The 57671-nt window shown below is 45.7% G+C and carries 52 protein-coding genes, 1 tRNA gene and 5 pseudogenes (1 of these 58 running past the window's edge); 28 read left to right on the forward strand and 30 right to left on the reverse strand.

Going from position 1 to position 57671, the window contains the following annotated elements; all coding sequences use genetic code 11:
* The 3 genes from KT99_RS00740 to KT99_RS00750 form a co-directional block, all read right to left on the reverse strand.
* The coding region (locus KT99_RS00740) for an alpha/beta hydrolase family protein (protein ID WP_005495954.1) at nt 1-2000 on the reverse strand (2000 nt) is incomplete at its 3' end.
* A 111-nt stretch (nt 2001-2111) separates the two neighbouring features.
* Nucleotides 2112-3026: a hypothetical protein gene (locus KT99_RS00745; RefSeq protein ID WP_005495956.1), complete on the reverse strand. Its 915-nt coding sequence runs from the start codon at nt 3024-3026 to the stop codon at nt 2112-2114.
* A gap of 889 nt (nt 3027-3915) precedes the next feature.
* Nucleotides 3916-4302, reverse strand: a complete 387-nt coding sequence (locus KT99_RS00750) for a nitrous oxide-stimulated promoter family protein (protein WP_005495958.1) — start codon at nt 4300-4302, stop codon at nt 3916-3918.
* Nucleotides 4303-4682: 380 nt separating this feature from the next.
* Here KT99_RS00750 and KT99_RS00755 point away from each other — a divergent pair, with 380 nt between their 5' ends.
* The 6 genes from KT99_RS00755 (at nt 4683) to KT99_RS00780 (ending at nt 8532) form a co-directional block, all read left to right on the forward strand.
* Entirely contained in the window at nt 4683-5486 is an 804-nt protein-coding gene (locus tag KT99_RS00755) for a hypothetical protein (protein ID WP_005495959.1), read from the forward strand.
* Nucleotides 5487-5587: 101 nt separating this feature from the next.
* Nucleotides 5588-5887, forward strand: a complete 300-nt coding sequence (locus KT99_RS00760; RefSeq protein WP_005495961.1) for a hypothetical protein — start codon at nt 5588-5590, stop codon at nt 5885-5887.
* Nucleotides 5888-5922: 35 nt separating this feature from the next.
* Nucleotides 5923-6216, forward strand: a complete 294-nt coding sequence (locus KT99_RS00765) for a DUF3630 family protein (protein ID WP_005495962.1) — start codon at nt 5923-5925, stop codon at nt 6214-6216.
* Entirely contained in the window at nt 6213-7223 is a 1011-nt protein-coding gene (locus KT99_RS00770; protein WP_005495964.1) for a serine/threonine protein kinase, read from the forward strand. The genes KT99_RS00765 and KT99_RS00770 overlap by 4 nt, the downstream gene beginning before the upstream one ends.
* A gap of 129 nt (nt 7224-7352) precedes the next feature.
* Nucleotides 7353-7964, forward strand: coding sequence for a thiol:disulfide interchange protein DsbA/DsbL (locus tag KT99_RS00775; RefSeq protein ID WP_005495965.1), 612 nt, complete (start codon nt 7353-7355; stop codon nt 7962-7964).
* Between the two features lie 355 nt (nt 7965-8319).
* Complete coding sequence (locus KT99_RS00780; protein ID WP_005495968.1) at nt 8320-8532, forward strand: DUF1107 domain-containing protein; 213 nt, start codon at nt 8320-8322, stop codon at nt 8530-8532.
* Nucleotides 8533-8580: 48 nt separating this feature from the next.
* Here the strand turns inward: KT99_RS00780 and KT99_RS00785 are convergent, their stop codons facing one another.
* The gene (locus KT99_RS00785; RefSeq protein WP_005495970.1) at nt 8581-8784 is read right to left on the reverse strand and encodes a cell division protein ZapB; all 204 of its coding nucleotides are present in this window, start codon (nt 8782-8784) and stop codon (nt 8581-8583) included.
* Between the two features lie 308 nt (nt 8785-9092).
* Nucleotides 9093-9683 carry an outer membrane beta-barrel protein gene (locus KT99_RS00790; RefSeq protein ID WP_005495972.1) on the reverse strand — a complete coding sequence of 197 codons (591 nt, stop codon included), beginning with the start codon at nt 9681-9683 and terminating at the stop codon, nt 9093-9095.
* Between the two features lie 379 nt (nt 9684-10062).
* On the opposite strand from KT99_RS00790, the gene KT99_RS00795 reads away from it, so the two are divergent.
* Nucleotides 10063-11334 (forward strand): esterase/lipase family protein, encoded by a 1272-nt coding sequence (locus tag KT99_RS00795; RefSeq protein WP_005495974.1) that lies wholly within the window; start codon nt 10063-10065, stop codon nt 11332-11334.
* A 118-nt stretch (nt 11335-11452) separates the two neighbouring features.
* Here KT99_RS00795 and KT99_RS00800 read toward each other — a convergent pair whose 3' ends face one another.
* Both KT99_RS00800 and KT99_RS00805 read right to left on the reverse strand, forming a co-directional pair.
* Entirely contained in the window at nt 11453-11806 is a 354-nt protein-coding gene (locus KT99_RS00800) for a cytochrome c3 family protein (protein WP_005495976.1), read from the reverse strand.
* Nucleotides 11807-11812: 6 nt separating this feature from the next.
* Nucleotides 11813-13252: pseudogene (locus tag KT99_RS00805) on the reverse strand (FAD-dependent oxidoreductase).
* A 341-nt stretch (nt 13253-13593) separates the two neighbouring features.
* Between KT99_RS00805 and KT99_RS00810 the strand changes: the two are divergent.
* Nucleotides 13594-14376: pseudogene (locus tag KT99_RS00810) on the forward strand (TetR/AcrR family transcriptional regulator).
* Here the strand turns inward: KT99_RS00810 and KT99_RS00815 are convergent.
* The gene (locus tag KT99_RS00815) at nt 14373-14561 is read right to left on the reverse strand and encodes a hypothetical protein (RefSeq protein ID WP_005495984.1); all 189 of its coding nucleotides are present in this window, start codon (nt 14559-14561) and stop codon (nt 14373-14375) included. The pseudogene KT99_RS00810 and the gene KT99_RS00815 sit on opposite strands and share 4 nt — an antisense overlap.
* Nucleotides 14562-14692: 131 nt before the next feature.
* Between KT99_RS00815 and KT99_RS00820 the strand changes: the two genes are divergently transcribed.
* Nucleotides 14693-15781, forward strand: a complete 1089-nt coding sequence (locus tag KT99_RS00820) for a branched-chain amino acid aminotransferase (RefSeq protein ID WP_005495985.1) — start codon at nt 14693-14695, stop codon at nt 15779-15781.
* A gap of 102 nt (nt 15782-15883) precedes the next feature.
* Here the strand turns inward: KT99_RS00820 and KT99_RS00825 are convergent, their stop codons facing one another.
* From KT99_RS00825 to KT99_RS00835, 3 genes are all read right to left on the reverse strand, one after another.
* Entirely contained in the window at nt 15884-16813 is a 930-nt protein-coding gene (locus KT99_RS00825) for an acyltransferase (RefSeq protein ID WP_005495986.1), read from the reverse strand.
* A 6-nt stretch (nt 16814-16819) separates the two neighbouring features.
* A complete protein-coding gene (locus KT99_RS00830; RefSeq protein WP_040571448.1) occupies nt 16820-17725 on the reverse strand; it encodes an acyltransferase in 906 nt (301 codons plus the stop codon).
* Between the two features lie 129 nt (nt 17726-17854).
* Nucleotides 17855-19378 carry a YifB family Mg chelatase-like AAA ATPase gene (locus KT99_RS00835; RefSeq protein ID WP_005495994.1) on the reverse strand — a complete coding sequence of 508 codons (1524 nt, stop codon included), beginning with the start codon at nt 19376-19378 and terminating at the stop codon, nt 17855-17857.
* A gap of 156 nt (nt 19379-19534) precedes the next feature.
* On the opposite strand from KT99_RS00835, the gene KT99_RS00840 reads away from it, so the two are divergent.
* The 5 genes from KT99_RS00840 (at nt 19535) to cyaB (ending at nt 23710) form a co-directional block, all read left to right on the forward strand.
* Nucleotides 19535-20137, forward strand: a complete 603-nt coding sequence (locus KT99_RS00840; RefSeq protein ID WP_005495996.1) for a TetR/AcrR family transcriptional regulator — start codon at nt 19535-19537, stop codon at nt 20135-20137.
* A gap of 150 nt (nt 20138-20287) precedes the next feature.
* Nucleotides 20288-21445: an iron-containing alcohol dehydrogenase gene (locus KT99_RS00845; protein ID WP_005495998.1), complete on the forward strand. Its 1158-nt coding sequence runs from the start codon at nt 20288-20290 to the stop codon at nt 21443-21445.
* A 100-nt stretch (nt 21446-21545) separates the two neighbouring features.
* Nucleotides 21546-22232 carry a type 1 glutamine amidotransferase domain-containing protein gene (locus tag KT99_RS00850; protein WP_040571449.1) on the forward strand — a complete coding sequence of 229 codons (687 nt, stop codon included), beginning with the start codon at nt 21546-21548 and terminating at the stop codon, nt 22230-22232.
* A gap of 11 nt (nt 22233-22243) precedes the next feature.
* Nucleotides 22244-22870: a glutathione S-transferase family protein gene (locus tag KT99_RS00855; RefSeq protein WP_005496001.1), complete on the forward strand. Its 627-nt coding sequence runs from the start codon at nt 22244-22246 to the stop codon at nt 22868-22870.
* A 252-nt stretch (nt 22871-23122) separates the two neighbouring features.
* On the forward strand, nt 23123-23710 hold the full coding sequence (gene cyaB / locus KT99_RS00860; RefSeq protein WP_005496002.1) for a class IV adenylate cyclase: 588 nt from the start codon (nt 23123-23125) through the stop codon (nt 23708-23710).
* A 22-nt stretch (nt 23711-23732) separates the two neighbouring features.
* Here cyaB and KT99_RS00865 read toward each other — a convergent pair whose 3' ends face one another.
* The 4 genes from KT99_RS00865 to KT99_RS00880 are packed head-to-tail and all read right to left on the reverse strand — an operon-like array spanning nt 23733 to nt 27955.
* On the reverse strand, nt 23733-25619 hold the full coding sequence (locus KT99_RS00865; RefSeq protein ID WP_005496004.1) for a hypothetical protein: 1887 nt from the start codon (nt 25617-25619) through the stop codon (nt 23733-23735).
* Nucleotides 25620-25631: 12 nt separating this feature from the next.
* Nucleotides 25632-26564: a hypothetical protein gene (locus tag KT99_RS00870; protein ID WP_005496006.1), complete on the reverse strand. Its 933-nt coding sequence runs from the start codon at nt 26562-26564 to the stop codon at nt 25632-25634.
* A 3-nt stretch (nt 26565-26567) separates the two neighbouring features.
* Nucleotides 26568-26972: a TerB family tellurite resistance protein gene (locus KT99_RS00875; RefSeq protein ID WP_005496008.1), complete on the reverse strand. Its 405-nt coding sequence runs from the start codon at nt 26970-26972 to the stop codon at nt 26568-26570.
* Between the two features lie 14 nt (nt 26973-26986).
* The gene (locus tag KT99_RS00880; protein WP_040571450.1) at nt 26987-27955 is read right to left on the reverse strand and encodes a hypothetical protein; all 969 of its coding nucleotides are present in this window, start codon (nt 27953-27955) and stop codon (nt 26987-26989) included.
* Nucleotides 27956-28403: 448 nt separating this feature from the next.
* Between KT99_RS00880 and KT99_RS00885 the strand changes: the two genes are divergently transcribed.
* Together KT99_RS00885 and KT99_RS00890 are read left to right on the forward strand one after the other, a co-directional pair.
* On the forward strand, nt 28404-29276 hold the full coding sequence (locus tag KT99_RS00885) for an NAD(P)H-dependent flavin oxidoreductase (RefSeq protein ID WP_005496012.1): 873 nt from the start codon (nt 28404-28406) through the stop codon (nt 29274-29276).
* Between the two features lie 619 nt (nt 29277-29895).
* Nucleotides 29896-31140, forward strand: coding sequence for a YeeE/YedE family protein (locus KT99_RS00890; RefSeq protein WP_083804795.1), 1245 nt, complete (start codon nt 29896-29898; stop codon nt 31138-31140).
* Nucleotides 31141-31528: 388 nt separating this feature from the next.
* On the opposite strand, the gene KT99_RS00895 is transcribed toward KT99_RS00890, so the two are convergent.
* From KT99_RS00895 to KT99_RS00905, 3 genes are read right to left on the reverse strand one after another with little or no spacing between them, the layout of a single operon-like run.
* A complete protein-coding gene (locus KT99_RS00895) occupies nt 31529-32167 on the reverse strand; it encodes a retron system putative HNH endonuclease (RefSeq protein WP_005496016.1) in 639 nt (212 codons plus the stop codon).
* A 4-nt stretch (nt 32168-32171) separates the two neighbouring features.
* Nucleotides 32172-33776 carry an AAA family ATPase gene (locus KT99_RS00900; RefSeq protein WP_005496018.1) on the reverse strand — a complete coding sequence of 535 codons (1605 nt, stop codon included), beginning with the start codon at nt 33774-33776 and terminating at the stop codon, nt 32172-32174.
* Nucleotides 33769-34719, reverse strand: coding sequence for a retron St85 family RNA-directed DNA polymerase (locus tag KT99_RS00905; protein WP_005496019.1), 951 nt, complete (start codon nt 34717-34719; stop codon nt 33769-33771). Before KT99_RS00905 ends, KT99_RS00900 begins: the two co-directional genes overlap by 8 nt.
* A gap of 706 nt (nt 34720-35425) precedes the next feature.
* Between KT99_RS00905 and tnpC the strand changes: the two genes are divergently transcribed.
* Nucleotides 35426-36861, forward strand: a protein-coding gene (gene tnpC / locus KT99_RS00915) for an IS66 family transposase (protein WP_086017572.1) whose coding sequence is annotated in 2 segments (ribosomal slippage) — nt 35426-35618 and nt 35618-36861 — 1437 coding nt in all. Because the reading frame shifts where the segments join, the coding sequence is not laid out codon by codon here.
* Nucleotides 36862-37119: 258 nt separating this feature from the next.
* Here tnpC and KT99_RS00920 read toward each other — a convergent pair.
* Entirely contained in the window at nt 37120-37698 is a 579-nt protein-coding gene (locus KT99_RS00920) for a nucleoside triphosphate pyrophosphohydrolase family protein (protein ID WP_005496025.1), read from the reverse strand.
* 336 nt (nt 37699-38034) lie between these two features.
* Nucleotides 38035-40101, reverse strand: coding sequence for a S9 family peptidase (locus tag KT99_RS00925; RefSeq protein ID WP_005496026.1), 2067 nt, complete (start codon nt 40099-40101; stop codon nt 38035-38037).
* Nucleotides 40102-40282: 181 nt separating this feature from the next.
* On the opposite strand from KT99_RS00925, the gene KT99_RS22420 reads away from it, so the two are divergent.
* From KT99_RS22420 to KT99_RS00935, 3 genes are read left to right on the forward strand one after another with little or no spacing between them, the layout of a single operon-like run.
* Entirely contained in the window at nt 40283-40588 is a 306-nt protein-coding gene (locus KT99_RS22420; RefSeq protein WP_005496027.1) for a hypothetical protein, read from the forward strand.
* Complete coding sequence (locus KT99_RS22425; protein WP_005496029.1) at nt 40567-40791, forward strand: hypothetical protein; 225 nt, start codon at nt 40567-40569, stop codon at nt 40789-40791. The genes KT99_RS22420 and KT99_RS22425 overlap by 22 nt, the downstream gene beginning before the upstream one ends.
* Before the next feature lie 32 nt (nt 40792-40823).
* Nucleotides 40824-41033 carry a helix-turn-helix domain-containing protein gene (locus KT99_RS00935; RefSeq protein ID WP_005496030.1) on the forward strand — a complete coding sequence of 70 codons (210 nt, stop codon included), beginning with the start codon at nt 40824-40826 and terminating at the stop codon, nt 41031-41033.
* A gap of 69 nt (nt 41034-41102) precedes the next feature.
* On the opposite strand, the gene fre is transcribed toward KT99_RS00935, so the two are convergent.
* Both fre and ubiD read right to left on the reverse strand, forming a co-directional pair.
* Nucleotides 41103-41813: an NAD(P)H-flavin reductase gene (gene fre, locus KT99_RS00940; protein WP_005496032.1), complete on the reverse strand. Its 711-nt coding sequence runs from the start codon at nt 41811-41813 to the stop codon at nt 41103-41105.
* 262 nt (nt 41814-42075) lie between these two features.
* Nucleotides 42076-43545 carry a 4-hydroxy-3-polyprenylbenzoate decarboxylase gene (gene ubiD / locus KT99_RS00945; RefSeq protein ID WP_005496033.1) on the reverse strand — a complete coding sequence of 490 codons (1470 nt, stop codon included), beginning with the start codon at nt 43543-43545 and terminating at the stop codon, nt 42076-42078.
* A 209-nt stretch (nt 43546-43754) separates the two neighbouring features.
* On the opposite strand from ubiD, the gene KT99_RS00950 reads away from it, so the two are divergent.
* The 5 genes and pseudogenes from KT99_RS00950 to KT99_RS00965 all read left to right on the forward strand — a co-directional run bounded on the left by KT99_RS00950 (nt 43755) and on the right by KT99_RS00965 (nt 46548).
* A complete protein-coding gene (locus KT99_RS00950; RefSeq protein ID WP_005496035.1) occupies nt 43755-44267 on the forward strand; it encodes a hypothetical protein in 513 nt (170 codons plus the stop codon).
* Between the two features lie 455 nt (nt 44268-44722).
* Nucleotides 44723-45403 carry a pyrimidine 5'-nucleotidase gene (yjjG, locus tag KT99_RS00955; protein WP_040571463.1) on the forward strand — a complete coding sequence of 227 codons (681 nt, stop codon included), beginning with the start codon at nt 44723-44725 and terminating at the stop codon, nt 45401-45403.
* Nucleotides 45404-45413: 10 nt separating this feature from the next.
* Nucleotides 45414-46007, forward strand: a pseudogene (locus KT99_RS00960) (aromatic amino acid transport family protein).
* A 19-nt stretch (nt 46008-46026) separates the two neighbouring features.
* Nucleotides 46027-46269, forward strand: coding sequence for an aromatic amino acid transport family protein (locus KT99_RS23160; protein ID WP_269764030.1), 243 nt, complete (start codon nt 46027-46029; stop codon nt 46267-46269).
* Between the two features lie 188 nt (nt 46270-46457).
* A tRNA-Ser gene (locus tag KT99_RS00965) sits at nt 46458-46548 on the forward strand.
* Between the two features lie 95 nt (nt 46549-46643).
* Here KT99_RS00965 and KT99_RS00970 read toward each other — a convergent pair.
* A pseudogene (locus KT99_RS00970) lies at nt 46644-47024 on the reverse strand (DUF3859 domain-containing protein); the annotation flags it as partial.
* Nucleotides 47025-47109: 85 nt separating this feature from the next.
* On the opposite strand from KT99_RS00970, the gene KT99_RS22140 reads away from it, so the two are divergent.
* Nucleotides 47110-47280: a hypothetical protein gene (locus KT99_RS22140; protein WP_005496049.1), complete on the forward strand. Its 171-nt coding sequence runs from the start codon at nt 47110-47112 to the stop codon at nt 47278-47280.
* A 349-nt stretch (nt 47281-47629) separates the two neighbouring features.
* On the opposite strand, the gene KT99_RS00975 is transcribed toward KT99_RS22140, so the two are convergent.
* On the reverse strand, nt 47630-48097 hold the full coding sequence (locus tag KT99_RS00975; protein WP_040571464.1) for an Rsd/AlgQ family anti-sigma factor: 468 nt from the start codon (nt 48095-48097) through the stop codon (nt 47630-47632).
* Between the two features lie 497 nt (nt 48098-48594).
* Here KT99_RS00975 and hemE point away from each other — a divergent pair, with 497 nt between their 5' ends.
* Nucleotides 48595-49659 carry a uroporphyrinogen decarboxylase gene (gene hemE, locus KT99_RS00980; protein WP_005496053.1) on the forward strand — a complete coding sequence of 355 codons (1065 nt, stop codon included), beginning with the start codon at nt 48595-48597 and terminating at the stop codon, nt 49657-49659.
* A 114-nt stretch (nt 49660-49773) separates the two neighbouring features.
* Here the strand turns inward: hemE and KT99_RS22430 are convergent, their stop codons facing one another.
* The 4 genes and pseudogenes from KT99_RS22430 to KT99_RS01000 form a co-directional block, all read right to left on the reverse strand.
* Entirely contained in the window at nt 49774-50451 is a 678-nt protein-coding gene (locus KT99_RS22430; protein WP_232504222.1) for a sensor histidine kinase, read from the reverse strand.
* Nucleotides 50452-50923: 472 nt separating this feature from the next.
* Nucleotides 50924-51651, reverse strand: a pseudogene (locus tag KT99_RS00990) (response regulator transcription factor).
* Nucleotides 51652-51731: 80 nt separating this feature from the next.
* On the reverse strand, nt 51732-52460 hold the full coding sequence (locus tag KT99_RS00995; RefSeq protein ID WP_005496062.1) for a spondin domain-containing protein: 729 nt from the start codon (nt 52458-52460) through the stop codon (nt 51732-51734).
* 11 nt (nt 52461-52471) lie between these two features.
* The gene (locus tag KT99_RS01000) at nt 52472-53173 is read right to left on the reverse strand and encodes a spondin domain-containing protein (protein ID WP_005496065.1); all 702 of its coding nucleotides are present in this window, start codon (nt 53171-53173) and stop codon (nt 52472-52474) included.
* A gap of 354 nt (nt 53174-53527) precedes the next feature.
* Here KT99_RS01000 and KT99_RS01005 point away from each other — a divergent pair, with 354 nt between their 5' ends.
* The gene (locus KT99_RS01005) at nt 53528-56107 is read left to right on the forward strand and encodes a putative bifunctional diguanylate cyclase/phosphodiesterase (protein ID WP_005496067.1); all 2580 of its coding nucleotides are present in this window, start codon (nt 53528-53530) and stop codon (nt 56105-56107) included.
* A gap of 110 nt (nt 56108-56217) precedes the next feature.
* Here the strand turns inward: KT99_RS01005 and purD are convergent, their stop codons facing one another.
* Both purD and purH read right to left on the reverse strand, forming a co-directional pair.
* The gene (purD, locus tag KT99_RS01010; protein ID WP_005496069.1) at nt 56218-57522 is read right to left on the reverse strand and encodes a phosphoribosylamine--glycine ligase; all 1305 of its coding nucleotides are present in this window, start codon (nt 57520-57522) and stop codon (nt 56218-56220) included.
* Between the two features lie 89 nt (nt 57523-57611).
* A protein-coding gene (purH, locus tag KT99_RS01015; RefSeq protein WP_005496071.1) for a bifunctional phosphoribosylaminoimidazolecarboxamide formyltransferase/IMP cyclohydrolase crosses the window boundary here: on the reverse strand, nt 57612-57671 show its end. The gene runs 1563 nt beyond the window's last position; only the last 60 of its 1623 coding nucleotides appear in the window; its start codon lies off the right edge, out of view; the stop codon is at nt 57612-57614.

Consider the following 57671-nt stretch of genomic DNA (forward strand, 5'->3'; position numbering starts at 1 on the left):
TTCCTGTGCTGGTACTTGCTCAGTCCGTGGCCTTCACCCGGATAGACGATGAGTTCTACCGGCACATTCAGGTAATGCTTGAGGGCACGATAAAGACCTTGTGCATGACCGGTTGGTACACGTTGATCATTTTCACCTATGTGGATCAGTGTTGGTGTTTTTATCTTGTCTGCATGGGTCAGTGAAGAGCCATGAGTGTAAGCATCTGGCTTTTCCCAGGGAAGGCCCTGCATAAAGTTGACCACATGACCAGGGGTGTCTTCTAACATCCATTGTAGGCGTTGGTCGAATACACCGGCACCTGAGCTGGCCGCCTTGAAGCGGGTATTGGTGCTGATGATGGCGTTGGTAAGGTAACCACCATTACTCCAGCCCATCACGGCCATCTTATCGCCATCGACAATGCCGTCGGCAATCAGTTGGTCGACGCCTGCCATGATATCTTTGACTTCGATATCATGCTCCTTGCCAACTAAGTCGGTGAGAAACTTATCACCGTAGCCAGTGGAACCGCGGTAGTTTGGCGACAGTAGCGCCCAGCCTTTTGCAGTAAATGTCGAACGACCATAAGATCTGTGTTGCAGTGCATAAGGTGTGGCAGATGTGGGTCCACCATGGATCTGTACGATTAACGGCAGGGGACCGTCTTCTTTCTTGTATCCGGCGGGTAGATCTAATATTCCCTCGACACTCGTACCATCCGGTGCTTGCCACTTAACTATCTGGATCTGTGGCAATATCCAGCTATCGACCTGAGGGTTGATATTGGTTATGCGTTTATATTTAGCGCGCCTGCTATTGGCGTCGGCGAGAAACAGATCATAGAAATGATCCAGTCCATTGTGACTGAAGACGAGCTTCTTGCCATTATGGCTGAAACTGTAGCTGCCAATGACCAGATCTCCCTTGATCACGGTACGGGTATCGCCCTGTTCATCGTCGTCTACCTGGGTACAGAACAGCTTTACGCGTGCATGATCGGCGCCGAGATAACAGATCTCATCACTATTGGGACGCCAATGGATATTGGCTGCGCTTAAGGTCACATCATCTGGGCGAGTGATCTCGAGTAATGAGCCTTTCGTGGTATTGCTGACGAAGAGTTTGCCCGGATGTCCATCGAAGTCGATTCTAAAGGCGAGTTGTTGATTGTCACTGTGCCAGTCTAAGCCGAGTAGCCAGCCGTAGGGTGATGGTGCTTGCTCACGCCATGCCGTGTCTGCTAACACCTTGCTGGTCTTAGTCTTGGTGTCATAGATCTCTATATCAGACCAACCTTCCAGATTAACTAGCTCATTATCTGCTGTGGTAATACGGGCTATCTTACTGCCATCGTTATTGACGCTGAATTGCCATACCACCTTGTCATCGTCTAGTACGAGCTGCTGTTTGAAGTGCTGCAGATCGAGTTTATAAAGCGGGTTGGTCTTACGTTCACCATGGGCATATTCAGGTTTATCATGGCTGGCGCGCATGCCAGCCCATAGATCTTCATCTTTAACGGTTTTACTGGTGAGGAAGTAGAGGCTATTACCATCACTGCTCACCGAGAAGGCGCTGACTCCTTCGACCTCCTTGGTCATAGGTACCGCTTCACCGCCATTGTGACTTATTCTGAAAACTTGCTTTTTGCCGTTGAAGGGAGCTTGCTTATCCTCATGGGTGATCTTACTCAAGTAATAGATGTAAGTGCCATCCGGACTCCACTGGGGGCTAGACTCGCTCTCATTAGTAAAGGTGAGTCGTGTTGTCTGGCGGGTTTTAGTAGTGACTGTCCATAGGTCTTGTTGCGATTTATCTAATTCTTTGTCCCAACGCGACTCGAGCCAGAGTGCCCGTTTACCGTCAGGGCTCAGCTGCACACTGCTCATGCCGCCGATATCGAAGAAATCATCTGTGGTTATCTGATGGCTTAGATCCGATGCCATTGAATATGATGTGGTAAACAGAAGACCCGCAGTGATCACCGCAAGCTTATAAATTGGATATGCCTTTCCCATCTTGATCCCTTATATGGCTGGTTTTAATTGTTTTTTATCGCAGTCACCATAGCGTAAAACACCTTGGGCTTAAATGAAGAGAGTTAAAAAGTGTTAATATTTTTATTCAACTTAGCTGGTTTGATTACTGTCTTTATCTATTTTAGATTCTTCCTTTAACAAGTGTTGTAGGTAGTTGAGCTCCTCAGAGTTGAGTAGCTGAATGCTGGCCTTATTTTTCGAAGTGCCTGAGTTGGTCGTGATGGTGAGACAACCTCTAAGATAGGCCGCTCTGGTGATCTGTTGGAGCCCATAGATAGCCAGCACATATATCGTCAGTAACAGAGCTAAACGAGTAAAAGCTTGGGTTAACTCTGAGATCTGGTCGCCCAGATAGAAGGGCAATATAACCAAGACAGTACGTATTAGCCAATTTGCCATCATGGCGAACGTGAGCACCAGTAACCAGCTAAATTTGATGTCCCGTAAACTCTCTTGATGTGCTTTATGCGTTCTGCCAGGGTACTTTTTGAGCATGCGGATGATCAGAATGAAATAGATGCAGGTCTGTATGCTGAGTAAGCCAGGTAATAATGCGCCTAACTTGCTTATTTGGCTCATGTTGGACTCATTGCTTAGCTCGATGATGCTGATATCCGGAGCGAAATTTTTGCTCAGTAACGAGGTTATGATGACCACTATGGCAACCATAAGTGCAAGGTAAAAATGTCTGGAGAAGCGAATAAAACGTCGAATATTATGCAGGCTTCTATAACAGTAGAGATACAGAAGTGGCATCAGCAGAAAGTAGACCGGGATGATGAGAGTAAACAGCAGATGGATTGGTGCCGGTGAGTTATCTCGATTGAGCATCCCGGTGAAGAAATACAGTGCCATTAAGCTGAATATGCTGCCTAAAAGCTTGTGGTTACCATTGCCCTCTCGATAGATATAGCGAATATAAAGGCCTAGGGCGATACAATGAAGACCGCCCAGAAGTGATAACCACCAATAACTCTGTGAGAAAAAGCTGCTAAATTCATTCATACCAATTCATTGTCATCTCTACATGAGGCTAGAGCAAGATAATCAGAGTAAATAATCATCAACCTATAGAGTTTGAAACATATGCGCCACAAGATAATCAGTATATCCAAGGTTTGGTAAATGATGCATAACATTAGCTAGTAATAACCATCAATAAATCTTATCTTTCGTGGCTTATTGTTAACTATTGGCAGATGATTCAAAGACGACATAATCAATCTCAGAATTGAATCTTAATGCTATTGTTCTGCTTGTTTAGCCTAGTTATACCATTCCATATAAGTATCTGGTCAGTTCAGAGACTCTCAGCTTTTTCAATTCAAGGCGCATTGATGAGGAAATGGTTATTCCCTTTTAAGTCAATGTAACGCAGAAGTGGAAACACTGAGAGCCTCACGCAGTGCGGCTGATGTTTAAAGAAAAGGGTAAAGCCCTTTATGCTACGTTGAATGTTCTCGATATACGACTGCATGGTCTATTTTGTTCCATACAAAATAAGACATTTCCCTGACCCATAGGGATATGGGAAATGTCTTGAAAGCGTATGGAACGCTTAAGACCATGGAGGTCAGATGCAGGAGGTACGAGCCCATGGACGGGTGAAGGTAGAATAATGCAGGAGCAATTATCGAGAGCAACGCAGGAGCTTGTTGCCGAGAATAACTATTAGCTTCAAAGATTCGCAAGCCACATGGATGTGGTGAATGTCTATATTGCAGGAGCAAATATAGACCTTGCCTACAGTGCTTTGAACTCCCGCTGAATGATCAGATACTTACTCGGAATGGTATTAGAGTTTTTTGGAGGGGCTTGCTTAAGGGAGAGGCATCAATATTTCTCGAGTTCAGTGAACTCGAGTCCTGGGAAGAAGGTAAACAGTTTCTGTCTGCTATTGAGCTTCAGCATTCTTTCTAAGATGACGGTTTGATTGGTTAGCCGGAGGCTTGCCCGGAAACGGACCTCTACCCGATAGTAAGTGGCGTATCGCCATAATTGGATGAGGGAGTAGCATCTTTGGACCCGCAAACATCATTATATCTCTCGCTTTTTCCTTCATATGGGGCTTGTAGCAATGAACCGGACACTTATTACAGGTTGGTTTATCTTGGCCGTATGGACAACGGTCCAGCTTGGTGTGGGCATAGACGAGAAAGTCTTGGCAGTCCGAAACTGGCTTGGCGTTATGTTTATGGGCTTTACAATATATTTCGACCATGGCTGCGATGGTCTGATATTCGCGAAGTAATTTGCCGCTCAGCAGCTCTGAATTTGCCATATTCAATCCTCTAACACTATCGAGTTAACAGCACTTGTCGAGTCAATACTAGATAACAGTACCTTAGTAATTTGCTTAGTTATTATATCGCTTCATTCGCGTGAGTCTCAAAGTGGGTCGTCTAAACTATGAAGGGGCGCACAAATCGAGTGCTATTGCCTTGTCACTTTAATTATTTTTCATCTGAGTAGGGTGTAAATAAAGATAAATTACTGCCAGAATAGTGACTAGGGACTGTAAATTAAGAAAAATATCTAAAAAGAGATATAAACACTTGATTTATAGCAAGAGAATGAATTAATAATAGCGATTGCTATCTGTACATGGGTAGGGAATATGCGGCCTGATACTAGGTTGAGGTCAATCACTGGTGGACGACAATGAAATATATAGCGATTATTTTGCTAGTTGCTTTAGGTATTTATCTATACAAACGCGCTAAGAGACTGGCGGAAGATGAACAAGAGCAAAGCAGCATGCCTGCTGAAAAAGAGATCTTCGACGAACCTAAGGCAGATGATACTCAGGAAACTGATGCTAACTCGGCTCAAGAAGCGCGTATTTCAGATGCCGCAACAGCTGAAATACGTGTTGACTCTAAGGCTGAAGAGCGAGTGACAGAAGAAAAAACGGCTGAGCCAACTGTTGAAAAAACTGAGTCTCAAGACGTTGAAATAGCAAAGCCAGTAGATGAAGGGCTAACTTTCGAGACTAAAGACTCCCTCGAGGTTAAAGAAGATCTTGCCCCTTCTGAGCCTGAGCCAGCAGAAGAGGAATCTAAAGTAGCAAGGGTTGCGGTCACAGATGAGTCTTGGGCAAACGAAAAGTTGACTCTGGCGTTATCTGAATATCGCGGCACATCGGATAATACGCTAAAGCATGTCGGCTTACTCGGGGCTATTGCCGAGTGTTATAAGCAGCGTAAGCAAACTCAATATAAAGAATATGGTGCGGCATTATCGCCATATTACTTGTCATTATTTGCCGTGCTTGAGTCTCCATTATCACATAAGGGCATAGGTTTCATGCACCTATCTACTCTACTCAATGATTGTGGTGAGTTTGCTAGTGCCATAGATGTTTGCCGTAAAGCCATAGAGTATGATTTGAGTGATGGCACAGTAACGGGTTTCGAAGGGCGTATCATACGCATCGAGAAAGCGAAGGCGAAATCATTGAAGTAACTCTTTTACTTAAAGGGTGATAACAAGTGTAAAATAGGCGAACTGAGTTTCGCCTTTTTTATTGGCTCTGGTTAAATTTCAAGAGCATTTATGGAGTTATTATGGGATTTCGTAAGTTAGTTTTATTTGGGCTGTTGTTTTCATCTTTGACCGCTTGCACACAAAGCCCTGAGTGGACCTTATTCTATTATGCCGACGCTACAGAGATCCCTCAGGGAGCCGTGCAGAGTAAATACATCTCAGGTTATTACGCCGAAGTCGATCAGTGTCTGAAGAAGGGGGCTGGCATGGTAAAGGTCAGTGATTCAGGACAAGGTCGCTATCAATGCGGTCTGCAGTGTGTCGCAACCCAAGATAAGGCGTTAAGTTGCAAGAAATTTGTTGATAAACCGGCATTCTAATCAAGTTAACGTATGACAGTGCAGAGACAATATTAATGAAGTTAGCATCGTTACAACTAGATCCCGTTGCGAAAAGCTTGTCGATACAAGCCAAAATCGACTTTGAGCAGTTTCATCTTTTTGCTGAGCCGCTAGCGGCTGCCATGGATGCCAGAGTCATAGAGCGCCATGATGGCGCCGATAGGCATCAATGGTTACTTATATTTGAAGGAACCCATATACAAGTCAATTATGAGTTTTATGCTGATATCTGCTGGCTCAGTGTTGAGAGTGAAGCTGAGTTTGAGGTGCTAGAGTATTTAGCAAGCTTGTTGAGGAGGTTATTATGAGTCTAGTTCAAACAGGATCTGGGTTTCATTATCAGGCGTTAACCCCAGATCTTATCTTAGATGCGATCGAAAGCTTAGATATATTTCCAGAGACAGGATTATTAGCACTCAATAGTTATGAGAATCGCGTTTATCAGTTTCGTTGCGATCACGGTGTGCGTTATGTGGTGAAGTTTTATCGCCCGGAGCGTTGGAGTAATGCTCAGATCCAGGAAGAGCATGACTTTTCCCAGGCATTATTCGATGAAGAGATACCGATTGCGACGCCGCTGATTATTAATAACCGCTCATTGCATGAGTATAAAGGTTTCAGGTTCGCCCTGTTTCCCTCCATAGGCGGTCGTGCGTTTGAGGTGGATAACTTAGAGCAGTTAGAGGAAACTGGGCGCTTCATTGGTCGTATCCATCAATATTCGAAGCAGGGGCAGTTTGCCCATAGGGAGCTCGTGAACCCGCAAGTTTTAGGGGATGAGTCTCTGCTTTGGTTGAAGGAATCGGGACATGTACCATCATCCTTGGTGTTACCCTATTTTACTATTGTCGAACAGGTATTGGATAAATCGAAGGAGATCTGGAGTCAGCAGAATCCCAAGCATATACGTTTGCATGGGGATCTTCATCCGGGTAATATCTTGTGGACTCCCGATGGCCCAGGATTCGTTGATCTGGATGATGCGCGCACGGGGCCGGCAATTCAAGATCTGTGGATGATGATCACTGGTGATGGCTCAGAGAGGCAACTTCAGTTAGAGACCTTGCTGGAAGCTTACCAAGAGTTTTGTGAATTTGATGCTCAAGAGCTAAAGCTGATTGAGCCATTAAGAGCTATGCGCATGTTGCATTACAATGCTTGGCTCGGTCGTCGTTGGGAAGATCCGGCATTCCCGATGAATTTTCCCTGGTATGCAGAGGAGAAGTATTGGGAGCAGCAGATCCTCTCGTTTAAGGAGCAATTGGCAATTCTGAATGAGCCTGCACTGAGTTTGATTCTGGGCTATGGAGGCTAGTGACTTGTTTGGGCTCTCATTTTGTAACAGAAAAATGAACTAATGCTCTTGAGGTACACTCGAAAGAACATTATGTTATTCTCCAAATTATTAAGATCACGCTGCGTAACGCGCGAAAAAGGAATCATCATGAAAAAAGCATTATTGATTGCCCTGGCTCTATTAATGGCCCCTATGGCTGCGATGGCTGTAGATTATAAAGAGGGGGTTCACTACACAGTGATCAATCAGGGGCCTGCGACGGAGAAACTTGAAATTACCGAGTTTTTCTCATTCTACTGTGGTCATTGCTACAATTTTTCTAAGACCGAAGTGCCTAAAATTAAGGCTAACCTTCCTGAAGGTGTCGTTTTTAAACAAAATCATGTGGACTTCATCGGTAGAGAGATGGGCGTCGAGATGTCTCGAGCATTCGCCGTTGCTCATCAGTTAAAAGTCGAAGATAAGATAGAGAAGGCCATTTTCGCAGCGATTCATGATAAGAAGCAACACTTCACTAGTCGTGATGACGTGCGTAAGCTATTTATCGCTAACGGTGTAGAAGGTAAGACTTTCGATGCTGCAGCAGACTCATTTATGGTCAGTGCACAGATGTCACAGATGAAGCGTGCCACGACTAATGCCAAAATTTCAGGCGTACCAACGCTGGTGGTCAATGGTAAGTATCGTGTCGAGACTGGCGCTATCGAGTCTTATGACGAACTTCTCGACATTGCCTACTACCTGACTTCGCTGAAATAAGCTTATTTCAGCAGTCATGAGTTTACCCTAAAGGAGCCTATCGGCTCCTTTTTTGTGTCAGGCTTCTTGTCATTATGAGTTATGGTCGATTGATGCTTTGCTTGAGAACTTTCTGAGCTCTGTCCTGGGCCTTACAGCTTAAAGCTCGAAACTCTCTCAGCCTGAATGAAACATGGTTTGATGAAGAGTGTAGCTATAGGTCTGATAGACAAGAAAAGTTTTATTGTTAGATGTGCCGTTTCAATTCATTACAAAATAAACATTTATTAATGAAACTCTCATGGTAAAACATGTGTCCAACTCTAGAGTTGAATCCAAAAATAATAAAGCGTTACAGTTATAACAAGGAGGCCATGTGAGAGTTTTTCCTGTCTATGCACCAAAGATTATCGTGAAACATGCGCGTATTTTTTTATCTGGAGTTATATGGGTAAAAGATTTAGGTCGTTTAGAGTTTGATAAAGGGAGGTTTTTATTACCAAGGAAGAGCTTACCGCAAGTAAAACAAGCCATTATAGAGCTTAATGAATTGATTGAGGCTCAAACTAGCGAAGCGAAGATGGCTTAAGTCTTCGCTCATGCTATGAAAGGAGAACAGAGAGTCTGATTCTCTGTACTAGCTCACTTCTTCATTGAGCAAGCCAACGAGTCCAGTGACTTTTTCGTTCCAAGAATTAAGATCTTGGTTCAGTTGTTGGTTTTGCTCAGCAAGGCTAATGGCTTTCAGCTTCTCTTCTTCAAGCTCCATTTTCAATAGCTCAATAGTTTCGAGTGTTGCTTGGATTTTTGTTTCCAGCTCGGACAGTAGTTCAAGGCTCATGGGAGTCCTAATAGTTTCTGGATGGTGTGATTATTCTATCAGCGCAGGGACTGTAGTGAATAGTTAATTATGCTCAATGATGAAAAAATTCGTTAAAACTGAAAGGAAATGGCTTTTTTTTGTGCTTGTTGCTCAAGGGTTAGTAAAAGAGTCATTTTTTAACTAGAAAATCTCGACCCTTATTGGGTAATTGACTCTATCAAAGAGCTTTCATTGGATTTAATCAAGAATATGAGTGAAGCTAAGATTATTTTTTCAAAAGCTAGGCATAAAAAAGCCCCTGACGGGGCTCTTCTTAGAGTTATTGCTTAGAAGCGGTAATCGACAGCAAGGTAAAGTTGCTGGCTATCCTGTAGCTTTATTGAACCTGAACCACCAGCATCGCTACCCGACACTTTGTAATCCTGCTTTAAATAACGGTAACCCAGCTCAGTGCTCAGCTTATCGTTGATCTTGTACATAAGACCAGTTTGACCACCCCATACGAAACGATCTTTCGAGCTTACCTCATCAAAATCAGGGCTGATGTGATTTACGCCAGCTGTGGCACCGATAAACCAGTTAAGCTTGTTGCTAGCACCTAGACCAACCAAGTAGTCATAAGAAACCATCAAGCTTTGCTGTCTTGCGGCGTCATCTGAGTTGTAAGAATAAGTACCGTACACTCGGCTGCTATCATTCAAATAAGTACCGACACGAAACTCATAAAATTCATTGTTTTCAGTTTCTCTTGCTGAAGAATAGTCACCATTAAATTCTGGATCTACACCTTGGTAAGAACCTTTATAGGTATTTTGCTGTGCGCCGACACCACCACCTATGAACCAGTCTGCAGCCATAGTAGGGGCTGACATTGCTGTGGCGATGACTGCTGCTAATACTAAAGATTTGGTTTTCATAATATGCTCTCACTTATTGAAATTATTTGTTTTTCGTTGAGGGCATACTAGTCTGATCTGTCTGAACGATAACTGAATGGAATAATAGAACGCTGTCTTATTAGGGATTAGAATAACGAGTCGTGCTTAGTATTGTGGATTTACACGATTGATTAATATAGCTTTAAGTGGTTTAGAGTGACTTTTTATTTCTTTTGATGATTTTCTATGACTCAATACATGATTGGGTAATCTCATAACCGTGTGTCACATTGCTCAGCTTGTATGTGAGGTTATTCTTGATGGTAAATGTCCTCGCTGCAGGCAAATATATCCGCTTGTTTTTACTCGTGATCTTGATATATTAACTGTCTGAAATATAAACTTAATTGAGGTTGTGATGAAGCTGGTTTTTGTTCATGGTTGGAGCGTGACTGGTACTGATACCTATGGTGAGTTACCCCAAGCCTTAACTAAGCTAGCGGATACTGAACTTAAGCTAGATATCCAACATATTCATCTTGGTCGCTATATCAGTTTTAACGATGAGGTGACGTTAGAGGATATTGCCATTGCCTTCGAAGCGGCGCGCCTTAGGGAGCTGGGTGATGAGACGTTTTCGGTGATCACTCACTCTACGGGTGGCCCAGTGATCCGTGCCTGGCTTGAACGTTACTATGGCAAAAGCTTAATCCAAGCGCCCCTCAATCACTTGATCATGTTAGCTCCCGCTAATCACGGTTCGGCATTAGCTCAGATAGGAAAATCCAGAGTCAGCAGGCTCAAGGCTTGGTTCGACGGTGTTGAGCCCGGGCAGAGGGTGCTCGATTGGCTTGAATTAGGCAGTGATGGCCAACATGTATTGAATCTACACTGGTTAACTTACAGTTTTAGTGAGGCAGGTATTTTCCCCTTTGTGCTCACTGGCGAGACTATAGACACTAGCTTGTATGACTATATGAATAGTTATACTGCCGAAGCCGGCTCTGACGGTGTGGTGAGAAGCGCCGCAGCGAATATGAACTTTTCATATATACGCCTAACCCAAGAAGCCGAGCTGACTTGTATGGGGTTTGAAGGTGACTGTGTGAGTCGCCTGACTCTGGCCGAGTATAAAGTCCCGTTGCAGCAGTGCGCATTCGAGATCATTCCCAGAGCCAGTCATAGCCAGGGCGTCATGGGAATAATGGCTTCAGTGACGCATAAAAACGCCAGTAAGAAGAGGGTGGTCTCTTCGATACTCGACTGTTTATCTGTTGGAAATAGCAGTCAATATGCTGATGTATCTCAGGCTATGGTGTTGCGTACGGACAAGGTAAAGAAAAAACAGCGTCATAGCATGTTAGTGGTGCGAGTCACGGATGACCTTGGGCATAAGGTGACGGATTTCGATTTATATCTACTCAGCGGAGCCGATTTTAATCCTGGCAAGTTACCCAAGGGCTTTATGCTGGATAAGCAAAAGAATAGCCAAAATGGCAATTGTATTACCCTCTATCTGGATACTAATAAACTAGTGTCAGCGGCCGAAGGGAAAATGGGGTTTAAAATTGTTCCCAGGCCAGATTCTGGGTTCAGCTATTATCGAACCGCCGAATATCATTGCGAACCCAAGCAGGTGAGTCTTGATACCGTCTTCCTGCTCTTCTGCACAGGCGTTAAAGCCGGTTAGTGCTATCGCTGTTGCCACCATCGACAACATAAACTTGGTGGTTATTTTCATCATCATTACCTATTTAGTATTGTTACTGTTTTATATTAAACTTTCGAATTTGTTACATCACATCGAACTAGGTACGGTGACACTCGGCGCATACCGGTGCTTTTTTCTCGTGTTCGCCATGACAAGCTAAACAGCTGGCGCCCTGGTTGTAGTGGAATGATTTGTGTGGATTAGCTTCTTCGATTGCCAGCTTGCTCTCGTCAATTTCTATGCTGTTGATGTCGCCATGGCATTCGACGCAGGCGCTATCTGTGGCATTCCTTTTTCCTGAGCCTTGGTGGCAGCTCTGGCAACCATCGTCATAGATAAACTCATGGTTAGTTCGCCCATGAGTCTTGCCTTTCATCTTGACCCGCTCACCAGCAAAAGCGCTGCCAGAGAGGATCAGGCCGATAACGAGTGTTAACATTAATTTGTTCATAGTGATTTATGCCTGCACGTCAGATTTGATGGTTTCAGATACGACGATACCCATCGTCAGACATTCCAGACACGAAGTAGAACTCAAGCGTGCCTCGCCGTGGACACCACCGGTGACTTCACCGATGGTCACCGATGGCATAGAGTTTTTTGATAGGCTTCATGGAGCGCCCATCGATAACCCGGGCACCGATATCTGTCTTTAAACCGCCCATGCAGTAGTGCACTTTTGGCCAGATACGAGGCACAACAAACGGCCCTGTAAGCACTTTTGCAGTATCCATTTTTCGGTTAAATAACGGGTCTTTACCGGCTTTAAAGTGAGTGTTGTACTCAGTTATGCTGCGCTTTAGTTCACTGGCGGGTATATCGAACTGTGCGGCAATATCATCGAGAGAATCGACTTTTCAGGCCATTTTGTCGCGTATAGCACGAGTAACTCGATGGTCTTCGGCGTAGTCGTTGTAGTTAAAAAACACGATAGGGTAAGCCGGTGAACCATCTTGATAACGGTTCTTCATGATCGCTTCAGAACAGGTTTTACGATCTGCACGTTCATCCATAAAACGCTTACCGTTTAATACGCTAATTGCTACACCTTGATGCCAGCCAATTGAAAGCAGCGCATTTGACCAACCGAAACCGCCCTCGTCGGGTGAGCCCCAGTGACCGGTCTGAATCATGTTTATATGTACCGGAAACGCACCGTGTGCCATGTTGCGGGCGAAGCCACCGTTAGCGAGCACTACCGCCTTGTTTGCCTTGATATAGATGCTCTTGCCGGTTTTTAGATCCGGGGAACGGTAGTTCTGACGAACCTTAAGGCCGATTATTTCCTGTCCATCCATGATGAAATCTTCGATGTAATGCTGGAGGCGATAATCGATCCCCTCTCTCACACCTGTCTCATAGAGCTTGGTGGTGATGTCACCGCCGGTACCGTGCAGGGTCCTGATGGCACGCGCCTTGTAATGACCACCGACCTGAATGTTAAAGCCTTCACGAAACTTAACGCCGGTTTCGATACACAAGTCGTAGGCGTCTAGGGCGCGACTGGCGATCTGAAGTAGCATGGCCTCGTTCTGCATGCCGCGGCCGGAGATGATTTGATCTTTGACCAGCTCTTCCGGCGAATCATCCTCGACTCCCTGAGCTAGTTGAGTCGGATTTTTAGGGATTGCCAGCCAACCACCATTAATCGCCGAGTTTCCACCAATTACTTGCATTTTTTCCAACAGCAGCACCGAGCCGACACCACACCACTTCGTTTAACATTTAATGCCGCAGAAAGCCCCGCAAAACCAGAACCGACAACGATCACATCGGCCGATTCGTTCCACTTTATCTGGCCACACTCACTGGCCATGACAGTACCTGGCATAGTCGATGCTCGCCCGCCCAATGCCGCACCGGCACCTAGTTTTAAAAAATTTCTTCTATCTTGCATTTGTGTACCCTCACATAGGAATGACACCAAGATAAAGGGAATAGGGGGGAGTAAAGGTGAACTAAATCACGGGTTTTTTTCAGTGACAAACTTATTCGTGAGTCATGTCTCGAATAAACTTACTCATGAATAACTTCATGTTTCATAGTCTGTGAAAATGTAGGGGGAATTCTATAGAGGATGACTAAACTTTGCCGGAATGTTTATATGAGATAACTCACAAAGACTATTAATGAAAGTCATTTTTGCGTGAAGTTCATCCCGATTCGTGAAAGGACACCTGTAATCCATATTTGTTAACAGCGCATAATCGGCTCAATTAGCTAAATAAGGTCTTACTGATGAAATGTCCTACTGAAGCCTTGCCCATGATACGCTGTAACCAGATACTCGATGCCGCAGAGCATCTAATTGAAACACAGGGATTGGTGTCTTTTAAGTTTTCGCAATTAGCCAAAGAGGTGGGCTGCTCTACGGGAACCTTGTATAAGTTTTTCGAGCGGAAAGAGGATGTCTTAGTCTGTTTGTTTCTCAGGAGTGCGACTTCAAATCACTTCCCCATTTTTATCGACAGCCATCCGGATCTAACCGCTCAGGAAAAAGTATTACTGCCCATCCTGCTTACCTTCGAAACAATAAAGCGTAGCAAGAGCTTTTTTACTCTACGTTCTGTGTCGGTCAATACCATACTGGCCAGTGATGAGAAGGTGGGACGTTTCAAGAAGCGAATCAATGCATTCTGGGAGTGGTTTACCGTTTCGCTTAATGAAGCGGTAGATAGCGGCGAGTTGGATACTACGCCATTGCAGGTTAAAGAGCTGGTACAGGGGATCGCATTTTACTTGACCGGATGTCTGACCCAGTTTGAGAGTGAATTGATAGCACCTAAATATCTGTCGAATCGCCGTGAGACTTGCTACCGACATCTATCAAATTTGATGGCGCAATATCGATGAAATAAACCACTCAATCAGGCGCTGTATGACTCACTCGAGGCGAAAACGATGAAATTTTACGATAAACACTACCGCAAGCATATGACCTGTGCGGCATGCAGTGCACAGGCATGTACTCAGGAAAGTAACGAGAAGCACTGCAGCCCATTACAGCGATTAGCCAGTTAAGCCGTTTTAAGATAAGAGCCTTCGATTCGAAGTCGTTTGATGATATAGGTACCACTCAGGGGATGAAGTGAGTTCTCGAGAAATGTAAGACCAAGATCCGAATCGGTGAAAGTGGTTTGGAAATAGATAAGCAACTGACTTGTCGTATCTATGAGTAAGGTGAATGACTGATTAGCTTGTTTCATTTAGCCAGAAGGTAAAAACGTGTCAATTTCACACATCAAAAGAGACAAGATCTTACTGACAAACCCCATTCTGCTTGACTTTAGTGGCTCTCATCCATAGGCTGCTTATTCAGTAATCAAGGTGGTATGCAATGCAAATAAACTATAATTTAAAAACTGCGTCTGAGCGCCGTACTGAACAGTTCGAGCCTAAAGAAAATGTGGGCTTCGGTAACCTCAGAACCGATCATATGTTTTTAATGGATTATCGCGACGGAGAGTGGCGGGATCCAAGAATTGTACCCTATGGCCCCTTCGAAATCGCGCCTGGTGCCATAGCTCTACACTACGGTCAATCTGTGTTCGAAGGTGCTAAGGCATTCAAGCATGATGACGATGAGATCTATACCTTCCGCTTAAACAAAAATGCCGAGCGACTCAATCGGTCGGCCGATATCATCTGTATTCCAGCCCTGGATGAATCGATGCAACTCGAGGCGATTAATGCCCTCATAGATGTCGACAGACTCTGGTTTCCGATGCAGGAAGATGCCTGTCTCTATATTCGTCCGTTTATCTTCGCAACCGAAGACAGATTGTCGGTGAGCCCGAGTGAAGAATACACTTTCTGCGTGATCCTCAGCCCTAGTGGCCCCTATTATTCAGATGGGTTCGATAAGGCGATTCGTTTACTGATAAGCGAGCGTTTCCATCGTGCCGTGCCCGGTGGAACGGGTGCATCTAAGGCTGCGGGTAACTACGCTGCCTCATTGAAGGCGGGTAGGGCTGCTGCCGAATACGGCGCCGCTCAGGTCTTGTATCTAGACGCTAACAACAAACAGATCGAAGAAGTCGGCGCGATGAATCACTTCCATGTGCTTAAAGATGGCACTGTGATCATCCCTACGTTTACCGATACGATTCTTAAGTCGATCACCTCGGAGTCGATTTTGGAACTCGGTGACGTGCTGGGTTGTGTCGTTCGTCAAGAGACTGTGATGCTGGATAAGTTTATCGCAGATATCGAGTCCGGTGAGATCATCGAGGCTGGAGGCTTTGGTACCGCTGCTGTGGTATCGCCTGTCGGTTCTTATATCTTCGAAGATAACCGTATCGTTACTGTGGGTGATGGCCATGTGGGTAAGCATACTCGCCGTATCTACCAGGTATTGACGGATATCCAGAAGGGCAAGGTTGAAGGCCCTCAAGGTTGGATGCAGCTGGTAAATCGAGTTACTTAGTCATTTGCTCACCGACCAATCCATAAAATTAACCAAGGCGCTATGAAGCGCCTTTTTTGTACGTGGATTTACCGTTCAATATTATACCAATTGGTTAAGGCTTTACTTTGGGTTTGTTGAGTCAGCCTCTACTGCACCATGCTTAATCATCAGCTGGTGAATTTGCTCATCTTTCTCTTCCCAAATTTGATTTAACCAACGCTGGAATTCGACACGGTACTGAGGCTCAGAAAAGTAGCGTTTGTTATCGACTTCAGGAACCGGGAGTATCTGGACTCTGATGACGATTTTCTTAATTTTACCATGCATGACTTCCGCCAGCGGATCGTCTTTCGCCTCCGGATAGACCAGAGTGACATTAAGCAAATTGGTAAATTGTTCGCCCATGGCCGATAGCGTGAAGGCAATGCCGCCAGCCTTGGGGCGTAATAGATATCGGTAGGGAGAGTCTTGACGTCTATGCTTTTCTTTGGTGAATCGACTGCCCTCGACATAGTTGATGATAGCGGTGGGCATGGTCTTAAACTTCTCGCAGGCGCGTCTGGTAGAGATAAGATCTTTGCCTTTAAGCTTGGGGTTTTTCTTTAATTTTGCCGGGCTGGTTCGGCTCATGAATGGCATGTCTAAGGCCCAGCATCCCAGTCCGATAAATGGAATGTACATCAATTCACGCTTGAGGAAAAACTTAAGCATAGGGATGTTATTGCGCAATACATACGTCTGTACAGCGATATCCAAACCACTCAAGTGGTTACTGATGAGTAGATACCAGGCGTTTTTATCCAGGTTCTCCAGCCCTTCGATGTCCCACTCTATGTCGGTAAGCAGGTGGAGGATGGCTCCGTTGCCAGTAGCCCAGGCCCACATGAAACGATTCATCAGCTTAGTGAGCAAGTTGCGTCCCGCAGTAAAAGGCACAAACAACTTAACGATGCCACCAAGACTGATCAATCCAGCCCAAATGCTGGTATTGATGATCAATAGCAGTGAGCTGATAAAATAGAGCACTGGACCGGGTAAAAAATTTAACATCTGCTGTTATCCCTTTGGATTTACAGGATTTTCCTTGGTTAACAGGTCAAGGGTTTTATCTTTCTCTAGCCAAAGTTGATTAAGCTGCTCCTGGAAAGCGATTTTAAATTTACGATCTTTCATATAGTCGCCACGCATTGCCGCCGGGATCTCCGACACGCTGATATGCACATGCACCTCTTTTACCTGGCCACTGATGTATTCCCAAAAAGTAGGCACTTTCTCAGGATAATAGATGGAGACATCGACTAACTTGTGAATATGTTCACCCATAGCCGAGAGGGCGAATGCCAGGCCGCCGGCCTTAGGCTTAAGCAGGTGTTTAAACTGTGAATTTTGTTGTCTATGTTTGTCGGCTTTAAAGCGCGTCCCTTCGACAAAATTCATCACACTGACAGGCTTAGACTTAAACTTAGCGCAGGCCTTACGGGTAATTTCGATATCTTTACCCCTTAGCTTAGGGTTTTTCCTCAATTGAGCCGTGCTGTAGCGGCGCATGAACGGAAAATCCAATGCCCACCAGGCTATCCCTAAGAATGGCACAAAGATCAGCTCCTTCTTGAGGAAAAACTTCAGGAAGGGGATCTTATGATTCAGCACGCGCTGCAAAATTAAAATATCGACCCAAGATTGGTGATTGGCGATGACCATGTACCATTCTTTAGGTGAGAGTTCTGCATCGCTATGGATATGTACATTTACCGGATGGAAAATACGTTCTATGACGCCGTTGATGCTGATCCAGCTGGTGGCGCAGCTGTCTAATAAGCTAGAGCAGGTGCCGCTGACTGCCGAGATCGGTATGAGTTTAATCGGGCTAAATATGATGATAGGAAGTACCCAGAAAATAGTATTCAATAGCGAGCACACGAATGCCAGACAGCCTCTGATTAATGACAAAACTCTACCCACCTAGTATCCCCCGACAAAATTGGAGACTTATAATATACCAATTATACTAGATATGTAATCAATTCAGAGCCCCTCAGGGCTTTCAATTTAAGGCATATTGATGAAGAAATGTTTGCCGTTTAGTAAAGGTTAATATTGCGCCTTTAAGTTATTTAACAGTCGATCCATGGCCCTGTAGCCCAGGGCCTGAGCTATGTGTCTGCGTTCGACCGTTACACTTTGTTGTAAGTCGGCGATGGTGCGTGCGACTCTTTGCAGGCGATGATAGCTTCTTACCGATAAACCTAACTTGTTGACGCTCATCTCCAGAAAAAGCAGATCGACCTGTTTGAATTGCCCTAACTGTTTAAGCTGCTTGCCGGTTAAATCACTATTGAGCACTCCCGCTCGTGCCAGTTGTGACTCTCTGGCTATCTTTACTCGCAGTGCTATGGATGCACTGGTTTCTGTCGAGGGCTCGGATTTTGTCAGGGCTCCTGGTGGGAGGCGAGGGACCTCTATGGTGAGATCGAACCTGTCTAAGAAGGGACCAGATAAGCGAGATAGGTATCTTTGTATCTGATCTGGCGTAGCTCTGGCATTATCGATATCGCCACATGGACTCGGGTTCATCGCCGCTATCAGTTGAAAGCGACTTAAAAATTTAAGCTTGGCCGCGGCGCGGGAGATGACCACCTCGCCACTTTCCATGGGCTCACGCAGACAGTCGAGGACTTTTCGAGGAAATTCGACCACTTCGTCGAGGAAGAGCACTCCCCTGTGAGCCAAAGATATCTCGCCAGGTTTAGGATGTGTGCCGCCACCAACCAAAGAAACCGCCGAACTGGTGTGATGGGGGTTGCGAAAGGGACGTTTGTAAAAGGATTTTGGCTCGATGGATTGGCCTGCTACCGAATGTAAGGTGGCGACCTCCAGGGCTTCATCGTAGTTAAGTGGTGGTAATAACTGCATCAAGCGATTGGCAAGCATGCTCTTGCCGGTTCCCGGAGGACCGAGTAAGAGCACGTTATGATTGCCGGCCGCGGCGATTTCCAACCCTAGCTTGGCATGATATTGACCTATGACATCGCTGAAGCAGAGATGCGTGTCGATATCTTCCGCTTCTATCCACTCCAGCCCAGGCTCTATGCCGGGCAATCTCGTTTGTCCGTGCAGGTATTCGCTTAAACCTTGCAGGTGAGTAGCAAAAAAGACCTTATTGAAGCCGACTAATTCGGCATCGGCTCGATTATCCAGCGGGATCACCAGATGGATACCTAGTTTTCGCGCCTCAACAATGACAGGTAGCAGGCCCTGGCAATACTTTATATGGCCAGACAGGGCTAACTCGCCAACAAACTCATGATCTTTTAGTGCGTTTTTGGGGATTTGTTTCGATGCTGCCAGAATGCCGATGGCAATGGGTAGATCGTAACGACCACCTTGCTTAGGGAGATCTGCCGGTGCCAGATTTACTGTGATACGGCGCATGGGGAATTCGAATCCCGCATTAATAATCGCGCTGCGAACACGCTCTTTGGCCTCCTTGACCGAGGTCTCCGGCAATCCAACCAGATTGAATGCGGGTAAGCCATTGCTGAGATGAACTTCGACGGTAACGGGAGGGGCGTCGACTCCCTTATTGGCTCTGGTGGCGACACAGGCGATGGCCATAAACAAATCCTTTTGTTTAATAAGGTTTATTTTAATAAAGTATCAATTGTATTGAGTGTAGCAGGGGAATGGTGATCGCAACTGGCGCTATTTAATTATTATCTATGGATTAACCCCACTAGACGACTGGTCTATTTTGCCGTAGACTCGCTGCTTATGAAAACAGAATCACCGACACAATCCACTCGTCAACATATCCTCGACGTAGGCTATAAGCTGATCGTCGCCAAGGGTTTTTCCTGTGTGGGACTATCGCAACTACTGCAAGCGGCAGAAGTGCCAAAAGGCTCCTTCTACCACTATTTCAAATCGAAAGAGCAATTTGGTGAAGCGCTTATTCAAGGTTATTTCGAAGGTTATAAAACTGAGCTCGATAGCCTGTTTGGTAATACTAGCCTGAGCGGTTATGAGCGCCTGATGACATATTGGCAGAGATGGCAGACTGCACAGACCCAAGGCTGCATCGATCAGAAGTGTCTGGTGGTCAAGCTCAGCGCTGAGGTGGCCGATTTGTCTGAGGCGATGCGCTTGGCACTACTCAAAGGCTCTGCAGATGTGATTCAGCGCCTGACTGATTGCATTACTGCCGGTATCGAAGATTGCTCCATCGCGGAGCGAGATCCACAATCTACAGCCGAAATGCTGTATCACATGTGGTTAGGTGCCAGTTTGATGAACAAGTTGGGTCATAGTTCGGATGCCCTCGATAGGGCCATACAAACGACTCAATCAGTCCTGCAGCCAAAACCGACAGCTTAAGTTCGTACACGAATAAATTATAAGACTCCTGCGTGCCAGTTTAGGTACGCGGGGATTTTTTTCAATAAATACTAGACGACTGGTCTATTTTATCTTGTTTTATTAGACAGTAGGCTGGTGCAAATAAGATCATTTATGTGAGGCAATGCCATGTTAAATTTCGATTACTACAACCCAACCCGCATCAGCTTTGGTAAGGGAAAAATTAGTGAACTGGATAAGTTAGTCCCACAGGGGGCTAAAGTTTTAGTGTTATTTGGCGGTAGCAGTGCCAGAAAAACCGGCACCTTAGACGAAGTTAAGCAGGCGCTGGGTCAACGTGAACTCGTTGAATTCGGTGGGATTGAGCCTAACCCAACCTATGAGACCTTGATGCGGGCGGTCGAAGTCGTCAAAGCAGAGAACATAGATTTCTTACTGGCTGTGGGCGGCGGCTCTGTGATTGACGGTACTAAGTTTGTCGCAGCGGCGGCTGTTTTTGATGGCGAGCCCTGGGATATCTTGCTTAAGTGGGGCGCGAATGTCACTCAGGCTATGCCTTTTGGCACTGTGTTAACGCTGCCCGCCACCGGCAGCGAGATGAATAATGCCAGCGTAGTGACCCGTAAATCTATCAAGGCCAAACTGCCGTTCCGTAACGATCATGTGTATCCGCAGTTTTCGATATTGGATCCCACTAAGACCTATACCTTGCCCGAGCGTCAGGTCGCTAACGGAGTCGTCGATGCCTTCGTGCATATTACCGAGCAATATCTGACCTATCCGGTGAATGCCGCGGTTCAAGACAGAATAGCCGAAGGTTTACTCCAGACCTTGATAGAGCTAGGTCCTCAGGTGTTAGCAAATCCTGATGACTATGATATACGCGCCAACTTGATGTGGGTCGCCACGACGGCACTCAATGGCACCATAGGCAGCGGTGTTCCCCAGGATTGGGCGACACATATGATAGGCCACGAACTCACGGCCCTGTATAACATGGATCATGCCCGTACCTTAGCTGTCATTCTGCCTTCATTACTGACGCTGACAAAAGAGGCTAAGCGTGAAAAGTTATTGCAGTTTGCTCATCGTGTGTGGCGCTTAGATCAAGGTAGCGATGATGAAAAAATTGATCTTGCTATCACTAAGACCCGTGAGTTCTTCGAGGCCATGGGGATCCCGACTCGACTCTCGGATTATGACTTAGGTAAACAAGACGTCGATGCCGTCATCGCGCAATTAGAAGCGCACGGCATGGTGGCACTCGGTGAACATGAGAATATCGACCTCGCCATGAGTCGCGATATTTTAACCTTATCGCTGTAACTTGTTTTAATCGATTTAAACACAAGCCGTAAAGTACGGCTTATTAGCTCGGCTAACGATTCATACTTATAGGTATGACATCACTTTTAAATATTAAGGATTGATAATGAACATTCTTATGGTACTGACTTCTCACGATAAACTCGGCGATACGGGCCTTAAGACCGGCTTCTGGTTAGAAGAGTTTGCCGCGCCTTTCTATGCATTTAAAGATAAGGGACATGCAATTACACTGGCATCCCCCTTAGGCGGTCAGCCGCCACTGGATCCTAAGAGTGATGAAGTCGATTTTCAAACGGCGGCGACACATAGATTCGCCAAAGACGCAGAATCTCAGGCGCTGCTGGCAAACACTCAGGTGTTGAATACCATCAAAGCCGATGACTATGACGCGGTATTTTATCCCGGTGGTCATGGCCCAATGTGGGATCTGGCCGAAGATAAAGATTCTATCGCACTGATTGAAGCGGTCCATCAGGCAGGTAAGACGCTTGGGCTAGTATGTCATGCACCAGCGGCGCTACTGCATCCCAAAGGGGCAGATGGCAAGCCGTTAGTCGATGGCAAGCAAGTCACCGGCTTCAGTAACTCAGAAGAAGATGCGGTGCAGCTGACAGATATAGTGCCTTTCTTAGTGGAAGATATGCTGCAACAGCTGGGCGGTACTTATGTGAAGGGCGACGACTGGGCAAGCTTTATCATCACCGATGGCAACTTGATCACGGGTCAAAACCCGGCATCATCGGATGCGGTGGCCCATGCCATGATGGCGCAACTTAACCGTTAAGGAAGACCATTATGATCACCTTGCATCATCTGAATAAGTCGCGCTCTAAACGTATCATCTGGTTACTCGAAGAGCTGGGCCAGGCTTATGAGATCAAGAGCTATCAACGTGACAGCCAGACATTTTTGGCGCCACCTGAGCTTAAGCAGATCCACGCACTGGGCAAGTCTCCTGTTATCGAGTTCGACGGTCAGGTTATCGCCGAGTCTGGTGCGATAACCGAGTATCTGATCGAGCGGTTCGCGGCCGATAGGCTAGCGCCCGCTCGTGACAGCCAAGATCACATCGATTATCTACAATGGCTCCACTTCGCCGAGAGTTCGGCAATATTGCCTTTGTTATTGCGTATGTTTGTCGAAAAAGATGGCTGCACCACTAACTTCCTCGAAGGCTATGCCAAGGTGGAAGTGGAGAAGGTGCTGAATTATTTCAACGATATGCTCGAAGATAAAACCTATTTAGTCGCTGGCAAACTCAGCGGTGCGGATATCATGATGTCCTTTATCGTTGAGATAGTGCAAAACAATGGTGAATTAGGCAAGTACCCGCATATCGAACGGTATGGGGCACTATTAAGCCAGCACCCCAACTGGTTAAAGTCGGTCGAGATCGAAGCCAAGCTAGATGCTACAGCTTAATAAAGTATATCCATGAAGCATATTAAACAAGCTCATTAGATTGAGCTTGTTTACCTTTTAGAATCAGCCTTTCATCAGACCTGCTCATTTTCACCGTATATAAAACTAGATAACCAAAGCTATTAGTCATAGTTAACAACCGCTGATAGTTAACACTGATGGCTGAAATGAATTTGAAATCTATCGCTGATGCTTTTTGTTATATAAGGGAGTAATATTTCAGCTTCTCAGGAATATAAGCAGTAGCAGTCTATGAACAAGCATTTCGAAGGTAGATTTGAAGTTGAACTCAAGTATCGATTGAGTAGCAGGGAGGGATTTATCAAGGCATTAGCTGCTATGAAGCCTGAAGTGATGCACGAAGATAATCTGGAGCAGGATACTTACTTCGATCTGCCGGATTTTAGTCTAGATAGCCAAAACAAATCTGTCTGTATCCGTGAGATCCAACCCTCCGGCATCATGCTTTGGATCGTTAAGGGGCCGGAAGCGGATCGTTGTGAAGCGGTAAATATCAATAATGTTACCAAGGCCCGAAGCATGTTACATACCATGGGCTATCGTCAGGTTCTGGAAGTGAAGAAGCTGCGCAGCATCTATTTCCTCGGGAAGTTTCACGTCACTGTAGACCGGCTCGAAGGCCTTGGGGATTTTGCCGAGCTGGCCATCATGACCGAAGATGAATCCAAGTTGGAAAGCTATCGATTGCAGCTCCTGTCTCTGGCCGGGGATCTGGGCTTGTCTCCTGAACAATTGGAAGTGCGTTCATACCGAAAACTGCAAACGGAACTTGAGTTAATTAATATATGCGATTCACACGTTCAGCTTGACGATACTTAGGCTGCTCTCTGGCACTTCACTACTAATTGACTATCAAGCGATCTTGGGTGCCTAGTAGGGCCATGAAATCATCCGTGGTGTTGATCTCGAGATCGATCTTCATAAAATCGGCCATGGCATAGACGCTGTCGTTAACATCTCTGTCATCATAGATAGCTAGGCTCATGGACTCGGCCATCTGGCGGAACGCTAGTTTGTTTTTAGCCAAGGTCTGTAACGCGGCGCTCTCGAAGGCATCTGTGTTCTCCTTGATCTGGCGGATGCGCATATCGAAGATCTCCTTGACCCGCGCGGCCCGCTTCTCATCCTTCACCGAGAACAGATCCATCTTGTCCAGCAGCCAAACCACCACAGTCGAAGCAATACCGGTAAATATCACCATCACGGCATCGGATAACACATCTCCGAAAGGCAGTTTATTGATAAAGCCCAGCACAGACTCTTCGAAGGCGAAGCCTATATAGGTCACCACGGTAGTGGCAAGTAACTTGGTGATGGCATCGGCTTTCTCGGCGGGCGAAGACTCGCCCATCAATATCTTGATCGAAGCCAAGATGGCACTGAAGCCTTCGGTTATGACTTTCAAGGCTTTTTTCAATATGCCGACAAACATATCGACAATGGCATTGAGCAGGTATTTAACGAAATTTACCGCCGCATCCTTTAAACTGCCGAGGCCGATATTGACAATGTTTTGCTTGATGTACTTAAGTGCCCGCTGCATTCGAAAACCAAATGCTTCTAGGGTCGATGAGCAGCCTGTGCCATGGGTCATGCCATTTTCGAACATGTCTTTTAGCTCGAAGCTGACCGTTTTTACCACTAGGATAATCAGCTCACCCACTCCGCTGTCGACCAAGTCATCCTTGGCTCTTTTACCCGCATCGATTGCCGCGCCTTGCACCAGCTTGCTGTCGGTAAGTAACTTGTTTACCACCTTCTTGTTCAGATGGCTCTCTACCGCGGAGCGAGCCTCGGCTTCACGCGCCAGCGCATTATCCCAAGTCGGGTCATTAACATGGGCCTCCAGGCTGGCCAGAGTTTTTTTCTCAGCCGAAGTGAGTTTAGGTTTGGCCTTGAGGGTGTCTCGCTTCTGTTTGAGTTCGGTCCAGCTGGAATCCAGCTTAACCTTGTTTAACTTCTGGCTGATGATATCAAAATTTTCCGCGCTGCCAGCCGCGTCCCTAAGATCGCCGACACTTAAGGCTTTAGACCCTTGATATTCATCGTATATGTGCTTCAGCGGCAGGTTATGATCGGCATTATAGGTGCGTTCGACCACATTTAATCCCTTCGCCTCGAGTTCGGCCTTATATTGCTGCGAACTTCTTCTTAGCTGCTTGCGCTCACCCTTGTCATTGACTTCTAGCTCACTGTAAACCCTGAGTTTCTCTTGCTTTTCCTGCTGGCTGGAAAAATACGCTTTGGTGTAAGCCGTTTTTTTGCCAACATCCTCCATATAATTATCTGGAGTGCCGGCAGCTGCGTCGCTCTTATCTCGGGTATAGCTGCCCTTATCGTCTCTGTGAGCGGCACTATCGGCATCCAGGCGGGATTTTTCCAGCTGCAGATCTTTGTCGGTGACACTGGCCCCTAAATAATCGAAGTTGTTTATTTCGCTGACCAGGCGGGTGGCAGTGATGCCACGCCGCTTTAGTCCCAGCTTCTTTATGCTGAGCAGGCCATCACACATGTTCAGCAGCAGGGGCTTCAGCAGCTCATCGGTGACGTTGCCGCCTTGGTCAAACTCATCATAGATCTTGGCCATCACCTCGAGTGAGTCGCGCTGGTCATGCAGCTCCATATCGATCAGCTGTTTGCTGACCTGCAGCGGTGAGCAGCCCCGCAGCTTGCTCAATACCTGCTCGGTGCTAAGCACCGGCTGGGCATATTTATCATTTGTAGCCATTGGCCCGGTTCCTTATGCGGCGATAGCCTGAATAGCAGCCACTTTGTCAAACAGTGCCTTGGCCTGCTGGCTGTCTTTGGGCTTCAGCTTGCCATTCTCGGATAGATACCCCAGATTCGCCATCTGCTTGAGCACGATGGAGAGATTAAACAAGGCCTGAAACTCTTCGATATGGGCGATAGGGATCAGTCTGAAATCCAGTTTAAGAGCAAAAATTTCGTCAGACAGGGCCATCTGCTTATGGCGCTGGCTCTGAATGCCGTATTCGAAGCGATCCAACAACTTGCTGTAGTTGTTGATCAATACATCGAAGTATTCCACTACACCCTCGATGGATTTGCCCACCACTTGTAGCTGGCGCTGATGTGACTCCATCTTGGCTATCTCTTCATCGATACGCACCTCTTCTTCCTGCACCTGCAGCAGTGTTTGCTTGGCCTTCTTGCGTGAGTAGAAGCCCAGAGTTAGCACGTAGGAGGCAACTCGCACCAGGTCAAACTTGTTGAAGTCGATCAGGAATAATTTTTCCCTGTGCTCGACCGCTGCCGTAGTTTTGGCCTCGAGTATCGCATCGTCGAACAGTTCTTCGAAGGGCTGGCCCTTGACCGTCACATTGTGCAGGCGGTTGGCCAGGGAGACGAAACGCTTAAACTGTACCCCATAGATATCTTGTTTAAAGTGGTTGATGGCGCTGACCTGAGAATCGATATCTTTGATGAGCTGTTCGGTGGCCAGCTTATACTCGCATTTCTTCTTGTCGTAGCGGTCGCTGATCTCCTGATACAGGCGCTCGGCCTTGTCGAAGGTTGTCTTGCCGGTAAAGGCATTCCAGCACTTAGCGCCCTTCTCGATCACCTTATCGGTGACCCTCTTTGCCACCTCTACCACCTTGTCGACCACGCTACTTATCTTGCTCGCGGCCCAGCTTCCCAATCGTCCAAACATAGATTAATCCTTCATGATTAGGCTAAAGCCTTCGTGCACCAGGTCATTCATCGCCTCGACCCAACGCTGCAAACGCTTCAGCTCAAATTCTTCGATATCGAATGCCGCCGATAGCTTGAGCATAAACTCAGTTTCGTTAGCACAAAATTCATTGTCGGCCAGCACTATGCCGAATAGCTCCACCAATATGATGCGGCGGTTCTTCACCTCACTTCGGGTCAACATCTTAATCACATCATCGATATCATCTTGTTTCTTTAGCTGATATGACGGCATGCCGCATTCATGGGTGAATGACTCGAAGATGACTTTTTCCTGTTCCTTGTAGCTGCCGTTGAGGCCCATGGCAAAATAGGCGATCTCCAGGAAATTCTTACGCTCTGCTACAGATAATTCACTCAAATACATGATTACACCTTGCTCTAATAAACTTTCTTAATCGGGTCGGCTTGTTTGCCATTGGCATCATAGCCATATTCGAGGCGCTGGCTGATCTCGCCCGCACCATCATAGAGATATTCAAAAATCACCCGCTGATCATTACCGTACTCGATGCCCTTGACCAGCTTGCCTTCATGGTCATAAAGCATCTGATACTTGAGCTGATCACCCTGTAGGGTATCGCTGCTGTGTTTGATACCATTTTCGTAATACACCTGAGTCACTTGACCCGTGTGCTTGTCTTCAATCTTTACCACCTTGCACTCACCCAAGTGTTTGACAAAGTCCAGGGTATCGACTTTCAACTCGGTATGCTGTGCCAACTCATTAGTTAGCTCCACCAGGTTTTGCACGCGCAGGTTTTGGATTAAACCCGACAGGGTTTCCAGGTTGGATAACTGCTGTTGCTTATGAGTAAACATCAGCTGATTAGCATTTTTTTCAAGCTCAGCCTGAGCATCTTGAATGGCGGTATTCAGTTGGCTGTCGGTATTACTGATGCTGGCTTGGAGCAGGCCTTGAGTGCTTGCGATAGCCGCGATTATGTTCGATCTGGTCTGTTTATGTTGTTCGTTTGACTGAGTCGACACATCTTGCTGCAGCTGCTGTAATTGGGTCTGCAACTGGCTATGCATCTTGGTATTTTCAGTCTGTGCATCTTGAATCTTAGCCGTGATCAGCTGGTTGACTGCCTTGAGTGATTGCTGGTTTTTATTCTGACAATCCAGCTGAGCCGTCTTAATCTCCGCGACTCCGGCTTGGAACAGGTCTTGAACCATCGTTTGCATGGCTTCGATGGCTCCAGAGTGTTGCTGGTTCGCATCACTGACCTGCTGCGATGCCTGTGCCTGTAGCAGCTTGAGCTTATTGAATATTATGGTCTGGACTATGATGACCAGAACTCCCATTCCTATCGCGGCTAAGAGTATGTGCGTTAAACTGATTTCCATAGTTTTTCCATTAGTTTACCAGCAAAGAATTGAGCATTAGACCCAATGAAATAATCGGCCTGTCGGTATAACATCCGCAATGACCAGTGAATAAGTTGCAGTGAAGGAGTAGAAATAAATTCTGCAGCAATCGAGCAAAGATTAGGCCGCATCTGTCCAACCTGTATATACAAGTCTTCACTCTACATTATTGATACGGTTAATAGTGTCGGGCTGTGAAAATAATTGTTAAAAAAGTGATACAACTCAAGGAATAAGTGGGGACAGGATAAATTTATGCTCTAAATCCATTGAGTCGTCGGCAGGCTGCTGTTTTTTTAGGGAGGAGGTGACGGGTAACAAGATTAGAATGGTGTAGCAGTTAATTAGCTGCGAGCCCTTTATACTGGAGCTTCAAACGGAATTCGATACTTAAGTTAATTCATATAAGCTGAAAGGGAGTGGCGACATGATGCGTATACAAGAGATCTTAGGTGTAGATTTACCCATTATTCAGGCCCCGATGGCTGGGGTTCAGAACAGTAAACTGGCATTGGCGGTCTCTTCCGTCGGCGCTCTGGGCTCCATTCCCTGTGCCATGCTCAGTCACGATGCCTTGAGGGCAGAATTGAGCCATATTCAGTCGCAAACCCAAGCTCCCATCAATGTGAATTTTTTCAGTCATCAACAAGCCGAATTTAACATCGAGCGTGATGCCATTTGGCGCAGAACCTTAGCGCCCTATTTTAGAGAATATTCCATCGACAGCAACGCATTGACCGAGGGGCCTAGCCGCCAACCATTCAGCGACACCGTCGCAGATATCCTGGAGGAGTTTCGACCTCAAGTGGTGAGCTTCCACTTCGGTCTGCAGGTGAGTACCTACTCGCTGCTACAGCAAATACTGGCGCGAGTCAGCCTACCCGTGATAGCGACTGGCGGCATCAGTGACGCCAAAGGCGTAGGCGCGGCTCTCTTACTCGGCGCCGCAGCGGTACAAGTCGGCACCGCTTATCTGTTGTGTGATGAAACCAACACCAGCACGCTACACAGGCAAGCCATCAAGAGTAATCGCTCACATAAAACCGTCATCACCAACCTGTTTTCCGGCAAACCGGCCCGTGGCATCGTCAACCGGGTGATACATGAGCTTGGCCCCATAAGCGCACTCGCCCCAGAATTTCCCCATGCCGCCACTGCGATAACCGCCATCAGACAGCAAGCCGAAGCCCAAGGCTCTAGCGACTTCTCTCCACTCTGGTGCGGCCAAAACACCACAGGCTGCAAAGAGATCTCCGCAGCGGAACTCACTTTGGAGCTAGCAATAGGTGTGGAAGTATAGTTAGACTTCGCCTAACAACTTGAGATGAGTGATTGCTTCACTCTTCGGCTTGCAGCCGAGTAAGTCGTGGAATTCCATTCCCTGCTAGCTACAAAGAGTAGGGTAAGGAGGACTGTCCTCATCAACAACATCCTGTTTAAGGGCCAGTTCGATAAAATATATCCATATACAAGTGCCCGTTCAGCCAATTATGTCCATATAAAAAGGCCAGTTCAGCATCCATGCTTCTCGTTCATTGCTTATGGCTACGCCATATTCACCTTCCAACGGGGAATTATTGAACCAGCAGGCTATCAGAGAGATTCTAGCGTATATGAATCGGCAGGTTTCATTGCTGGGAATGCTGTAATGGGTAGTAAAATTTGAATAGAGCAGAAGTTCTGACCCCTTTATTTTTTATTTGTACTCTTAATACAAGCGTATGAGTTATTACAAAGGGGTCTATCTAAAACACGCTATAGCGATAGACAGAAACAGCTAGATTCACCACAATCTGCAACCTACAATGACAGGAACGGCAAAGTGTTTGAAAATATGACTTTTTGTTTGTTTTTTGTTTAAGGTTTGTTATTAAATATAGTTGGTTAGTCTTGTGGTTATAAATAAGAATCAAGCGGTGATGGCCGTAACAATTTTACTGTTGACGTTAGTGGTTGGCGCGACTCAGTTAGCCAATGACGGGCTCTTTTTACGTTTGTTATTAGGGCTCAGCTTAGGCTTCGCTTTAGCCAAAGGAGCCGTTGGTTTTGCCGGTAGTATTAACCGAGCTTACCGCCGAGGTTCAACGCAGTTATTACAAACCCTGATGTTTATGTTTGTTATCACAGCAATCATCAATGCTGGTTTACTGCTTAATGCTGACAGCCAGCACTATGATTTATGGATTAATCCTATCAATGCTGGGCTGCTCATTGGCGGCGTTATGTTTGGCGCAGGCATGAGCTTATCAAGCTGCTGCGCAACCGGCGTGATGGTGGAGCTTGTCAGTGATGTCCCAAGAGCCGCAACGACATTGGTGTTTTTTGGCGCTGGCGTCTTCTTTGGCTTGCCATTACAAAGCAGCCAAAGCTGGATAACGGATTCGTGGTTTTCATCAGCAAGCTATCAAGGTAAAGGCGTCTTTTTACCTGACTTGTTTGCTGGTACACCGCTGAATGGTTATTTTATGTCTATATTAGTGACCCTATTTTTAGCGTTAAGCGTAGTGGTTATTGCCAAAAAGTATGAAAACTATCGCCGCCGCAATGGCTCATATCTAGGTGTGTCGGGTGAAATTGAGCGGCAGAATATTCAACATCAAAGCAATCAAAACGGCGAAGATAAATCGTTTAGATTATTCAGCCGTGAAACATATCAAAACTGGTTGGCTAATCTCTGGCAAATGCGCACCACCGCGTTAGTCATAGCGGTTATTTTTGGCATCATGATGGCAAGTACCGGCTCAGGCTGGGGAGCGTCGACACCCTTTGGTATTTGGTTCGCAAAGGGATTGATGTTCTTTGGGGTTGAACTAAGCACCATTACCGAGATAAGCCAGCGACCTGAAGCTATGTTCACCACGCCGTTTTTTGAACATGGCGTGTCGGTGCAAAACTTGGCTATTTTATTAGGCACCTTAATCGCGGTGTTGTTTATGGGTAAGTTTAAGTTTTCATTTACCCTAAATCACTCAGCTAAACAGCTGGCGCTTTTTGCCTTAGGTGGATTATTAATGGGATTTGGTACTCGTTTTGCCAATGGCTGTAATGTGGGAGCATTGTTCACCCCTATCGCTAACTTCTCATTATCTGGATGGGTGTATTTACTGGTAATGATTGGTGGTGCTATCGCAGGCAACCGTTTCCAACAAGCGGTGATGAAGTAACTCACTGCTAGAACGCTTCGCTGCGAGGTCGTTCGCAAGCTCACTGCTAGAACGCTTCGCTGCGAGGTCGTTCGCAAGCTCACTGTTAGATCACTTCGCTCACAGATAAAGCGATAAGGGACAGAGCGGAACAAAGTTTACACTGACCCCACTTATTTGATTTAGCTAGCTTACTGTTCGTTAAGCTTAAACCCTTCAAAATATTGAGTTAACAACCCCTGCCAGAAATTCCTGTTTTTCGCTAGAATCCCCCCATGTTTAACATTTATAAGTAGATTGAAGGTGGCACACTTCAAATGGCTAAGTTTTCTATCTGATGAGTAGAGATCTAGCCTTAGCCCGATTATGTTGTTGATTTATTGTGATTCATCCCCAACTAATTATTTAATTAGCCTCTAAGTTTCTTAGATAAATAATGAAGCATTATGCCATAGTATGGGATGAATTTATTATTCCCATTTCTTTTATTTATTTTTGAAATCATCTTTACTATATTTTCTTGGCTTCTATTACCATCTTTAATTGCAAGACTCCTCTTAACTCTTATTATCGCTTCAAGTCTGTTCTTTACTTGCCGATCTAAATTAAGATTTAATATTAAATTTATCTCCTCGTTAAAACTAATATCATTAGATTTAATTCTTCCATCCCCTAAATAGATGATTGTTTTGTTAATATGATCATTAGGTTCCGCTGGTGAGTATTTAATAGGACTATTTCCCTTTCTAGTATCACAGCACTGGTTTTCTTTTGGCTCACCTTCATTTCCTTTGCAGCAACCAAGCAAATTAGTATATGTCAGTTGTAAATTTGGATGAGTTTTACGAGATGCCCAATGTTCAACTTTCATGTTGGAGGCCTTTATCCCATTCATACAGTAAGCACAAGTATATCCTTGCTCATCTAATAAACTTTTTTTAATTGCATCTTTTACTACAGTAAAGTCACCACCATCAAATACTGAACCTAAAACCATTCTGTATTTGGCTAATATGTTAGGTTCTTTATTCTTAGATATTTCATGCATTTATCTATTCATCCCAGCCAGCTAACTCTATATCAACCTTTGCACCTACCAACTCAGGAATTTCTCCATTAATCTGTTGTTCCAACTGTTCAATTTCACTTAAAGCTTCAATGTTTTTATCGTCTGCAATCAATTCATGAATTTTTTTCAGTTTATTTTCAACTATTGGTGTTCTTGTTAGTTGCCCTTTCTCTCCATTTTCCATCATTATTTCATTTAATATATCATTGCTAGTCAATCCATATGATTGTGTAGGCTGATAATAATCAATCTCGTTCTTATCATTACGCTTCATTACTATCAATTGATTATGTTTAACTTCCCCAATGATTTGAGGAGAATGTGTTGTTAAAATGAATTGACAATTTTTAAATGCTTTAGACAAACTCCTCACTACATTTCTTTGCCATTCTGGGTGAAGATGTAGATCAAACTCATCAATTAAAACTATACCATTCCCATCTAGTGGGTTTGGTAATGAAGGGTTTAGGATTATAAGTCTTCTTGAAATATCAAGAACTAACGCTAATAGCGTTTTTTCTCCTTGAGACAATTGAAGTACATTAAACTTTTGCTTGTTTTTATCAAGTGTTAAAGATAGGTATGGTTCCATCTGTATCTCTAGATTCCCATAGCCTGGCATAAACAACTGAATAACATTGTTAAGTGAGTCTTTTATTTTTTGAATATCTGAAATAATCTTATTAGAGTTAGAGTTAGAGTTAGAGTTAGCACTTCTAGATTTTATTATCTTTAGAATTTCCTCATCAGATAGATCTGATTTGTCTAGCTCATTTAATTGATCTAAAAAGGAAACATCGTTTTTGATTTTTCGATGTTTTTCTATATCATCTAAACGTTTGAACCACCTAAAAAAGTATTTGAAGTCTGTTTTTCCATTCAAAGAATCTATATAACCTTCAAATTGGTCCACTTCTTTAATTGAAGAGGTTTCATCAAAACTAGCCATATCCTTGCTATTAGCTTCTAATGCCCGATTAACTGTATAATATGCTAGTATTGGTAAATTTACTTTGTCATTAAATAATTTAGCCTTCTTATACATATTTCCAATTTTAGTTATATCTTTTATATAACTTTTTTTGCTCGTGTCGAAACCATCTCGTACATTTACTAATTCCATATCAACATAAATATTATTGTTTAATTTAAATTTAGTGATTATTGAAGAGAAACCAGCTTTAGTACCAAGAGTAAGATCAAGATCATCAATAGATTCACCAGTTCCCCCTTTCTTTGTCATCCTGTTAACTAACCAACTCATGTTATGGGAAATAGCATCTAAAATAGTGCTCTTTCCGCCACCGTTATTACCTATAATGACAGTCAATCTATTGTCAGGGATTTTTATATCAATCTCGCTAAAAGCTCTAAAGTTTTGAAGCTTTATATGAGTTAATTCTAACTTTTGTGTTGAAAATATATTGTTAGCATCAAGTAAATAACGTTCTGATTTAACTTCATTTTTGTCGACATATGTACCATTCAAGTAATACTCATATAATTGATAGATTGAATAAAAAACACCATTTTCAGCATTTCTCTCCAGCTTCTTAATGACTGATGATTTAGATGTGGTTTTATTCATTCTCTACTCTTATTTTTAAAATATTGTGAATAACACTTTCTGTATACTTATTTTTCATGCGTTCAATAAAGATTGGCTCGACACTAATAGAAAAAGCTAGGAGTCCCTGTAAATAACAAGTATCTTCTTGACTAATAACATTGATTTTAAATTTATGTATAAGTGAAGATATCATTCTTTTTCTAGAGCGTCCTATAGATAATTTATTTTCAGACGATATGGTAACACCGGTAACATGTCTATTATGTCTTTTAGAGGAAAATATTGTTTTCAGGTCGTTAATAGTTATTAAGTTATTGTATATTTCATTAAGAAGCGTTTTAACTAATTTAGGGACTTCAAAAAGTATCTCTTTTACATTTGTAGAGAAAGTAATGTCATCTGCATATCTTGTATAATTAATTTTATTTTTTTTACAAAAATCACTTATTTTAACATCAAAGTCATACATAACAAAATTCGATATAAGTGGAGAACTAGGGGCTCCAACACTAAGTACTAATTTTCCATTAAAAGACTTTGTTTTATTCCAAAAAAGAAGGTTTTTTAATAACCGTTTTTCAGCATCAGACCATTTAATATTATTATTTTCACAGATGAGAAATAAAACTGCTGGAGTTATACTATTAAAAAAATCACTAAAATCCATCTTAAGTAAATATGCGGTGTTTAAGTGCTGCTCAGCATTATCCTTAATACTTAGTCCTTTTTTATAAGCATATGCCGTCTCATGTGATTTAAGAGGGAAAACTAAGATCTTTACTAATTCTTTTTGAACGGCCTTAAGCTGTTTTGAAGGATGAGCGATAACTCTTTGCCCAGATGTACGTTTGGGAATGGTATAAACTCTATATTTTTTAGGTGCTGACTCAGCAAATCTGTTAAGTGAACTTCTGGTTATTGATAAGCTTTCATATAGTGCTCTATATAACTTTAACTTCATGTTATTCCTATTAAAGTCAAGTAGAACAAGTGTGATCTGAAATTATCAGATCACACTTATTTGCCCATTACTAAAGGAAGCGCTAATAAAATTACGCAACCGTGAAACGAGGGACTCGTTGAGCGGTTGCGTAATTTTATTAGTGCAACCGCAGAACTTCCCAATAAATTTGAGTCTGGCTTATCGCCCGACTAGACAAAAATGTCTAAACGCTAAAGGGTCAGATCAATTCTACTTCACCTTAATAAATGCTACAAGCAGACAAAGGGGTCGTAGCGAATTAAGTGATTTACCCAAATGAAGGCTAACGCTACAACTAATCCCCGTTGGAAGTTGCCGACGACTAAATGGATTTAGGAGGTAGAACGAAGCAGGATGCCAGAGTCGAAGGGCGTTGGAATAAATAGTGTGAGGTAGACATGGTCTTTCTCGTGCATCCCTGCACTTCAAGACATTCAGGCATCCTGCCTATCAGATGCAGGGCTAACTTTCGGACTCTTTATATGAGAGTGGATGTACCATCGGAAGTGTTAGCTATTTATCCATAAGCACAAGGCCCGTACCCAATGCATGTAACTTCGCCGGGGCGTTATGGTACTTTGGTTGTAACCGTTCACCAGCCCCTTATTGACACGATCAATTGATGATCAATAAGGTTTGGTCATATCGCTATTGAACGATCTCTTTGCCGTGTCAAAATAGCTTCATGAAAAAGAAAAAACAATTCGCAACAGAGCCGCCTACGGTTGCTGAACTCGGTGAAAAAAAAGCAAACTTACTCATTCAAGAACTGTGGGAAAAGTTACGTGAATATGAAGACCGCCTAGCATTGAGCTCTAGAAACTCATCCAAATCACCATCCTCTGACTCCCCTGCGGATAAGGCCGAGCGAAAAAAGCTCAAACGCCTCGTAGTGGAAATAAGGTTGGCGCTCAACCTGGACATACGGGGCATAAAAGACCATTAGCAAAGCTTACAGAGACTGACGAGAGAATTGCTTGTTTGCCAGATAGTTGCTGCGCTGATTGTGGCGGTAAAGTTGTGGCTAACTCGTCGCCAAGTTATCGCCATCAGGTGTTTGAATTACCTAAACCTACACTTGATATCACCGAATACCAGTTATTTCACGGGCGTTGTCAGCAGTGCAACACAGTGAGTAAAGGAGCCTTGCCTGAAGAGGCTCCCGATGGTCAGATGGGGCCACGATTGCTCAGTTACGTGGCTGTGCTCAGTGGCTTGTATCACCTGAGCGTACGTAAAATTCAACGTTTACTGCAAGACCAATACGGGACTCATTTCTCTATCGGTCTGATTTCTGAAGCGCAAGGGCGAGTCAGTAGTATGCTGACGCCGACACACCAAGCTCTGCATCAACACATAAAAAAAGCGTCATTAGTGCATGTTGACGAGACGACGCACAATCGTAATGGTGAAGAGCATACCCGCTGGGTCTGGTTGTTATCGAGTGAGGATGCCGTATTCCAACAGGTGAAATATTTTCGTAATAAGGATGCAGCCAAATCGATATTAGGCGAGCATACCCAAGCGATTGTCGTGAGTGACCAATGTCCCAGCTACAACTGGATTGAGCCCGAACGGCATCAATTTTGCCTTGCCCATGTGCAGCGTAATTTACAACAAATGGCCGATTATTCAGGTAAGGGGCTTACCGCGAGTATCGGCAATCGACTGGTATTGCTATTCAAGTCCGTATTTCGCACTCAACATAGATATGAAGCCGGTGACGTTGACGAAATAATGTGGCGTCGGCGAATGCAACGACTAAGGCGCAATATTAAGCGCTGGCTTGAGTGCGGGGAAAATGTGCCCGCTTCACGCTACTCAGGCCGATGCCGGCATATTCTCAAATATGAGCAAGGTTTATGGGTTTTTCTCAATCACCCAGGGACACCTTTGACCAATAACGAAGCCGAGCGTTGTTTGCGTGGCAGCGTGATCATGCGCAAGATCTGCTATGGCACCAGTTCAGATAGGGGTGAGAAGTTTCGATCTCGGATCCTCTCAGTCGTTGAAACGTGCAAGAAGCGCAAGTTATCCCCGATAACAGTGATCAGCACTATCATTGCGGGCGTGGTGGGTAAATGCGACTACCCAGACGTATTTGGACTAACCTCAGCTTAGTCAATCCCCCTCTGGTGAATGCTTACCTTTGGTTTATGAAGAATCAAGGGCGAAGGTCATAACAATGACGCTCTCTGAGCGAGAGCCATGGATGGCGAACTGGCTCTTAGACAGGATGTTGTTGATGAGGACAGTCCTCCTTTCCCTACTCTTTGTTGCTAGCAGGGAATGGAATTCCACGACCTTCTCGGCCGTAAGGCCGCAAAGAATCAGCAAATGAAATTTGATTTCCTAGATGCCAACTCCAAAATGAACAACCTAAGCTTTCACTAGCTTAGCCAGATCTGCTGGACGGTAATATACCGACTTAAGCACCTTGCCTTGACGTACGATTTTACCCGCCATATCTACATCTTTAGCGCACTTAGCGATGATAAAGTCGCCCTTGGTGCTGCCGACGATCTCGACGCCTTGCTTGGCGTAAAACTCGATAGTCTCTGCAAGTTCTTTCTCGTTGCGGCACACCTTGCTCATGTTGCTCGAGTGAACTTCATCCCAACAGCTGATGAAGTCGATCTCGCGGTTCTTGGCCACATGTAGCAGCAGGTCGATGACGTAGCTGATTTCCATGCGGTCACTGACCTGAGTCGCACCTAGGTGAACCAGGCGGCCCATCAAGACATAGACAGAATCGACGATAGCATCGGCCTGCTCCATGCGGCTGTCGGCTTCGGCAAGCTCAGTCAGCTCTTCGATGGCCAATGAAGTGTGCAATGTATCGGCCTTGTCATCCAATGTGCTCTCATCTTCACTCGGCAAATCGAACGTAGAGCGAAACTGGAGGAGGTCACGATAAAGATGATCGTAGAGAGGCTGAGTGAGTGCGGTAAGTTTCATTGATTCTGCCTTGAAGCCTGAGCTTTTGTAATGTGGGTTGAGTTGAGATAACTCGAATGGCGCTGATTCTAAGTTAATGGCAGAGCAAAATAAAGCGCCTGGGTTTTATGCTTACTGCGGGGAGCCGCAGTGAGATGCTTGGATTGTTAAAAAAGTCACCGAGTGCCTAGCGTGGAAGAAAGGAGGGCAGAAGCTCCCCTTATGTATTGATGCTTGTCCCTGAGTCGGTCACTGGCCGAGTTGGATATGTAAAATACCGTGATGAATTATCTTAACGGCCGAGACCTATGCATAAGAGAAGGTTCCTAGGATCTAGGGATCTAGGAACTTGTTAAATTATAACCGACTCACATCAACCTTGAGCGTATCCAGGTGAGTGGCTAGGCTTGGAGTGATAGCCTGATCCACTCGTCCGCCTAAGTGCTTACCGAAAAACTGTTCCATGGCGACGATATAGGCCAGCTTATTGTCGCGCTTCCTAAATCCATGGCCTTCATCTTTTGCCAGAATATACTCTACTGGCAAGCCCTGCTTATACATCACCCGCGCGATATTATCGGACTCAAGCTGGGTGACTCTCGGGTCATTCTCACCTTGCACTAACATGAGTGGCGCCTTGATGCGATCGACGAACTTGATTGGCGAACGAGCCAGCATATCTTGTCTATCGGCTGCTATTTCCGGGTCGCCTACCGCGCTATAAAATTGCCCAAGGTAAGGGCGAAAATGTGGCGGGAATGACCCGAGTAAAGTGATAAGACTCGAAGGCCCGACGTATGAGATCACCGCCTGATAAAGATCCGGTGTAAAGGTCGCGCCAGCAAGCGCGGCGTAGCCACCGTAGGATGCGCCCATGATGCCTAATCTTTGCTTATCGGCAATGCCTTGGTCGATAAGATAATGTGCACCATCGGTAAGATCATCTTGCATGCTGCCAGTGCCCCAGTTCTTATTGCCTAAGTTGAGGAAACGTTTACCGAAGCCGGTGGAGGCGCGAAAATTTGGCTGGAGTACGGCGTAACCTCGGTTGGCTAATAACTGAGCGATAGGGTTGAAATAGCCTGAACTTAAGGTCCAGTAGTCACGCGACCAGGGGCCACCATGAGGCAGTATGATCGTGGGTAGATTCTTGCTCTGACCCTTAGGTAGAGTCAGGTAGGCTTGTATGTTGACACCATCGCGAGCCTGGTAGGTGATGGATTGACGTTTCGAGAGTAGCTCAGGGTTAATCGATGCCTCTTGTTCGAGTAACAGGCTCACCAGTCCTGTTTTGGCATCGAAGCGATAGTCGCTACCCATATCGACATCGCTGGCGACATGTATCTGCCACAGACCGGTTTTCTCGTTTCTATCTGTGATGGTTATTTCCACATCTTGGGTGAAGTGGTCGTTAATCTTTTGCCAGTTGCCGGCAAAGGTATCATCCAGCGGGTAGGTGCGTAAACGACCGCCATAATAGGAGACCGCAAGTGGCGCACCTTCATCGTTAAAGAGCACATCATAGACATCAGATTCATCCTGAGGATCTTGATGCAGGGTGACAATTTTACCTGTGGTCATATTGAGGCGTAGCAGTTGCAGCTTGTCTCGACCTTGAATGTTGGCACGCAGATAGGCCAAGTTATTATCTTCATCAAAGCTAAGAATATCTATGTCTTCACCAAACTGGGTCTTGATCAGGCTAGTCCATTTGCCATCAATTTTGGCGTAGAGATCGGAGGTATTGTCTGGGTTACTGCTGGTGCCGAGTACCGGCACGCCTCGTTGGTTTGTCTCTATGGAAGAGAAGCCATAGGTGTTGGAAAAAATATTAGTTATTTTTGCGGAATCGATATTCAGGCGAAAGAGATCCATCTGCTGCGGGTTATCTTGATTCGACATGACCACCAAGGTGTTTGGCTTATCTTTTGGCTGTTTGAGCAGGTCATATCGGATGTCTATATTACTGGTGAGCGCTGTGATGCTCGGCACAGGTTTAGGCTGACTGGTATCCAGAGAGAGCTTATAGATCTGGGTGTTTTCATTGCCGCCGGTATCTTTAAGAAAGAAGATTTCATCGCCTTGGCGTGACCAACGAAAGCTGTTAAGCGGATCTTTTGAGGTGGTAATAGGCAAGGCAGTATCTAAATCTGCGCCTGCTGCCATCAGATAGATGTTTTTCGCGCCTTGATACTCTTTGAAAAAGGCCAACCACTTGCCGTCACTGGAACTCTTGAGTCCGCTGATCCCTTGTTCGTTGAAATAGGCTTCAACAGGCAGTAGTTGAACTTGCTGACTTTGATCTTGGTCGGCGACCTGAGCTGACAAGCTGGTTGGTGAAGGGGTCTGCGAGCAGCCGGTTATAAACAAGCTAGCGGCGAGCGCTGTCGAGAGTAGGCTAGGTAAAATCTTATGTGTCTTCATCGTTCATTCCTCTAAATAACAGCTCAGATGCCTATCTGCTTTATCAACAAATCAGTTATCCATTAATTTCCAATCAATCTAATACATAAATTAATTATTGCAAAACGATAATTAAATGTTTTTTCACAATGAAATGTTTCTGTCTGATATAATCTAGGGGAATCGAGATAAGGGAATAATTGTGGCAATGAACGCGAGCATGCAGAAGTTGATGAAGATCAGCGGTTTTTTCAGGGTATTGGTATTAGTGGCTACGGCTGCTGTGGTGGTATATCTGGGTTATAGCTACCTGGTGCTGGATGAAATACGTTTCGAGACGAGTATGTTGTTTTTCGACCTTTGGTATCATGACGGTGCTAGCCATGGTGTGCTGTTGGCCATTCAGACGCCGCTATTGATGGGGGTTTATTGGTTGCAACGTCTGTTGAGTCACTTTCAGCAGGGACAGTTTTTGGTAATGAGGCGATGCGTTGTTATCTCTGGTTAATATGGTTGAAGCTGTTCGATATAGTGCTGGATATCGTTCAACAACTGGCGACTGGCTATTATCATAAACAATTTTTCGAACACACCAGCATAGAACTCGGGCTTGAATTTGGTAACATCACCACCCTCTTGTTGATGCTGCTGATCGTTTACTTGTTGAAGGCCGCCAAAGAGATCGAAGCCGAAAACAAAGAGTTTATCTAAGTATTAATTTTAGTGCGTTGGATCCGAAAATTATGCAAATAATCGTAAATTTAGATGTGATGATGGCGGTACGTAAGGTGAGTTCGAAGGAACTAGCAAAGGCTATCGGCATCACCGAGGCCAACCTTTCCCTGCTAAAGAGAGGCAGGGTGAAAGGGGTACGTTTCGAGACCTTAGCCAATATCTGCGCATACCTCAATTGTCAGCCTGGGGATATTTTAGAGTATCGAAGGGCTGAATAATAAACGTAGAATATTCAATTGGTTGAGTTGAAAAAAGTTCCTAGGTGCTAGAACCTAGGAACTGATGACTTATTTTATAAACGCAAACGCATCGCCGTAGAGATGTTCTTCCTCTACACCTATGGCGCGGAAGACTTCTCTGGCTGCACCCACCATGTCGAAACGGCCGGCAATATAGATATCATAGCCATGTAGGCTAACGAAATCGGCCTTGATCTGGGCTAACAGGTTAGCCTTCTTGCCTTTCCAATCTCCGCCAGCTTCTTCGAGCACAGGAACGAAATGCAACCAAGGATGGGCATCATGCCACTCACGGGCAATCGTTTCGTAATACATGGCACCGGCGTTACGACAACCCCAATAAAGAGTGGTTTCGATCTTCTGTCCGAGTGCTATCTGCTGCTCGACGATACTCTTGATGTAAGAGAATCCAGTACCACCGGCGATCAATAATCTTGGACGCAGGCTCTCGTGGCGCAGGTGAGCCTCACCGCCTGGGACTTCAATTTCAATTTTAATACCGTTTGCCAAGCACTCTTTCATGCGCTCGACCACTTGCATAGGGTAGCTTTCGCTGACCGCAGCGCCGATATGCAGTTCGATAAGTGCTGAATTTGGTGCCGAAGCGATTGAGAATGGACGTTTATCTTGCTCACCCATGACAACACAGAGGTACTGACCAGCGTTGAAGTCGAACGCTGTTTCAGGTTTTAGCATGATTTGATAAACCGCATCATTGAATGGGGTAACAGTTTCGATTGTACAGCTTATGGTGTTCATCTAACGTCCTTTTCGAACCCCTCTGTGGGAGCTTTACTATTTAATAGTTGAAAGTTAATAGTTTAAAGTGGTTCAGAGCACTTGCTGCAGAACCAAGTTAAAACAGATACATTAATCATAGTCATTTCCGGCAGGTTAAGCGGGAAATAGCCAGCGTGGCAGAAGCCTGGTTCGAAGCCCAAGTCTGTAAACTCTAGTCTATAAACTTACTTATCTAAACCTAAGTATCTAAACCTAAGGGTCTAAACCTAAGGGTCTAAAACTAAGGGTCTAAACCTAAGTCGGCCCACATATCATCGACTTTTTGTTTTACCGCTTTATCCATGGTGATTGGGGTACCCCATTCACGATCGGTTTCGCCTGGCCACTTGTTGGTTGCGTCCATGCCCATCTTAGAGCCTAGGCCGGCAACGGGGGAGGCAAAATCTAGATAGTCGATAGGTGTATTCTCTATCATCACAGTATCGCGTTTCGGATCCATACGAGTCGTTATCGCCCAGATGACATCGTTCCAATCACGGCAGTTAACATCTTCGTCCACGACTATGATGAACTTGGTATACATAAACTGACGCAGGAAGGACCAGGCGCCCATCATCACGCGCTTAGCATGGCCGGGGTACTCCTTACGGATAGATATCACTGCCATGCGATAGGAGCATCCTTCGGGTGGCAGATAGAAATCGATGATCTCCGGGTACTGCTTGCGCAGGATCGGCACAAATATTTCGTTGAGTGCGACACCTAACATGGCTGGCTCATCCGGTGGACGGCCTGTGTAGGTGCTATGGTAGATGGCATCTTTTCTGTGGGTGATATGAGTCACGGTGAAGACAGGGAACTTGTCGGTCTCGTTGTAATATCCCGTATGATCGCCATAGGGGCCTTCTTCGGCCATCTCTTCAGGGTCGATATAACCTTCTAAGATGATTTCGCTGGTGGCGGGCACTTCTAAGTCACAGCTTAAGGCTTTGCAGACTTGGGTACGTGCGCCGCGGAGCAAGCCTGCGAAGGCATATTCACTCATGGAATCGGGTACTGGTGTGACAGCGGCTAAGATAGTTACCGGATCTGCACCTAATGCCACTACAACTGGGTAGCGTTCACCTGGGTGTTTCTCTTTAAAATCTTTAAAGTCTAATGCGCCACCGCGATGATCTAGCCAGCGCATGATTAACTTATTTTTACCCAGCAGTTGTTGGCGGTAAATACCCAGGTTCTGCCGTTCTTTGCGGGGCCCCTTTGTGATGGTCAATCCCCAAGTCACCAGAGGGGCTGCATCTCCGGGCCAACAGTGTTGAATTGGCAGTTTAGTCAGGTCAACGTCATCACCTGTTTTTATCACTTGCTGACAAGGAGGATTACGCACCGTCTTAGGTGGCATGTTCAAGGCTTGCTTGAATTTAGGGATCTTAGATATCGCATCCTTGAAGCCGCGAGGTGGTTCAGGTTCTTTAAGGAAAGCCAGCAGCTCACCGACTTCACGCAGTGCCAGAGGATCATCTTTACCCAGTGCCATGGCGACACGTTTAGGGGTGCCGAAAAGGTTAGCCAGCACAGGCATCTCGTTGCCGACCGGGTTCTCGAACAGCAGAGCAGGACCTTTAGCACGAAGCACTCGGTCGCAAATCTCCGTCATCTCAAGGTGAGGGTCGACGGGATGGCTGATACGCTTTAGTTCACCCTGGCTTTCCAGGTGTGCGATAAAACTGCGCAGATCCTTAAAACTCATTGATTATTGCTGCCATAAAAAATGTGATATGGCGCGCACTATAGCATTTTTAGTACGCATGTTTAACTGCTTAACTTTATATAGAGGAAGATAATAATGAGTTAAGTCAGGGGTAAATTATGCTGACGTTTAATTAGCGCTTCAATCGGTCTATTATAGAGAGTGAACTAAGTTTTTACGCTATCAAAGGCTGAGTTTTGGAGGCGGTAATGGCTAGAATCACTCGTATAGGGCAGGCTATCATGCTGTCTGCTTTGCTGCCTCTTGCCAGCTTAGGTGTGCAAGCCAGTGATCGCTTCAATTGGAGCAGCAATGTCTGGGTTCAGCCTACCTGGAGCAGTAGTTGGGGCACTGGAATCGGTGTCGGCATAGGAACAGGCTCACCTTACTGGAGTAATCACTCCTTGAGCCATGGTTGGAATAATAGCTGGTACCGTCCTTATTGGCGTAACAGTTGGCGTTATCCCTATCGTTATGAACGTTATGATCGTTATGATAGCTACTATTATAATGAGCGCCGAGCGGTAAAAAGACAGCCCACTCCAGTAAAAGCTATCTCTGCACCTGTGCGAGTCACCACCGGTGTGCAATACGCATCCGGTTTGAAAAGCCTAGCTGAAAATGCCCGCGTCATACAAAGAGATGGTCGCACCATCTATGAATGGCAAGGCGTCGAATATGTGTTCGATTGGAACACTGAGACCTATAGAGAGTTGCAATAGCATTCTTGTCTATGAGCCTGCCAACTCTCATAATGATTGACGGTAAATTCATCCTCTTGATACTGACTGATATAGCTCACCCCTTGTTAAGTGGAGGTTCAGCCTGGTATTCGCCTCGACTCAAACTGCGGTTACCGCACAACTAGTAAAATCAGCAGTCGATGGAACAGTACTCATTTGTCAGTATCGCACCATGCAAGAGGTACATTACAAGGTGCTTTTTACTCATCAAGTATGTCCATTATCGATGCAGGTCGAGCACTAAGCCTCCTCCTGTACTATTCGGCTTTATCTGGATATCTTTGTTCTATTGCTCGAAATGAGCGTAGGAAAAGCCTGTGAGGACAAGTTTGACACACGAGTATTGGCAGATTATTGTCGGCGCATTATGAATGCTTTGCTTTCCTGGCGCTGAGCATTTACTGCAATTAGATTTATCTGGAGTGAGTAATACCATGAAGTACCAATGGATCTTATTTGATGCCGATGAAACTTTGTTTCATTTCGATGCCTTCAAAGGCTTACAGCTGATGTTTTCGAAGTTTGGTGTCGACTTTACCTTAACTGATTTTCAGGTATATCAAGAGGTGAATAAGCCGCTGTGGGTAGAGTATCAAGATGGCAATATCACCGCCTTGGAGTTACAAAATACCCGCTTCGATTCTTGGGCGGCGAAGTTGGCGGTGACGACTCAAGAGCTCAATAGCGGTTTCTTAGCCGCTATGGCGGATATCTGTAGCCTGTTACCCGGTGCCAGAGAGTTGATCCATGCATTAACGGGCCGAGTCGAAATGGGGATTATCACCAATGGCTTCACCGAACTGCAGACCATACGCCTACAACGTACTGGCTTATTGGAGTGTTTTTCCCCTGTGGTTATCTCTGAGCAAGTGGGCGTCGCAAAACCTAATGTGGCGATTTTTGAGCATGCTCTCACTCATATGCAGCACCCACCGAGAGATAAGGTATTGATGGTGGGCGATAACCCACATTCAGATATACAAGGTGGTTTGAATGCCGGGTTAGATACCTGCTGGCTAAACAGTGATGGGCGAGATGTGCCAGCCGGGATCAATCCTCATTATCAGGTGAGTTCATTGTTGGAATTGCAACATCTGCTATTAGCGCCGAACTAAGGCTTGCAGCATGATACCGGGTCGGGATAATTATCCCGGCTCGAACCGATTCGCTACCAGTGTATTTATTTTCACCTTAGTTATTGGCAGCGTGGTTACCCTAGGGACCGGATCGGTAGACATAATCAATCGTAGCCTGTTTACCTTAAAACTCATCGCCTTGGTGATAATCTTAGTTCTTTTGATGCCTAAGGTATCGCTGGATTATTTGCTTGAGTTACCCGTACACTAGGGGGTCATCATGGCAGCACTGCCGGTGATTTTTACTTCCTTTGGTTTTCATGGATCTATTCCGTCCATCGTGCGTTACTTGGGTAAAGAGCCTAAGGGCTTGGTGTTGGTGATGGTTGTTGGTTCAGCCATACCTCTGGTGGTTTATTTGCTGTGGTTGGTGGTAAGTCAGGGGGTATTATCACAAGCTGAGCTTATGCAGAGCCAGAGTCTTAACGGTTTAATAGGCTCCTTGAGCCATTTGCTGCATGCACTAATGATAACCAACCTGGTATCTATATTTGCCGACTTGGCCCTGATGACATCATTTCTCGGTGTGAGTCTGGGCTTGTCTGATTATATGTCCGATCTATTGCAACGCCAGGCCAAGTAACAGGCTTCTGGTGGCGCTGGTGACGTTTCTTCCCCCGCTTGGATTTGCCATGTTCTATCCCCGCGGCTTTATTGTGGCACTAGGCTATGCGGCATTTTCCTTGGTCGTATTAGCTATTTTTCTGCCGGTGGCTATGGTGGTGTCGCAGCGAAAGCAAACGGGTCTCGGAGGCTATCGTGTTAAAGGTGGGCAGGCAGGATTAATCATTGCTACTTTAGCCGGTATTTTTATCGTGATGGTGCAAATACTAGAGATGTTGTGAATGGTCATCCTGTCACCCTGCATGAGCCTGACAATATCCAGGGGCATTAAATCCAGGCTGTTTTATGGCCATTCAACTTAAAAAATAACCGCTTAAACGTTATTATGGCTTATTGGCCTGTTTTTTGGTCGTTTGATTCATGAATGGCTTTACATTGACGCTAACAATCCCTATTATCAGCGTCGTTCGGAGGGATGGCAGAGTGGTCGAATGCACCGGTCTTGAAAACCGGCATGGGTTTATAGCCCATCTAGGGTTCAAATCCCTATCCCTCCGCCATATTAAAGACGAAAGGCTCATCAGAAATGATGAGCCTTTTTTCGTTTAAGAAAGAAATAGCTTGATAGGGCGATGAACCCTAGGGTTCCTATTGTTTAAAGTCCGCGTTTTTTCCAAAATGAAGCGACCTTTGCTGCCTCGGGGGTCATTTGGGACTCAGTATCTTCTTGCGGCGGCTTATTATCTGTGGTGTGTACCTTGAAGGTCTTCTCGGCTATGACCTTGCCTTTAAGCTCTAAGGTCATGCGCCATCTGCCGACTTTATTGTGCGCCGGTGCCCAGATGGTATCGCCGAGATAGAATTTCCAATCGTTTTCTTTCACGTATGCCTCGCCATCGAAAGGGGGCCTGATATTGCCGTCTGCATCGGGGATATCGGGATGGTAGATGCAATACCTGAGTTTCTGGTTCTTGGCCTTTTTTATCCAGGTAATGAAACCAAATTCGATATCGATCTCTGCGGGTACATGCACGGTAGATTTGATTAATCTGCTTTTGAATTCCTGTCATGTTAGTTTATCAAAATCTTTAGCTAAGTATGTACAGACAATCAGAAAAAATATGACTAAGAAAACCCTTAAGTTTGAATATGAGAAAGAGACTAAAAATAGCGTACGCTACCAGGAGATGCCGGAGCCGGGTCAGGCACCCGTGCTTGGCACCCTCTATGTGCAGAAATGGTTTGCCACAGACAGCAAGATATTAGAGATCACCATAGAGAAGAAAGACTAGTCATCATTTCTGCGGAGGGTAAGCGAGTTAACCAACACAGAAAGTCTACGCCGAGAGCGATATCAAGTTGGCGGCAATCTCTAAACGGGTATTAGATGTGGTGGGACATTACTCTAGGCCAGATATATTCACCTTATAGGCCAGTAACTCGACTGAGGGGCTGGTTACCTCAAATGGTGATCTCGTTATCTTAATCTGGGGGTGGTGGCGACGCATCAATCGGCTAGCGTATTGCGAAAGCTGTGATTCTCGAGGGACGGTAAAAGAGAGCCAAGAAAGACGGGGAGCTTGGCTGGTGCTTACTCTGCTCTTATCACTTATAAGTCATAGCAGATATCTGTTTCGAGAATTATGAGTGCTTAGTGTGTAGCACTTCCAGTAGTTCATCTTCTAGTTCGAAACGGGTTTCCATTGCATGACCCAGTGATGACAGATCTTTATCGAGTTGATATAGGATTTGGTCATCGACGGATTCGGTATACTTTTCATTGAAGTCTAAGGCAGAATCTGTGGTTTCACTGATGCGGGGGACCAGATTCTGCGCCAGAGATTTACTCGATGTGCCATTCCTCTCACATGCGGTGACGACTCGATCATAGACTTCGAAATGCCCTTCGGAGACATAGTCCATTAGCAGGTCACAAAACTCTTTAACTGTCTTAACGGTAGGAAGTGCCTTTTCAGTCGATTCATAGGGCGGGATACCGGCAATTTGGCAATAGTTGATCAGAAGTTGGCGGCGATTATTAAGCCAATGATCGATAAGAGTGTTAGAGCCACCCCACTTTTTTTCAGCTTTTTCGAGTTGTTTTAACATGATAGTTCCCGTTTTAAAGTGCATCTCTGACTTCTAATGTAGGTGACAAACAGGGTGTTGATCAACCATTTTCGCTGATATAAGTGAGATATTCGTAAATAGTTAAGCTGGCTGTTTTGTATACAGAAAACTAAGTGAGATAGAGAGTTGAATCCCCTAGAAAATAAAATGCCCAGCGATAGAAATCTATCGCTGGGCGAGTAAAGGTTTTGCAGGCTCGATGCGACGAGCTTCTTGATTGTTCTTGCTAGCGCAGACTTTTTATACCAAAGGCTGAGGATGTGTGCAACCTTTTTTTGTCAAATTGAGAACATTACACTATTTTTTGTCAGGATATTTTACTTTATGACACTGAGAGTGCACCGAGGCGACTTATAGGGGGGCAGTATCTGGGGGGGCCTTGTCACATAAATACTCAGATTAAGGTTACTTTATTAACGTAAATGCTAAACTAGCGACCCAAGCGGATATCACTATAAGTTTAGGAATCAAGCCAAATGGCAGAACTAAAGAATGATCGTTATTTACGTGCGTTATTGCAACAACCTGTCGACAGAACTCCTGTTTGGATGATGCGTCAAGCTGGCCGTTATCTGCCAGAGTATAAAGCCATCCGCGCTCAGGCCGGTGACTTCATGTCTCTTTGTCGGGATAAGGATCTGGCTTGTGAAGTGACGTTACAGCCACTACGTCGTTATGATTTAGATGCCGCTATCTTATTCTCTGATATTCTGACTATTCCAGATGCAATGGGTTTAGGTCTATATTTCGAGACTGGCGAAGGCCCGCGTTTCCAGCGTCCGACCGACACTATCGATGCCATCAGGAAGCTATCTATTCCAGATCCTGAAGATGAGCTAGGTTATGTGATGCGTGCAGTAAGCACTATTCGTCGTGAGCTTAAGGGTGAAGTTCCGCTGATTGGTTTTTCTGGCTCTCCTTGGACACTTGCCACTTACATGGTTGAGGGTGGTTCGAGCAAGACGTTTGAAAAGATCAAGAAGATGGCCTACGAAGAGCCTGCCACACTGCACATGTTGTTAGATAAGCTTGCCGATTCTGTGATCCTGTATCTGAATGCACAAGTCGCTAACGGTGCTCAATCTTTGATGATTTTCGATTCTTGGGGCGGCGCACTGTCTCACCATGCCTACCGTGAATTTTCACTGCGTTATATGCAGAAGATCGTCGACGGCCTGACTCGTCATGCAGACGGTCGTCAGGTTCCTATTACCCTGTTCACTAAGGGTGGCGGTCTATGGTTAGAGTCTATGGCCGAGACTGGCTGTGATGCACTGGGTCTGGATTGGACCGTAGATATCGGTGACGCACGTCGTCGTGTCGGTGATAAAGTCGCGCTCCAGGGCAACATGGATCCTTCGGTACTCTATGCTTCACCTGAGCGTATTCATCAAGAAGTGGATCAAATCCTTGCCAGCTACGGCGAAGGAACTGGCCATGTATTTAACTTAGGCCATGGTATCCATCAACATGTCGATCCTGAGCATGCTGGTGCATTTATCAAGTCTGTACATGAGCTGTCGGCTCAATACCATAAGTAGCTTATAGCTAAGCGCTTGTCGATAAGTCATTAGCGATAAGTTATTCGACAAGACTCGCCTACAGGCGGGTCTTTTTTTGCTCTGTCATTTATATTTATCAAACTCAAACCTAGACTAAATCTTCTGCAACTCTATCTGGAAGCAGCTGCCCTCTCCCGGGGTGCTATCAATGTCGATATTGCACTCCAGCAGGCCTAGTAACTGCCTCACTATCGCCAGTCCTACTCCGAGTTGAGGCAAGATATCATCACGTTTAAAGCGAGGTTTATTACGCATCGGTTGCAGTGCCTGCAGCTCATGTTTATGCATGCCAGAGCCGTTATCGGATACGCTGAGCCAGATACCTTGATGACCTCGACCTTTCGGGCTTGAGTTGGCGGCGCTCAACTTGATACTTATGATGCCGCCCGTTGGCGTATAACGAATCGCATTATCGACCAGGTTAGACAGGACTCGCATCAATATCTGCGGATCGGTGATAATTGATAGGTTCTGGTCTACTTCGAAGTCGAGCTGCACCTTCTGTGTATTGGCGCGGGGGGCAAAGTATTGTTTTAATTCTTCTAGCAATAAACTCAGTTTGGTCTCTTTAAGGTCAGGCGTTATCTGGCCGTTTTCCAGTGCCGCTAGCTCCAACATCTGACTCAGAAGTTGCTGTATATACTTTCCCGAATTGGCGGCAACTTCGATGAGATCACTGCTGCGTTCATTGGCAGGCAGTAATAGCCAGGTATCGATATATCCCTGTAGCGAAGTGAGCGGGGTCTTAAGATCATGTGATAGATGCAGCATGAAATCATGTCTCGCTTGCTGCTATCGAGTGATCTAGGATCCATGCCTTTAATTGGCAGTTCACCGCCTTCGATAAAGGCCTCTATGGGCTGAGTCGATACCTGTGGGCGTTTTATTTTCTCTTGGTTTGCATCATAGGCGATGACATTGCCTTGAATGTCTAAGGTGTAAATCTCGAAACTTGGTGCCAGAAGCATGAAGTCATGAAAGGCTTCTTTTAATGCCGCATCTGAGGTGATCCCTTGAGACAGCAAGGGGTTGATGTGTGCCATATGCAGGGCTAATTCTTGGTGCAGAGGCTGCTGTACTTGATTACGGCTAAAGTCTTGGCTGAATTGAAACCATTGCCAAACCGCGACTATTAAGATGAAAACAATCACACTTGCCGACAACAGCAGTCGGCTAAATAAACTTTTCATGGTCTAGCCCTTAGATCGATTCACCCGTTTATCGAGCTCATCATCCAGATTCATTAATGGTTTATGGCTTGGGTTGGTGGTGAGAATTTATATCCAACTCCCCAAACGGTTTTCACCAGATCGGCAGTCGATGCACAATGGGATAATTTGGCTCTCAGGCGGTTAATATGACTATTGACCGTATGTTCATATCCGCTATATGAGTAACCCCACACGGCTTCGAGCAGCTGCATGCGGCTGAAAACTTGCTTGGGATGCTTAGCCATAAACAGCAAGAGATCAAACTCTCTGGCTGTGAGCTCCAAGCTAGTATCGAAGGCAATCACTTCTCGTGTGGTACAGTTAATCGTAATACCATAGAACTCCAGCCGTGATTCTTGCTGATCTTCTCTCTGGTGACTCCTGCGCAGCAAGGCTCTTACCCTAGCTCTCAATTCTAAGACACTGAATGGTTTAACTAAGTAGTCATCTGCTCCCGCTTCTAATCCGAGTACGATATCGGTCTCAGAATCTTTAGCCGTCAACATCATGCATGGCACCGTTTGGCCCGACTCTCTGAGCTGCTGACATAACATGATGCCATCTCCGTCGGGAAGCATGCGATCGATAAGAATGAGATCAAATTGCTTTACCGCTAATGTTTCAATGTGGTGCTATGGGACACGCCATAGCTTAAGGTATTGAGATTGAGCTTGATCAAGTTAGCCAGATCCGGCTCATCTTCCACGATTAATATGTGCTGGCTGTAGTGTTCACCCAATACCTTCTGTGTTCCATTCATCTCGAGTCACCCAAAGCAGATCCGTAAATCAATAGACCTGATTCGGGCGGTATTTATTTCGAACAATTATCTTGTCGTGTTTATCTCAGTCGTTTGATTGAGATAGTCAGAACAGGATTATCGAACCTATGGGAGGCAGATAATACCGAATTTGCTAATCCATCGTCGGCGCTGATGACACCAGGATGAGCATGAACCCTATCGACATCGTCTCGCGTGGCATTAAATCCTTCTCCACCGTCCGCAGGCCCGGGAATGGTCCCCTTGGCTTCCGAGTTAGCTTCGGTGCCTGCATCGTAGGCGATGGAGTTGAATGTCACAGTGGCGTTTATCGCTAGGTCCACCAGAGACACGCTATTGAGTCCGGCGAAGGCGTCATTGGTATTAACTAACATGGTTAGCACCGAGATTGAGGCGACCTCATCCGGGCTAAGCTTGAGCTCGATACTCTCCTTCATTCCAGGGGCTAAAATTCCCTGCCCCTTGATGAGTGCATCGACGCCCTCTATATCGGCAAAGCCTGAGCTATCACCAGACTCGGCTAAGGTTTCCAGAGGAAGACTCGCTGCCCCGCCTGTTTGCCATGCTGTCATGTCTGCCTGATGTCGTATTAAGGCAATGGGAGACATGGGTTGATTGGCAGTCAAGTTGGTCACTGTGACTCGATAATCTTGGGTCGGAACCGGTGGCGGTTCGGGTGCATCCATGGAGTCATTGTCATTATCTGAACATGCACTCAGAGTAAACAGGGTGGCGATCACCATAGATGCAGTGAGTCGCTTATGGGTTATTTTTTTAATTATGCTCATGATTTAGCCCCTTATTTAACGACCACGACGACTCTTGCGACCGGGTTCAGCCATCTGTGGATGCGACTATCTAGGTCGCTCATGCCACCTGCTGTGTCGGTATCGCCTAATACTCCCGGATGGATATGGACCTTGGTATTACTGCTGCTGTCCATGACTCCGGTGCCATTGGTGCCGCCATCGCCTCCAGGTGCTGCCGGGATCCCCGGTGTACCTGGCATGCCGCCGCCATTAATGATTTCATCGTTCGCTTCGGTGCCAGCATCATAAGCATTGAGGTTAAGGGTATAGGTGCCCGCCGTTGTAGGTATCTCCCATGCGTCTAAGCCGATGAATGCATCGTTTGTCGGTAACACCATAGCGACTATCGACAGATGGGTCATAGTCTGGGTATCTAGCATTATGCCGCGGGTTTTAGCCCCCGCTGCTAAGAGTCCCATGGCCGGATTCTCCACCCTTATCTCATTGTTGCCCATCGCTGCAGCGGCTAAGTCAGCAATGTCTCCTCCCTCTGCCATTTTCTGCAGCGCGGGACTGGCCATCTCACCTGATTGGAAAAGATGACTGGCATCATCATGGGCTGTGATGAGGATCGGGGTAAAGTGGTTGCCATGGGTCAAGTTGGTGATGCTTATCTCTAAATCGGCGGCAGAGACTGGAATGCTCATGATACTGCCGAGTATTAACAGGCGAGTGGCGTGGTGTAGATTCATGGTGTATCTCCTTGTAGACGAATCGATTAGGTATCATTTGATTGTTACAAAGTGATATCACCGGGTTGTCGCGACTTAATCACAAGTTGGATAAGAAAGTATCACGAAAGTATCACATCTCATTTCTGAGTTAATTCTGATTGTTTCGCGGTTTATTGGTCAGCTTACTGAGCTATATCAAGATAGGCTGCTGGGAAAGAATGCACTCTATATTGCCTACTTTAGCAACGGGTAAAACGAAACGGGTGTTCTCGGTGATGTAAATGGGGTATTTTGCATGCCGAAGTTATGGAATCGCTAACAAATTTAGTGGCTTCCGCCGTTAATTTTCAAAGTTTATCGCTGTGAGTGAAAATGCATATAGGAAAAAAATTGATCGTCTTAGTGGTAGGTTTCTGCATGTCTGCAATGATTGCTGTATCCTACTGCTTAAGCATGTGGTTCGATCATAGCGTCGAGTCTTTAAAGCTGAGCACACTTAATACTGAGTTAGTCACCATAGAGTCTCAGTTTGATAAAGATATCGTTCAGTTAGCCTTGCTCGCCAATATCTATGCCGTACCCCTGTCGGAGCTAAGCCCATTTAAGAGAGTGTCCTTAGATGAAGCCTGGCGAGCGAGCAGAATATCTGAGCATCTCAGCCTCTTCTATCTCGATGATGGGCTGTTAAAGCCATTTTCTCCACTCTATGATGACGTGATGTCATTCGAGCTTAAGCCAATTCCCGCCTATCTGTCACACGGGACCTCTCCCCATTCCGGTGTGTATATGGATAAAGGCATCGGCTATATTGTGAGTGTCGTGCCGATCGAGCCAGATAAGTCGGTCATTATGGTGAGGAGAATGACTGCTGAATATCTATCGAGCTATGGCTTACAGGGCATAGTGAGCCGGATGACCATAGTCGATGGTGCTGCGCCGGATCTACAGGCTAACCCGGTTAGGAACACCTCTGTCCTCGAGTTGCCAAGCCTGATCTATGATAAGCCTGTGCACCTGGAAGTCACCTTCTCTGACAAGACTTTCAACCAAGTTCAATTAACATATGATCTGGTATCGATTGGTATCGTTTGTGCGGGGATATTGATACTTATTGCTGGTTATATCGGGTTGAACTTAGGCTTTATACGTCCATTTCACCGATTGATGACACAGCTGGAGGAAATAGATCCCACGGCTAAGACTTATACGCCTCTGATAGGAGCTGGTTGCTCCGAACTCGTGGTGATGGCTGGCAGGGTTAATAGCTTGTTGGCAAAGATTTTTCAACTGAAAGAACGTTCAAAAACCACCTTAGAGTCGATTGCCGAAGCTGTGATATTTACCGATATCGAGGCAAAAGTGGTGTATTTAAATCCCCAGGCGGAGCGATTACTCGGGGTAAATAGTACCGCCGCCATAGGGGGGAGTGTCGACGTCTTACTTAAAACGGATAAGAGTATCAATGAAGACTTATTCAAGTTTATGGCGAGTCGGGCACAGGATCCGCTACTGAGTAAGCTCACGCTGCAAGGCGAATCGACCCGGATAATGGAACGCAGCATAAGTAACCTGCTTAACCATAAGCAGCGAGTGACGGGGACCGTTATTCTGCTCAGGGACATCACTCAGGAGGAGCTGCTCAAGCGTAAATTACATCAGCGAGCCAACTTCGACCCAATAACGTCCCTGCTTAACCGCCGAGCTTTCGAAGAGAGGTTGGCGGCATTTAGCCTTGGGGCTCAATCGGTCGCTATTTGCTATTTTGACTTAGAGCAGTTCAAGTTAATCAATGATTCTTGTGGCCATAGCGCGGGAGACAGGATGCTGGCCATTGTGGCTAGGGCGATGCAATCTTGCCTGACACAAGATGAGATGCTAGCCAGGCTAGGTGGTGACGAGTTTGGCTTAGCTATCCGGGATCATAGCGCCTTGGAGGTGGCTCAGTTAGCCAAACGTATGGTTGCCAGTGTGTCGATGCAAGTGCTGCGGGATAATGCCTGTCATTGTAAAGTTGGTGTCAGTGCCGGGATAGCGATAGCCAGGGCACCTTACATTTCGGCGAAAGAGTTGCTGAAAGATGCCGATATCGCCTGTCTTGCGGCAAAAAGTAAGGGAAGTAATCAGGTTCATTTCTATGATGATAAAGACAAAGATCTGACCTGCCAGCGTAATGCGCCTATGTGGGCAGTAAGAATTGCTCAGGCGCTAGAGCACAACGAACTGCTGCTTTACTATCAACCGATTAAAGGCATGGGCTCGGGCAAGCATAGACAGCGGATAGAGATCTTGCTGCGTATTCAGGAGCCCAGTGGACGAATATTAGCTCCGGCGCAATTTATTGCCGCCGCTGAGCGCTTTAAATTGATGAACGATGTTGATAAAGAGGTGATTAGAAAGACTTTTCTCTGGTTATCTCTGCATGAAGAGATCTGGGGAGACCATTGTATCTCGATTAATCTATCGGGCAATAGCCTGGGCGCCGAGGGCATGGCAGATTACATTATTCAGCAGTTCGAGCGTTTCGCCATACCCAGTGAGTGTATCTGTTTCGAGATCACCGAGACCAGTGCAATTCAGAACCGAAATCGGGCCATGGATATGCTTGCATATCTGAGAAAACTGGGTTTCTCTTTCGCGTTAGATGATTTTGGTAGTGGCTTCGCCTCCTATGGCTACCTCAAGGAGCTGCCTGTCGACTATGTGAAGATAGATGGTTGCTTCGTGAAAAACTTAGCCACTAATGCGAAAGACTACGCCATCGTTAAATCTATCCACGATGTTTGTGTTGTTATGGGCATAGAGACTGTTGCTGAATTTGTGGAGAATCAAGATATTATCGATAAATTGCAAGAGATAGGGATTAACTATGCTCAGGGTTATGCCATAGGCCGCCCCCAACCTCTATCCAGTTATCGGCCCAGCGCAGCGGTATCTCAACGTCTGACTGCATGAGTTAGCGAATAATCAATCTTTGAACTCTGTGTGTGATAACAATAAGAAGCCCTCTTGATGAGGGCTTTTTATTGTTAGGATGATTCTTCTAAATCGTGACTGTTTATAGCTTATAGCTTTCTCTCACTTTCCCTAGAGATAGCGCGATAAGCAATATCGGTACGAAAGTAGACATCATCCCAATGGATAGTATCGACTAAGGCGTATGCGCTGGCTTGGGCCTCTGTCACTGTGTTACCTAAGGCGGTTGCACAAAGCACGCGACCACCATTAGTCACCACATGACCGTCTTTCATGCTGGTACCGGCATGGAATATCTTGGCATCATTGTTACCAAGATTTAAACCTAAGATCACATCATGTTTTCGATATGCTTCCGGGTAACCTCCGGCGGCTAAGATAACGCCTACGGCTGCACGGGAGTCAAACTCGGCGGTGACTTTATCTAGCTCACCACGTGTAGCCGCGAGGCAAAGTTCTACCAGATCTGACTGGAGACGCATCATGATAGGCTGAGTCTCAGGATCGCCGAAGCGGCAGTTATATTCTAAGACTTTAGCGCTGCCGTCGGGAGAGATCATCAAGCCGGCATAAAGGAAACCTGTGTAGACGTTGCCTTCGGCCGCCATGCCATCAACCGTTGGGCGAATCACATGATTTATGGTCCAATCATGTACGGCTTGAGTCACCACAGGTGCGGGAGAATATGCACCCATGCCGCCTGTGTTGGGGCCGTTATCGCCGTTATCACGAGCCTTATGATCTTGGCTGGTGGCCATAGCGAGTATGTTGTTACCGTCAACCATGACGATAAAGCTGGCTTCTTCGCCTGTGAGGAACTCTTCGACAACCACGCGGGAACCGGCTTCGCCAAACTTGTTACCCTCGAGCATATCTTCGATAGCCGCATCGGCCTGAGCCTGATCTGCGGCGATAATCACGCCTTTACCCGCCGCTAAACCATCGGCCTTGATCACGATAGGAAAGCCTGTATTTGCTGTCATCTCGGTGACATAGGCTTTAGCCGGTTCAATTTCGGTGAAATTTGCATAGGCTGCCGTGGGGATGTTGTGACGAGCTAAGAAGTCTTTGGTGAAGGCTTTAGAAGATTCCAGCTGCGCCGCACCCTTAGTCGGGCCGAAGATGGGTAATCCGGCTTCATTGAATGCATCAACAACGCCCATAGCTAACGGTACTTCCGGGCCCACTATGGTGAGCTCGATCTGCTTATCTTGGGCAAAAGCGACCAGGGCCGCAATATCTTCGACATTAATGGCCAGGTTTTCTAACTTAGGTTCACTCGAGGTGCCGGCATTACCCGGTGCAACAAATACTGTGTCAACTTGAGCCGATTGGGCCGCCTTCCATGCGAGTGCATGTTCACGACCGCCGCCACCTATAACTAATACATTCATTTTTTTTATCCTTAAAAAAGTTCCTAGGATCTAGGATCTAGGAGCTAGGAACTAGGAACTAAACCTTAGAACCTAGTTCCTTATTTCAATTAATGACGGAAGTGACGCATTCCGGTGAATACCATGGCCATGCCGTGTTCATCGGCTGC

This window comes from Shewanella benthica KT99 (assembly GCF_000172075.1).
Classification (GTDB): domain Bacteria; phylum Pseudomonadota; class Gammaproteobacteria; order Enterobacterales; family Shewanellaceae; genus Shewanella; species Shewanella benthica_A.

Excerpts from the sequence above, each read along its gene's own strand:
- KT99_RS00745 (WP_005495956.1), bottom strand. The coding sequence starts at position 3,026 with ATGAATGAATTTAGCAGCTTTTTCTCACAGAGTTATTGGTGGTTATCA.
- KT99_RS00750 (WP_005495958.1), bottom strand. The coding sequence starts at position 4,302 with ATGGCAAATTCAGAGCTGCTGAGCGGCAAATTACTTCGCGAATATCAG.
- KT99_RS00755 (WP_005495959.1), top strand. The coding sequence starts at position 4,683 with ATGAAATATATAGCGATTATTTTGCTAGTTGCTTTAGGTATTTATCTA.
- KT99_RS00760 (WP_005495961.1), top strand. The coding sequence starts at position 5,588 with ATGGGATTTCGTAAGTTAGTTTTATTTGGGCTGTTGTTTTCATCTTTG.
- KT99_RS00765 (WP_005495962.1), top strand. The coding sequence starts at position 5,923 with ATGAAGTTAGCATCGTTACAACTAGATCCCGTTGCGAAAAGCTTGTCG.
- KT99_RS00770 (WP_005495964.1), top strand. The coding sequence starts at position 6,213 with ATGAGTCTAGTTCAAACAGGATCTGGGTTTCATTATCAGGCGTTAACC.
- KT99_RS00775 (WP_005495965.1), top strand. The coding sequence starts at position 7,353 with ATGAAAAAAGCATTATTGATTGCCCTGGCTCTATTAATGGCCCCTATG.
- KT99_RS00785 (WP_005495970.1), bottom strand. The coding sequence starts at position 8,784 with ATGAGCCTTGAACTACTGTCCGAGCTGGAAACAAAAATCCAAGCAACA.
- KT99_RS00790 (WP_005495972.1), bottom strand. The coding sequence starts at position 9,683 with ATGAAAACCAAATCTTTAGTATTAGCAGCAGTCATCGCCACAGCAATG.
- KT99_RS00795 (WP_005495974.1), top strand. The coding sequence starts at position 10,063 with ATGAAGCTGGTTTTTGTTCATGGTTGGAGCGTGACTGGTACTGATACC.
- KT99_RS00800 (WP_005495976.1), bottom strand. The coding sequence starts at position 11,806 with ATGAACAAATTAATGTTAACACTCGTTATCGGCCTGATCCTCTCTGGC.
- KT99_RS00815 (WP_005495984.1), bottom strand. The coding sequence starts at position 14,561 with ATGAAACAAGCTAATCAGTCATTCACCTTACTCATAGATACGACAAGT.
- KT99_RS00820 (WP_005495985.1), top strand. The coding sequence starts at position 14,693 with ATGCAAATAAACTATAATTTAAAAACTGCGTCTGAGCGCCGTACTGAA.
- KT99_RS00825 (WP_005495986.1), bottom strand. The coding sequence starts at position 16,813 with ATGTTAAATTTTTTACCCGGTCCAGTGCTCTATTTTATCAGCTCACTG.
- KT99_RS00835 (WP_005495994.1), bottom strand. The coding sequence starts at position 19,378 with ATGGCCATCGCCTGTGTCGCCACCAGAGCCAATAAGGGAGTCGACGCC.
- KT99_RS00840 (WP_005495996.1), top strand. The coding sequence starts at position 19,535 with ATGAAAACAGAATCACCGACACAATCCACTCGTCAACATATCCTCGAC.
- KT99_RS00845 (WP_005495998.1), top strand. The coding sequence starts at position 20,288 with ATGTTAAATTTCGATTACTACAACCCAACCCGCATCAGCTTTGGTAAG.
- KT99_RS00855 (WP_005496001.1), top strand. The coding sequence starts at position 22,244 with ATGATCACCTTGCATCATCTGAATAAGTCGCGCTCTAAACGTATCATC.
- cyaB (WP_005496002.1), top strand. The coding sequence starts at position 23,123 with ATGAACAAGCATTTCGAAGGTAGATTTGAAGTTGAACTCAAGTATCGA.
- KT99_RS00865 (WP_005496004.1), bottom strand. The coding sequence starts at position 25,619 with ATGGCTACAAATGATAAATATGCCCAGCCGGTGCTTAGCACCGAGCAG.
- KT99_RS00870 (WP_005496006.1), bottom strand. The coding sequence starts at position 26,564 with ATGTTTGGACGATTGGGAAGCTGGGCCGCGAGCAAGATAAGTAGCGTG.
- KT99_RS00875 (WP_005496008.1), bottom strand. The coding sequence starts at position 26,972 with ATGTATTTGAGTGAATTATCTGTAGCAGAGCGTAAGAATTTCCTGGAG.
- KT99_RS00880 (WP_040571450.1), bottom strand. The coding sequence starts at position 27,955 with ATGGAAATCAGTTTAACGCACATACTCTTAGCCGCGATAGGAATGGGA.
- KT99_RS00885 (WP_005496012.1), top strand. The coding sequence starts at position 28,404 with ATGATGCGTATACAAGAGATCTTAGGTGTAGATTTACCCATTATTCAG.
- KT99_RS00890 (WP_083804795.1), top strand. The coding sequence starts at position 29,896 with ATGGCCGTAACAATTTTACTGTTGACGTTAGTGGTTGGCGCGACTCAG.
- KT99_RS00895 (WP_005496016.1), bottom strand. The coding sequence starts at position 32,167 with ATGCATGAAATATCTAAGAATAAAGAACCTAACATATTAGCCAAATAC.
- KT99_RS00900 (WP_005496018.1), bottom strand. The coding sequence starts at position 33,776 with ATGAATAAAACCACATCTAAATCATCAGTCATTAAGAAGCTGGAGAGA.
- KT99_RS00905 (WP_005496019.1), bottom strand. The coding sequence starts at position 34,719 with ATGAAGTTAAAGTTATATAGAGCACTATATGAAAGCTTATCAATAACC.
- KT99_RS00920 (WP_005496025.1), bottom strand. The coding sequence starts at position 37,698 with ATGAAACTTACCGCACTCACTCAGCCTCTCTACGATCATCTTTATCGT.
- KT99_RS00925 (WP_005496026.1), bottom strand. The coding sequence starts at position 40,101 with ATGAAGACACATAAGATTTTACCTAGCCTACTCTCGACAGCGCTCGCC.
- KT99_RS22425 (WP_005496029.1), top strand. The coding sequence starts at position 40,567 with ATGCGTTGTTATCTCTGGTTAATATGGTTGAAGCTGTTCGATATAGTG.
- KT99_RS00935 (WP_005496030.1), top strand. The coding sequence starts at position 40,824 with ATGCAAATAATCGTAAATTTAGATGTGATGATGGCGGTACGTAAGGTG.
- fre (WP_005496032.1), bottom strand. The coding sequence starts at position 41,813 with ATGAACACCATAAGCTGTACAATCGAAACTGTTACCCCATTCAATGAT.
- ubiD (WP_005496033.1), bottom strand. The coding sequence starts at position 43,545 with ATGAGTTTTAAGGATCTGCGCAGTTTTATCGCACACCTGGAAAGCCAG.
- KT99_RS00950 (WP_005496035.1), top strand. The coding sequence starts at position 43,755 with ATGGCTAGAATCACTCGTATAGGGCAGGCTATCATGCTGTCTGCTTTG.
- yjjG (WP_040571463.1), top strand. The coding sequence starts at position 44,723 with ATGAAGTACCAATGGATCTTATTTGATGCCGATGAAACTTTGTTTCAT.
- KT99_RS22140 (WP_005496049.1), top strand. The coding sequence starts at position 47,110 with ATGACTAAGAAAACCCTTAAGTTTGAATATGAGAAAGAGACTAAAAAT.
- KT99_RS00975 (WP_040571464.1), bottom strand. The coding sequence starts at position 48,097 with ATGTTAAAACAACTCGAAAAAGCTGAAAAAAAGTGGGGTGGCTCTAAC.
- hemE (WP_005496053.1), top strand. The coding sequence starts at position 48,595 with ATGGCAGAACTAAAGAATGATCGTTATTTACGTGCGTTATTGCAACAA.
- KT99_RS22430 (WP_232504222.1), bottom strand. The coding sequence starts at position 50,451 with ATGCTGCATCTATCACATGATCTTAAGACCCCGCTCACTTCGCTACAG.
- KT99_RS00995 (WP_005496062.1), bottom strand. The coding sequence starts at position 52,460 with ATGAGCATAATTAAAAAAATAACCCATAAGCGACTCACTGCATCTATG.
- KT99_RS01000 (WP_005496065.1), bottom strand. The coding sequence starts at position 53,173 with ATGAATCTACACCACGCCACTCGCCTGTTAATACTCGGCAGTATCATG.
- KT99_RS01005 (WP_005496067.1), top strand. The coding sequence starts at position 53,528 with ATGCATATAGGAAAAAAATTGATCGTCTTAGTGGTAGGTTTCTGCATG.
- purD (WP_005496069.1), bottom strand. The coding sequence starts at position 57,522 with ATGAATGTATTAGTTATAGGTGGCGGCGGTCGTGAACATGCACTCGCA.